Here is a 57671-nt window from a genome sequence, read left to right as displayed (position 1 = left end):
TCGGCAGGCTGCCATAAGCTTTGCCGATGTTGTTTTTATTTCCAACTATAATGAAACATTTGTTTATATGTCTTCTATAGCTTTATTTGGTGCTTTAGAAAGTGGGCTGATCTATGCCCTTGTTGCTTTGGGTGTACTGATATCATTTCGTATTCTGGATTTTCCGGATTTGACAGCAGATGGCAGCTTTCCGCTTGGTGGTGCTGTGTTTGCTGTATGCGTCACTCATGGAATGAATCCTTGGCTGGCTACCGCGCTTGCTGGGGCAGCTGGTGCCTGTGCAGGCCTGATAACAGCATGGCTGCATGTATCACTAAAAATCATGCAACTTTTGGCCAGTATTCTGGTGATGGTAGCCTTATATTCCGTGAATCTGCGTATTATGGGTGCACCGAATTTGCCATTGCTCGATCAGCCTAGCGTGTTTACACCGTTTTTTAATGCTGACGACAGTAATCAGTACTGGGTGCAGCCGCTGGTTATTTTTGGCTTTGTATTGGTTGCTAAGTTTTTTCTGGACTGGTTTTTTGCCACCGAAATCGGTTTGTCCATGCGTGCGACCGGTGTGAATGCACGTATGGCTCGTGCGCAGGGTGTCAATACTTCGCGTATTTTATTGCTTGGCATGGCACTTTCTAATGCTTTTATTGCTTTGGGTGGCGCGCTGTTTGTGCAGACACAGGGCGGAGCTGATATTTCAATTGGTATCGGTACCATTGTGGTTGGTTTGGCTGCGGTGATTATTGGTGAAACGTTAATTCCCGCCAAACGTTTTATTGTGATTACGCTGGCGGTGATTGTGGGGGCTGTGCTTTATCGAGCCTTTATTGCATTAGCATTGGGTAGTGATACACTGCAACACATTGGCTTCGGTCCGCAGGATTTGAATCTGATAACGGCTATTCTGGTGGTTTTGGCACTGCGCCTACCGGTGATTAAACGTTATTTTAAAAGGAAACTAAAATCATGATGCGCGCAGATGATTTACGCCTGACATTCAATGCGGGGACTCCGATAGAAAATCCTGCCTTGCGTGGCATGAGCCTGAATATTGCTGAAGGTGAGTTTGTCACTGTAATCGGCAGTAACGGTGCTGGTAAATCTACTTTTCTTAATGCTATCAGTGGCGATATTCAGGTAGATTCCGGCACAATCACTATTAATAATAAAAATGTTACCAATGAGCCTGCCTATAAACGTGCACCGCTGGTGGCAAGGGTGTTTCAAGACCCGTTGGCTGGTACCTGTGAGGCGCTGACGATAGAAGAAAATATGGCTCTGGCACTGAAACGGGGAAGCTGCCGTGGTTTGCGCTCAGCAATTAAGGGGCAATATCGCGAATTATTTCGCGAAAAATTGGCTATGCTTAATTTAGGGTTGGAAAATCGGCTCAGTGATCGCATCGGTTTGCTTTCCGGCGGACAGCGTCAGGCAGTCAGTCTGCTGATGGCTTCTTTACAGAGCTCAAAAATTTTGTTGCTGGATGAGCATACTGCTGCACTAGACCCAAAAACTGCAGCCTTTGTACTTGAGCTGACAGATCGTATCGTGCGTGAAAACAAATTAACGGCAATGATGGTAACTCATTCTATGCAGCAGGCTTTGGATCATGGTACCCGTACTGTTATGCTACATCAGGGGCGGGTAGTGCTGGATGTGGACGGCGAAAAGCGCGCTGGCATGGGTGTGACTGATTTATTACAAATGTTCGAGCATACACAAGGTGAGAAAGTCACCGATGATGCGTTATTGCTGAGTTGAATTTTGTGCTGAGAATACAGGCTGCTAAGATGGGTTTTGGCAGCCTTTTTTGTTTGATTGGATAAAATATTATGTCGGTACCGGATTTGATTGTGCTGAATAAGCCCTATGGAGTGATTTGCCAATTCAGTGCTCATGAAAAATATCCTACTTTAAAGCAATATGTGCCAGTACCGGATGTTTATCCTGCCGGCAGGCTGGACACGGATAGTGAAGGGTTACTTTTGCTCACTGCAAACGGGCGCTTGCAGGCCAAAATTGCACAACCGAAATACAAGCTGATAAAAACGTATTGGGCACAAGTTGAAGGTAAACCAGATAAGCAGGCTTTGCAGCACTTATCACGTGGAGTAAATCTTGGTGATTTTGTGACTGCTCCGGCTCAAGTGCGTGTACTAGATGCAGCAGAAATCAAACATCTGTGGCCACGAGTACCACCAATTCGTGAGCGCAAAACAGTAACTGACTTTTGGTTGCAGATTGGCATCAGCGAAGGCAAAAACCGTCAGGTACGTCGCATGTGTGCCAAAGTGGGCTGGCCTTGTTTGCGTTTGGTGCGGGTGGGTATCGGCCGTCTGAATGTTTTTTCACTTGATTTGCCTTTAGGACAATGGCAAGCAGTAAGGCCTGAAGATTTATAAGATTTTATGTATTACTGACATAATAAACCCTCAGAACAAATATCTGAGGGTTTGTTTTATTGATATGCAAATTTTAAAGTTTAGAATGCAGGGATGATGGCGCCCTGATATTTTTCTTCAATAAATTTTTTCACTTCAGGGGAAGTCATGGCCTGTTTTAGCTTCTGAATTTCTTCGCGATTTTCATCACCTGTGCGTACAACCAGAATGTTTGCATAGGGAGAATCTTTTTCTTCGATAAACAGCGCATCCTTAGTGGGTACTAGTTTGGCTTCCATGGCAAAATTCGTATTAATCACAGACAGGGTGGCGTCATTCAGAGTACGGGGCAATTGTGGCGCATCCATGGGGGTGATTTTCAGATGTTTCGGATTGTCGACAATATCACGTACGGTGGCGCTGATACCTGCATCAGCTTTCAGTTTGATTAAACCTGCTTTTTGAAGCAATAGTAAGGCGCGGCCGCCATTGGTGGCATCATTGGGAATGGTTACTAAACCGCCATCCGGAACTTCATTCAAAGATTTTACTTTTTTCGAGTAAATCCCCATGGGTTCTACATGAATATTGGCAATAGCGGTTAACTGCATTTTGTGTTTTTCAACAAAATCATCCAAATAGGGTTTGTGCTGGGTAAAGTTGGCATCTACATCTTTTTCTGCCAGAGCAATATTGGGGCGGACGTAATCCGTCATTTGCACTATCTGTAAATCAATACCTTCTTTTTGCAGTAGCGGTTTGGCAACTTGTAGAATTTCTGCATGAGGTACGGGCGATGCGGCTACTTTCAAAACTTTTTCTTTAGCAGGAGCCGGAGCGCTACTGGTGCTGGCTGCTGGTTCAGCTTCGTTTTTCTGGCCGCATGCAGTCAAAACTGTACTGATAGCGGCTACGGATAATAATGCAAATAACAATTTTTTCATATTTAACCTTAATGAAGATACACAATAAAATGCAGAGCTTTACCTTAACATAAAATGCTTATATCTGGTGGTTTTTACACATAGTAAAGCCATAAGCAGTTATTATGGTTGTTCCAGAATGTATTGGTCTGATAATTTGGGTATTTATTTATTTTTCAGCATGGGTTTAAGATATTTGCCGGTATAGCTTTTGCTATTGGCCGCTACTTCTTCTGGTGTGCCTTCTGCAATTATTGTACCGCCGCCATCACCACCCTCAGGGCCAAGATCAACAATATAGTCGGCAGTTTTAATCACATCTAGATTATGCTCAATAATTACTATGCTATTGCCTTTGCCTTTTAAGCGCTGGATTACATCCAGCAGCAAGGCAATATCGGCAAAGTGCAAACCTGTGGTTGGCTCATCTAGAATATACAGTGTTCTGCCGGTATCGCGTTTAGACAGCTCCAGTGCCAGTTTAACACGTTGTGCTTCGCCACCGGAGAGCGTGGTAGCAGATTGCCCCAGGCGTACATAGCCTAACCCCACATCCAATAGCGTTTGTAATTTACGTTTGACCGTTGGTACAGCATCAAAAAAAGTACATGCTTCTTCTACCGTCATTTCTAAAATTTCACTGATATTTTTGCCTTTATACTGTATTTCAAGTGTTTCACGGTTGTACCGTTTGCCATGGCAGACTTCACATGGCACATAGATATCGGGCAGAAAATGCATTTCTACCTTGATGACGCCATCACCCTGACAAGCTTCGCAGCGTCCACCTTTTACATTAAAGGAAAAACGGCCGACGTTATAACCGCGCTCACGAGAGAGGGGTACACCGGCAAACAGCTCACGGATGGGGGTAAAAAGGCCGGTATAGGTAGCGGGATTCGAACGCGGTGTGCGGCCAATAGGGGATTGATCAACGTTGATTACTTTATCTAGATGTTCCAGTCCTTTGATATCATCATAGGGTGCCGGTTCTTCTCTAGCCCGATTTAGTTCCCGAGCGGTGATTTTGGCCAAGGTATCGTTGATCAGAGTAGATTTACCACTGCCTGATACACCGGTGATGCAGGTAATCAAGCCCAGTGGCAAGGTTAGGTTCACATTTTTCAAATTGTTACCGCTAGCACCGCTTAATACCAGCAAACGTTTTTTGTCTATGGGAGTACGCTGCTTAGGTATACTGATAGCTTTTTTACCGCTTAAATATTGGCCTGTTACCGATTCCTTGCAGGCGGCAACTTGTGAGGGTGGCGCAGCAATAATTACATTACCCCCGTGTTCACCGGCACCCGGCCCCATATCAACAACAAAATCAGCTGCACGAATCGCATCTTCGTCATGCTCAACCACGATAACGCTGTTGCCTAAATCACGCAGGTGCTTAAGAGTATCCAGTAAGCGGTCGTTGTCGCGCTGATGTAGACCAATAGAGGGTTCATCTAGCACATACATTACACCTGTGAGGCCGGAACCAATCTGGCTGGCTAAACGAATACGTTGTGCTTCGCCTCCAGACAGTGTTTCGGCACTACGAGCGAGATTGAGATAATTCAGACCAACATTAATCAAGAACCCAAGGCGTTCATTAATTTCTTTAAGAATTTTTTCGGCAATTTGTTTTTTATTGCCTTCTAAGTTCAAGTTTTGGAAAAAATCAAGTGTAGTAGTCAGTGGCCAGGAATTAATTACCTGCAATGGTTTACCACCTACATATACGTAGCGTGCCTCGGTACGCAGACGTGCACCACCGCAAGCAGGACAGGCACGATGGCTTTGATACTGGGTTAATTCTTCGCGTACAGTAGTGGAGTCAGTTTCACGGTAGCGTCGTTCCAGATTAGGTATAATCCCTTCAAATGAATGGTTGCGAATGTGGGTGCCACGTTCAGATAGATAAGTAAATTCAATCTGTTCTTTACCCGAACCATACAGAATAATATTCTGAATTTTTTCAGTGAGCTGGCTAAATGGTTTATCAATGTCAAAATCATAGTGATGAGCCAGAGACTGAATCATCTGAAAGTAGAAAGTATTGCGTTTGTCCCAGCCTTTAATGGCGCCTGCAGCCAGTGATAAATCTGGATGCATTACTACACGTTCAGGGTCGAAATAATCCATACTTCCCAGACCGTCACAGCTCGGGCAGGCGCCTACTGGATTATTGAAACTAAACAGACGTGGCTCAAGTTCCTGTAAGCTGTAGGAACATACAGGACAGGCAAAACGGGCAGAAAACCAATGTTCTTGACCGGAGTCCATTTCAATAGCAAGTGCACGTTCATTACCTAGTCTCAATGCGGTTTCAAAACTTTCAGCCAGCCGCTGTTTGATATCTGAACGTACTTTTACACGGTCGACAACCACATCTATATCATGCTTGATATTTTTTTGTAGACTGGGTACTTCTTCTATGGCGTAGACTTCGCCATCTACCCGAACTCGTGCGAAGCCCTGAACTTGTAAGTCAGCAAAATAATCGACAAATTCACCTTTGCGTCCGCGCACGGCAGGTGCCAGAATCATTACTCGACTCTCTTCTGGAAGTGCCAAAATATGGTCTACCATCTGCGAAACTGTCTGACTTGAAAGCGGAAGGTTATGTTCTGGACAATATGGTGTGCCGATGCGAGCGTACAGTAAACGCAGATAATCATGAATTTCGGTGACCGTACCTACTGTAGAGCGGGGATTGTGGCTGGTGGCTTTTTGCTCAATAGAAATGGCTGGAGAAAGACCTTCTATCAAATCGACATCTGGTTTTTCCATCATTTGCAGAAACTGGCGTGCATAAGCCGACAGACTCTCTACATAGCGGCGTTGACCTTCTGCATATAATGTATCAAATGCCAGTGAAGATTTGCCGCTACCAGAAAGGCCAGTAATCACGACCAACTGATGGCGAGGTATATCCAGGTCAATATTTTTTAGATTGTGTGTGCGTGCGCCGCGAATATGAATGGTATCGTTATCTGACATAATGCCTTTCCCGAGCAAAAGGAATGGGATGCTGGCTTTAATCAATTTGCTGTTTATTAAAACCATCCGGTATTATACCCATTTCAAAACTTGAATTTAACGCTATCCGGTAAACGTTTTAATGTTTGCGTAAAATAAATCTCTTAAAATCAAGGTGTAATTCTTCGCAGCGCCATAAGTAGAATAGTACCGGTATATTGCCGAGTGCCACTAGCAGATATAGTATTTTGATACTGTCAGAAAGCCAGATAAGTACAGCACTCAACAGGGCAGCGCAGACCATAAACAAACCATTGATAATGTTATTGGCTGCTATAGCATGAGCACGGAATGCATCAGTACTGGCCGTTTGCAGCCATGTATACAAAGGCAGTGAAAAAAAACCACCACAAAATCCAATGCCAATAATGCACAACATGATAGAAAAGCTGTGAGGGCGGCTCAAAAATTCATTAATACCGCCTATTGACTGGTGAGATGTTTGTGTAAACCACACCAGCAGCAGACCAAATATAGTCATTCCCAGTGTGCCGAGTACGACCAGACCAAGGTGCAGTTGATGATGGCTCAGACGAGCGCAGGCAATAGAACCAGATCCTATGCCTAGTGAAAATAGCGTAAGCATTAGATTGAACACAGCCTCATTACCGCCTAGATTCAGACGGGTAAACGTGGGAAGCTGGGTAATATACACTGAGCCAAGCAGCCAAAACCAAGAAATACCGATAATGGCAACCCAAACATCTTTCTGCCGATAAGTCTGTTGGAGAAGCTGTGTGGTGCTGTGCCAGATATTTACATTGATATATTGCTGTGGAATCTGAGCCGGTACGCGTGGCATGAACATGCTTGAAAGTTGTCCAAGTATGGCAACCAACAATAGAATACCAAACAGCCATGCGGTATTGGTGCCAGCCAGAATGGTGCCGAATATTTGTCCGAACAATATGGAAAGAAATGTACCACTTTCAATCAGGCTGTTGCCATTAAGTAATTCATAACGTGGTAAATATTCCGGCAAGATGGCATATTTCAACGGACCAAACAAGGTAGAATGGGTACCCATTAGAAACAGACATAACATTAATAGAGATACCGACTCTAACCAGAAGCCAATTCCAGCTACCAGCATAATGCCAATTTCAGCTGCTTTAATCCAGCGAGCCAATATTGCTTTATCCAGCTTATTACATAATTCACCCGATAAGGCTGAGAACAGAAAATAGGGCAGGATATACAATAATGCACCGGCGTTGAGCATTTGACTGGCTGGCAGCCAAGAATGAGTTCCCAGCCCATAAAAGCTTATTAAGACAAATAATGCTGTTTTAAAGAGATTATCGTTAAAAGCACCGAAAAACTGGGTACCAAAGAGTGGCAGAAACCTGCGGGTGCGGGCAAAAGCAAACTGACTGCCAGAAGGCAACATATCAGGGGTAGACATAAATAACCTTGTAAAAGGGTGGTCTGAATAATTACAGAGTGCCAGTTAGATCGTTTAGCAAAAATTGCTGGCCACAGAGATTCAGATATTGTTGCTTTAAACGTCCAATAATGTGGTCTTGTGCATCACACAATTGAACGTAATCCGACTGCCGGTACCATTTCAGGCTTTCTTGCTCTGATAATTGCTCCAGCAGCTGCCATTGAGCCGCACAGGCTTGACGGTCTGCTGTATCTGCCTGAGCTTTGACAGCATAATAACCAGTTGCACCATCGGTGTAAGCAGAATCATCTTCATCAGTCAGCACCAGAAACCCGAGATGATGATTGTCGTTACTGTTAATACTGAAGTAGAGCATAATAAAAAATTTTCTTTGAGCTTTGAAAAGGACTTATTCTGTTTTTTTCATGATTCTGGCAGAATTCTAGCAGCTTATAAAAAATTTTGTATGCTAATCTGCATACTTTTTGAAAACAAAATATGTATTTATATTATTAAAATATCATAAAGCTTTCAGGGTTGATTTTTTGCTGTATATATCTGTACCTATAAATTTTTTAGTCTGTCGTGCAGGTAAACTAATCTGATTGTTCAAGTAATTTAAGTCCTGTAGTTTCCAGCGCTGAGAGAAAGTTGCGATTATTGGAGTGATTGTTAGATGTAGTCTGAAAGTAGATTGGAACGGAAATAAAGTATTGAAATGTGTTTGTGGTAATGTTAAAAGCATAAATAATGAAATCGATAATCTGCTCAATAGAGGAGGAGATACTGATGAAGGAATTAGTACTCAGCGTTCATAAGCGAGTATAGTTTTTGCATACACAGTGCTACTATCAATACATTATTCCTATATCTAATCAAGCTGATAAAAGATAAAAAAGGATTTATGCAAGTAAGCACAAACCCTTTTTTAGATGATAATTAATAAAGATTACAGATTGGTCAATTTAATTTTCTGGCCCGGACGCAATACCTGCTTGCCATGTACTTTTTGTAATTTGCTTACTGGAATATTCAGCCGTTGGGCAATACTACTGAGTGTATCGCCTTTTTTAACAGTATAGGATACCGGAACAATACTACCTTTGGTTTCTTTACCTTTGCCTACAGCTGCAAGCATACGTTTGTTATCGCTATTAGGACTAATTTTCAGCACTTGTCCTATCTGAAGATTGTGTCCGCGCAAATTGTTAGCGGTGACTAAATCGGCTACATTAATATTATAGCGTTGAGCTATGGAAAATAAAGTATCACCTTTGTTCACTTTGTGAGCAATACTGCTGCGGCTATCGGCCACATTAATGGTATTGCGTGTAGCGCGTTCTGCACGAATTTCTGCAGACCGTGCTGCCTGAGCTTCTTCACGTTCCGCCTGTGCCAGTGTTTTCTGTACTGAAGCGGCTGCTGCTGCCTGTAGTTCGGCGTTCTGGGCAATTTGCATCAATGCATCATTGTTTTCTGCTACAACTGGCGCTACTGAATTGGCGGCAGGCTGAGAAGTGGCAACAGCTACGGTTTGAACTGTCGTATTGTCTGGCAAAGGTTGTGCAGTATTAAGTGCCGTAGTGGTAACAGTAGTTGTGCGGGTTAATACTGGTGCCTGCTGATTGTCTGTATTCGCCACCTCGCTAGTCTGAGAAACAGATACCACTGGATGTGTTACAAAGGTGCCGGGGGGCAAAACAGGCTGTGCCATTGCAATATTAAGCAACGGGTCTGTATCTGTATTGCTGAAAGAATCCAGATTCTGATTGCTGAAACTGTTTTTACTGATTAGCAGGCTGCGCCCAGCGGGCACAGTATTGCTGCTCAGATTATTCAAACGTTTGATTTCTGCGCTGCTCATTCCGGTCTGTGCCGCTAAATCAGCTACGCTGGTGGGGGCAAATGCTTTATAAATATTCCAAGACAGCAAGCTGCTTTTATCTGCTTTGCGATAATTACGCTCGAAAGTGTTTACTGCGGTAATCGGCAGCAGCATTTTGCGGTTTTCTTTTGGAATAAATACTGGGCTTTTGAAGCTGGGATTAAGTGTTAAAAACTCAGATGTAGAAATATTGGCCAATCGCGCAGCAGCATCTATATCAATTGGCTGATCAATGCTGATGGCTTCGAAATAGGGGCGGTTAGGCACGGAAACCAAATTAATGCCGAAAGCCTGCGGGTTTTCAATAATATTACGCACAGCCAGTAGTTTGGGTACGTAATTACGTGTTTCATTAGGCATGCGCAGGTTTTCATATGTGGGGTCAATCCCTGCTAGCTGGGCGCGTTTGATGGCCTTACCCACATTGCCTTCACCCCAGTTATAGGCAGCCAGAGCCAGTGACCAGTCACCAAACAGGCTGTACAGATATTGCAGATAGTTTAATGCGGCATCAGTAGCAGCATAGACATCATGTCGACCATCGTACAGATTAGTTTGTTCCAGACCGTACTGTCGTCCACTATTTGGCATAAATTGCCACAGACCTGATGCGCCCACACGAGACTGGGCCTTACTGACAAAAGCACTTTCAATAAATGGCAGCAATGCTACTTCTGCTGGCATCTGACGTTTTTCGGCTTCATTCACAATGTGATATAAATAGGGCTGACTCCGCAGTATAGTACGGTTGAAATAGTCGCCATGGCTTGAATAATATTGTTCCTGCCGGCGAATAATTTCAGGATTGACTTCTGTCATCCTGAAATCCTGACGCATGCGTCCCCAGATATCACGTGTTGAATACGCTTTCCCTTTTAGGGTGGCTGCATTCAGGTTCATGATTGATAGTCCGATGCCATTACTGGTATAAGATTGGGCAAATGAGATAGTAGGGGCGAGTACTAAGCTAGTGAGTGCTAGTACCATATGCTTCAATTGAGCCATTCGGATAACCGTAAAATTTATGCAAAATCCTATTAATATTAAATAGGAAGTCCTTAACGGTCAAGGATAAATCCCTATTTTTACAGTAATCATGAAGATGTGCTAGATGTTTTTAAATGGCTATGGCATTGATTTAACATAAACACGATGGTGTGGTTAATGAGTTATCCGCAATTGACAGACTGGCTTACACAGCATGCTTTCGGTGCTTATCTGAGTAGCCTTGAACAACAGTTTATTCGGCAGAAATTGGCCGTGTTGCGTTTTGGTACCATTATGCAATGTGGTTTTTCACACTGGCAATTCAAAGAGGTTTTTGCAGCTGAATCCGAATATCTGGTGCAGAACAATCATGCAGACGCCAATGTTGCGGTAGTGGCTGAAAATAATTTTTTACCATGGGCAGAACAAAGTGTAGATACTATTATATGGCCACATGGTCTGGATACGCTTTCCGCTCCGGATGAGACGATAGCTGAAATGGCGCGCATACTGGTACCTGGTGGTCATCTCATTCTGACCGGTCTGAATGTTAAGGGTTACTGGCGTTTATTTTATCAACGTGGCATCTCCGTATCGTTACATTTGTTATCGGCCAGTGCAGCTGTAAAACGTATGCAGCGCTTCGGCCTTTTTTTGGAAGAAGGTCAGTTTATGGGCTATGGTATTCCTGCATGCTATGGAACAAACCATCATACAATAGAGTATATGGGTAATCGATGGTGGCCGCATTTGGCTGCTATATATGGTTTGGTATTGGTCAAGCGGACAATACCTTTAACTTTGACGCCGCAAAATACGAATCTGATACTAAATCCCGTAAGCAATATGGCCATGAAAGGTATAGAATTAGATTGAAATAAAAAGACCTGAATTTATTCAGGTCTTATGTATATCCTGACAGATCTCAGGCAGCTTTGTCTGTATCTGTTTTCAGCTTTTTATCCATCATTTCTTCAAATTCACGCATGCACGCAGATGCAATGGCGAGCATATTATCAATTTCCTTTTTGGAAATAATTAGTGGTGGTGCAGCGACCATGTGGTCACCACAGGCACGGAAAATCAGATTGTTTTTGAAAAAGATATCGCGACACATCAAACCTGTGCTGCCAAAATCGTCAAAAAGTTCTCGTGTTTCACGGTTTTTTACCAGCGTAAAACCACACATCAGTCCTTCACTGCGGATATCAGCTACATATTTGAATTTGCTGAAAGTCTCTTGCCAGCGTTTGCGCAGATAAGGGCCGGTTTTAGTACGTACCTTTTCAATTATGTTTTTTTTATCCAGTATATTGAGGTTTTCGTACGCCACTGCAGCTGCGACGGGATGTCCACTGTAGGTAAAGCCATGGTTGAATTCTCCGCCTTCCAGCAGTCCTTCAGTTACTTTGTCATTAACCAAAACTGCGCCAATCGGCAAGTATCCTGATGACAGACCTTTGGCTGTGGTAAAGATATCCGGTGTAAAACCTAATGTTTCAAATCCAAACCAATTACCGGTACGGCCATAACCACAAATCACCTCGTCGGCTACCAGTAAAATGTTATATTTTTTACAAATCTCCTCTATTCTTGGCCAATAGGTAGTAGGCGGAATAATGACTCCACCAGCTCCCTGAATCGGCTCACCGACGAAAGCTGCGATTTTATCTGCTCCTAAAGCCAGTATTTTTTCTTCCAGCCAGTTGGCAGCACGAATACCAAATTCTTCTTCACTTTCATTGTCATCGGCCAGACCGTAATACCAGGGTTGATCAATATGTACGATGTTGGCAATGGGTAAATCACCTTGCTCATGCATACTTTTCATGCCGCCAAGGCTGGCTCCGCCAAGTGTGGAGCCATGGTAGCCATTCCAGCGCCCGATGATGATTTTTTTATTTGGCTGGCCCACTGACGACCAGTAATGGCGCACCATGCGGATCATGGTATCAATAGATTCAGAACCTGAATTGGTATAGAACACATGATTAAAATTATTTGGAGTGATTTCAACCAGTTTTTCGGATAATCTGATTACGGCCGGATGGGTGGTTTTGAAAAAAGTATTGTAAAACGGCAGCACTTCCATTTGTTTTTCAGCAATTTTGGCCAGTTTTTTCTGGCCGTAGCCAATGTTCACACACCACAAACCGGCCATGCCATCAATGATTTCATTGCCTTCGCTGTCATATACATAAATTCCCTTTGCCTTTACCATCATGCGTACACCATGCTTTTTAAGCTGAGCATTATCTGAAAATGGGTGCAGATGATGTTTTACAGCGTGTTTGTTATCGGTTTTTTTTGTCATATCGATGCTCCTTTGAGAAAATAGGTATAACCTGTTTGTCATCCTGCCAGTAAAATTCAAACAGGCATATAAAGGTAATATTGTTGTTCACACATGTAATAACAAATATTTGCGCTCCCATGGGCTGATTACACGGAAATACTCTGATACTTCCTGTTCTTTTACTGCTATATACATCTCTACAAAACGCTGTCCAAGGATATCGTGAATGGGTTCACATTGACGCAAGCGTTCGATGGATTCTTCCAAAGTGGTTGGAAACTGATAAGGCAGGGAATAAGCATTACTGCTTAAAGGTGCACGCGGCTGTAGTTTTTCTTTAATACCCAGATAACCACAGGCCAGTGAGCAGGCTATGGCCAGATAAGGATTTACATCCACACCAGCGAGCCGGTTTTCAATGCGTCTGCCTTTGGCACTGGCACGTGGTACACGCAGGCCGACGGTGCGATTATCATATCCCCATTCAACATTGGTAGGCGCAGCTGTAAAACGGGTTAGGCGACGAAATGAGTTTACATATGGCGCAAAGAAAGGCATCGTTTGTGGCAGGTATTTCTGTAAGCCACCAATGAAATGGAAAAATAGCTCTGAAGGTGAACCATCATTATTGCTGAAAGCGTTATTGCCGGTTTCTACCTCGACCAGACTCTGGTGTATATGCATGGCGCTACCTGGTTCGCCTTCCATGGGTTTAGCCATAAATGTCGCATACATTTTGTGGTGAAAAGCAGACTCACGAACAGTTCGTTTAAACAGAAAAACCTGATCTGCCAAATCCATGGCGTGACCATGTAGGAAATTGATTTCCATCTGGGCAGCACCAATTTCATGAATCAGGGTATCTACTTCCAGATTCTGGTCATGACAATAGTCGTATATTTCTTCAAAAAGCGGATCAAATTCATTTACTGCATCCACGGCATAAGAGCGCCGGCCAAATTCACTGCGTCCGGTACGGCCAATTGGTGGCTGAAGCGGCACATCCGGATCAGGATTGGGTGAAATCAAATAAAACTCCATCTCCGGCGCCACAATAGGCTTCAGCTCCATATTTTCATACAGATTTAGAATGCGTCTGAGCACATTGCGTGGTGCGGTTTCTACCGGCAGACCGTCGGGGGAGAAACAATCGAATATTAGCGATGCTGTCGGATCTTGTGCCCAAGGCACAAAACGTAGGGTAGACGGGTCTGGCTTTAATTCCATATCTGCATCGGTTTCATCAAGCAGGCTAGATTGCGGATATTCACCGGTAACTGTTTGCAGTAGAACTGCTTCCGGTAGCCGCATATCAGGCTCAGATATGAATTTATCTTTGGGGATAATTTTACCGCGTGCCACACCTGTGATGTCCGGCAAAATGCATTCTACTTCAGTGATACCATGTTCTTTAAGCCAATTGAATATATCATCATACATAAGTCACCTTAAAATAATTCCTTTTGCTTATGCAATCTGTATTGCATACATGCTTCACGAAAAGCCTTAAAAATAGCCATAGAAAGCGGTTTCTGCCCATACAGCCATTCAGGATGCCATTGCACTGCGTAGCCGAATAGAGGTGCTGCATCAATCCTGAAAGCTTCAATCAGGCCGTCTGGGGCAGTTGCTTCAATGCTAAGCCCGGGTGCTAATGTTTTTACTCCTTGCTGATGTAATGAATTAACTGGATACTGCTGCTGATTTGTTGCCATCCATAACATTAACAGGCTGTCGTCTTGCAGATGAACTGGATGTGCGTCACCGTACTGCACCTCGATTGGTTGATTATCAGGTTCTCGATGGTCTAAAAAACCAGGGATTTCGTGTACATACTGATGCAGCGTGCCACCTAGTGCCACATTGATTTCCTGCAAACCGCGGCACACACCCAAAAGGGGAATGCCCTCATCAATCAGTTTCCGGATAAAGGGTAAAGTTGTATGATCACGTGCTTTATCGTGCAATGTGTTTTCGCGGGCGTTATCTCCGCCATACCAGCATGGTTCAATATTGGAATAGGATCCAGAGAGAAAAATGCCATCTACTAAAGGCAGCAAGCGTTGTAATGCATCTTGATCAGCCAGAGCTGGCAGCAAAATCACGTCGCCGACACTATTCTGTACAGCCTGAATATATTTATCGCCTACAGCGTGAAAATCCCATTTACCTATCTGCTTTACATCACACGGAATACCAATTACCGGACGCACTTGCATAAGTTAATCTCAAGATTTTAATAAATAAAAGAGTTTCTGATTCTGTATTGCATAATCCCACGCCACGCAAAAAATGGCAAGATTTCTTAAGTTAAAGTATTAAAGTGATAAGTTGTTAATTCCAGTTTTAAATAAATATTGCCAGTGAGCTGTTCTCACTAGCTCTTCGTTATTTTTGGCAGTACACATAAAAACATTTTAGTGTCCGATGAATGTAAAAAAGCCCTGAATAAATTCAGGGCTAACAAAATCTTTAAAATAGCTTTAGAAGCGGCGCTGTAATTTTGCAGCCAGCATAATACTGGCGGCCAGTTCTTCTATCGATTTATGTGTGGTATTGGTAAAGGGTATATTAAATCGGCGAAACATTTCTTCAGCTGTTGAGATTTCACGGCGGCAGTTATCACGGCTGGCATAACGGGAGTCCGGACGGCGTTCCGAACGGATATGGTGTAAACGGTCTGCTTCAATTGTCAAACCATATAGTTTTTGCCGAAATGGCTGCAACATTCTCGGCAACTCGCTGCTTTCTAAATCTTCAGGTATGAGAGGATAATTGGCGGCACGGATACCGTACTGCAACGCCAAATAAAGACATGTAGGAGTTTTGCCACTACGGGATACACCCATCAGAATGACATCTGCTTTCTGTAATTCGCGGTCAGTAATTCCGTCATCATGATTAAGCGCAAAATTAATTGCCTCCATACGCTTATCATAGCGTTCTGTATCATGCATGCCATGAGTACGCCCAATAGAGTGATTAGCTTCTGTAGCCAGTTCATCTTCAAGCTCTCCAATAAAGGCATCATAAAAACTCATGTGCATGCCAGCACTGGTTTTAATCAGTTTGCGTACATTTTCATCAACAATACTGGAAAATACCAACGGTCGTGCTTCACATTTGCTGGCAGCGGTATTAATCAGGGCAACAATTTCCTTTGCTTTTGCTTCGGTGTCTACAAACGGATAAGTAGCCCGTTTAAATTCTATATTGTCAAACTGATTCAGTAAGGCCAGCCCCATACTTTCAGCTGTGATTCCGGTGCGGTCAGATACAAAAAAAACTTGGCGAACTGGTTTCATAATTATTTACACAAATTTAATTTAAAAAGTCGGTAGATAAAAGCCGATGGTCAGATATTGTAAATGAAATTGGCTGAGGACAGCTGTTTTAGAATTAGCTTTTTTTCCACATTCAGCCCAAATAAAGTTAAATCAGACCGAACCTGCCAGAAATCAGCAATAAAATGCAGATTTAAATCAAAAATATCATAATTTTAGATTTATGTTGTTGAAAGGGTAATTAAAATGCAATATTTGTCCAAATAATTGATAATAGAATCAAAATATTTATTCATTCAACAGCTTGTGATTTACACACATTTGACCAAAGATAAACAATGCTCACATAAAGTAGATAAATAGCCAAAAATACATGACATTTTATACTTGAATAGTTAGAATAGGCCGTCTTCAACTTTCCCCACTCCACATTGGATAACCATCATGGCCGGTAATAACGTAATCTGGTTTGAAAATTTGCGCATGACCGACGTTGAAAGCGTCGGCGGCAAGAATGCTTCTCTTGGCGAGATGATTTCACAGCTCACCGAAAAAGGTGTGCGTGTTCCCGGTGGTTTTGCAACCACAGCAGAAGCCTACCGCAAATTTTTAGCCTACGAAGGTTTGAGTGAACGCATTAGCAGTGAACTCAAGGCGCTTGATGTCGATAATGTTGCCGAGCTGGCAAGAGTAGGTAAACAAATCCGTCAATGGATTATGGATACTCCTTTCCCGCCTGAGCTGGAAGCTGATTTACAGGCGGCATGGGAAAAAATGGTGGCTGATGCCGGTACAGATCAGATTTGTGTGGCTGTACGCTCATCCGCCACTGCAGAAGATTTACCTGATGCATCCTTTGCCGGACAACAGGAAACATTCTTAAATATTAGTGGTTATGATAATGTCAAAGAAGCTATGCACCACGTATTTGCTTCTTTGTATAATGATCGTGCCATTTCTTATCGTGTTCATAAGAATTTTGCCCACGACATCGTAGCTCTGTCTGCAGGGGTACAACGTATGGTGCGCTCTGATAAAGGCGCATCCGGCGTGATGTTTACTATGGATACTGAGTCTGGATTTGATCAGGTAGTATTTGTAACATCATCATATGGTCTGGGCGAAACCGTTGTACAGGGTGCCGTAAATCCAGATGAATTTTATGTGCACAAACCAACATTAAAAGCCGGTCGTCCTGCCATCTTGCGCAAAACCATGGGTTCTAAACTGATTAAAATGGTTTTCACAGAAGATGCACAGGCGGGCAAATCTGTACAGACTGTAGATGTAGAACCTGCTGAGCGGAAAAAATTCTCTATCAGTGCCGAAGAAATTACTGAGCTGGCACAATATGCACTGATTATTGAAGAACATTATGGTCGCCCAATGGATATTGAGTGGGGACGTGATGGTATTGACGGAAAACTGTATATTCTTCAGGCTCGCCCTGAAACCGTAAAATCTCAGGAAAATAATAGCCGCGTTTTGCGTCGTTATCAGATTAATGACAAATCTACCATTCTGGTAGAAGGCCGCGCTATTGGTCAGAAAGTAGGTCAGGGTAAAGTACGATTGGTTAAATCCGTTGATGAAATGGATAGAGTTTTACCGGGGGACGTGCTGGTTACTGATATGACCGACCCCGATTGGGAGCCCGTGATGAAACGTGCTTCAGCCATTATTACCAATCGTGGCGGACGTACTTGCCATGCTGCCATTATTGCGAGGGAGCTAGGTATCCCAGCCGTAGTCGGTTGCGGTAATGCGACTTCTGCATTGCAGGACGGTCAGGAAGTAACCGTATCCTGTGCTGAAGGTGACACTGGTTATGTTTATAAAGGCTTGCTGAAGGTAGATATTAATGAAATACCTTTAGATAATATGCCTGAATCACCTGCTAAAATCATGATGAACGTGGGTAATCCAGAGCTGGCGTTTAGCTTTTCAAACTTGCCGGGCTATGGTATCGGGCTGGCCCGTATGGAATTCATCATTAACCGTCAGATCGGTATTCACCCGCGTGCTCTGCTGGAATTTGACCAGCAGGATGAGCAGATGCAAGCTGAGATTACAGACCGCATAGCTGGATATTCCTCTCCGGTAGATTTTTATGTAGATAAAATTGCCGAAGGTGTAGCTACATTGGCTGCTTCAGTTTATCCGAAAAAAGTAATTGTGCGCATGTCTGACTTTAAGTCAAACGAATATGCCAATCTACTGGGCGGTAACAAATACGAACCTCACGAAGAAAATCCGATGCTGGGCTTCCGTGGTGCGGCCCGTTATGTATCAGAAGATTTCAAAGATTGTTTTGCGCTTGAATGTAAGGCACTCAAATACGTTCGTGATGAAATGGGCCTGACCAATGTCGAAATCATGATTCCGTTTGTACGTACTTTGAAAGAAGCGGAAAATGTAGTACGTGCATTGAAAGACAATGGCTTGGAACGCGGTAAAAATGGTCTGCGTCTGATTATGATGTGTGAATTGCCTACCAATGCTGTACTGGCTGAACAATTCCTGAAATACTTCGATGGATTCTCTATCGGCTCTAATGATATGACCCAATTAACTTTGGGTGTGGATCGTGATAGTGGTGGTCCGATTGCAGGTACGTTTGATGAACGTGATCCTGCTGTTAAAGTGATGTTTAGTCTAGCTATTCAGGCTTGCCGTAAGTTAAACAAATACATTGGTATTTGTGGACAGGGACCATCAGACCATGCTGATTTCGCCAAGTGGCTCATTGAAGAAGGTATTGAAACGATTTCTCTCAATCCTGATACTGTGATTGAAACTTGGTTGTATTTAGCAAAAGAATTGAAAAAATAAGTTTTCAATTGATTGAATGCAAGGCCGCTAATTATCAGCGGCCTTTATCTTTATCTGTTCAAGCCGATACGGTATTTTAGGTATTTATAATTAAAGTACATATCATTAAATATTACATATTTATCCTGATTAATCCGGCTACATATCCTTGGACTAGGGCTTTACTATTTAACTGGAATTGGTAATTTAAATCGTATCAAGCAAGCATTGTATCTGTAAAAAAACTATTAGATTTCTATTTGAACTCATTGGTAAATTTATTTATTACTATCATTTTAATTTTTAAAATAAAAAGTATTAGCTTAATGCATATTAAATTAGAAATTTTAATAAAGCGGAAAACTGATTCTAAATTGCAATGAAAGTTTAAAAACTCAATTTTAGATGTAAGCGGGTTTAAAAATCCGGTTAATTATGATAATAACTATCTGTTTTGTAGATATAAAATAGATATATTTAAAGATAAATATTATTTATTCTTATTTTTGATCATTGTCAGGGTATTTAATATCAAATTGGTAGGAATAATTAATATATGATTAGAATACATTTAGGTTCATAGTCTGAATATAAAAAAGTTGTAGAAAGGGTAACTATATTTAAATTTGCTAAAAGCCTGGTGATTTTATTGCGCATGAAGCAATTTAATCCATTGCTTTTATTATTGTCTAAATTTCCATAAGTTTTTATCTTAGGCTATATATTAGTTATTATTGATTTCTAAAAGCTATATTATGAATCAGAATGATAAAAGACAGATCTAGGTGAAGGTAATCTGCTTTTGGGTTTTACCTTTACATAAAAAAACAGATAGCTTATTGGCTATCTGTTTTGAAAGAAATTATTATTTTTTGTCCTTCTTGTCTTTATCCGCTGTTTTTGCAGGTTTTTTGGCTGCTAATCCCAATGACTGATTCCATTTGACCGGATCTTTGACTAAGTCCAATGCTGCTTTTAATTGAGCATCCTTGGCTGGATTGGGGTCTCGACGAGCAAGCCAGTCTTCTTCATCCTTTTTCTTTTTACTGTCTTTTGATGCGTCAGTATTTTTAGCGCCGCTATTTTTGGAGTTGTTGGTAATTGATGTATTGTCTTTGGCATCTTTAGTACTGTCTTTATCAGCAGTAGTATCATTTTCATGTAAGGCTGCTTCGCTAGCTGAAGCAGAAGACGTGGATTTTTTCTGTCCGCCCAATAGATCACCATTTACTTCTTTACCACCCAGCGGATTGCTCAAATGTCCACCCAAATCAGCCTCGCGGCTTTCGTATGTGCGGTTTTTATCTTTAACCTCTACATCGGGTACGATACCTTGTGCTTGTATGGAGCGGTCATTAGGGGTGTAGTACAAGGCTGTAGTCAGTTTAACAGCACCGCCGTTGGACAAAGGAATAACAGTCTGAACAGAGCCTTTGCCGAAACTCTGCGTACCAACAATTACAGCACGCTTGTAATCCTGCAAAGCGCCAGAAACGATTTCAGATGCAGAAGCAGTTCCTGAATTAACCAAAACCGTTACAGGAATGCTTTTAAGCTCATCCGTCAGATTAATGAGCGGATCGTTACCTTTAACCACATAATCTTTAGGAATCGTTCGTAAAACCATTCCTTCTTTTTTATCGCGGTTTTTAGTGCTGACTACTTTTACTCCAGGTTTTAGAAATACAGCGGAAACACCCACTGCACTGTTCAATAAACCGCCTGGATCGTCACGTAAATCTAATACCAAACCTTTTAGTGGTGCCTTATTCTGTTTGTTCAGTTCTTTAAGAGCATCAGCCAGCAAGCTGACCGTGTGTTCCTGAAACTGGGTAATGCGCACATAGCCGTAATTTGGTTCCAGTAATTTAAAGCGAACACTTTTTACTTTAATAATAGCGCGGGTGAGGTGTACTACAATGGGCTGAGTTTCATCTTTACGAGCCAGAGTCAGTGTGATACTGGTGCCTGGTTTACCTCTCATTTTTTTAACCGCTTCAGTGGCTGTCATGTTGCGTGTAGATTCATTGTCAATTTTAACAATGTAATCACCGCTTTTAATACCTGCACGATCGGCCGGTGTATCTTCAATAGGCGCAACAATTTTAATCAGTCCGTCTTCTGAACTGATTTCCATACCTAAACCACCAAATTCACCAGTAGTGCTTTCCTGTAGATCGGAATAATCTTTTACCGTTAAATATTCTGAGTGCGGGTCTAGGTTATTAACCATGCCTTTCATAGCACCTTCTAGAATCGTATCATCGGTTTTATTCTCAACATAATTGGCTTTTATTTGTCCATAAACTTCAGCCATTGTATGCAAAGATTGTACGGGTAATGCTTCGGATTTTTCATTGGCATAGCCCTGTATGCTCAGGGTTAGAATCACGCCACTGAAAGCGCCTAATGTATATAAAGCAGCTTTTTTAAATCGGGAATTAGCCATTATTTCTGTTTTTCTTTCTGATAGCGACAATGATTCAGGTCTAAAAAACCTGTTTGTAAGGGTGATTCATATATATTATTCAGGCCAAAGTTTACATCATAATGTAAGTACAGGTAATAGTGCGCTATATTCTATTTCAGCGCAGCCATGATAATGGGTTCATTGCCTGATTATGATAACGGATTTCAAAGTATAGTCCATTCTGGCCATCTGGTAATTTACCACTTATACCAATGTTTTGACCAGCGTCTATCGTATGATTGGCCGTGACTCCTATTGATGCTAAACCGGTGTAAATGCTGATATAGCCTTCACCATGATCGATAATAATTGTGTTGCCATATCCCTGTAAATAAGCTGCATAAGCTACGGTGCCACTGGCTATACTATGCACAACGGCGTTATTACAGGCAAAAAACAACCCTTTCCAGATACCGCCATTAGGTCTACTTTCACCAAATCTTCCAGCAATGGTACCGCTTACCGGTCGTGGAAGACGACCTTGTTTTTGAGCCAGGCCTTTGATTAATGGTGAATTAATGTTATCTGTAGCCTGTAATGCCATATCTTCAGCGGTTAATGTTGAAGATGATGTGTTGTGAACGGACTCTGTGCGTTTAACAGAGTTGGTAGATGTTTTGGGTGGCTGAGGTTTTTCTATTTTGCCTGAAATTTGTTTACTAGGTTTACTTGTTTGTGCCAGACGACGCATGGTTGCCTGTGCTGATAATCGGCTCAGCAAATTATTTAGACGCTTTTCAGCAGCCTTGAGTGATTGCAGCTGTTTATTTTGTACTGTTAATTGCTGACTTAATACTGTGGATTGACTTTGCTGACTTTGATGCCGTATTTGCAGTTTGTTAATCACTTGCTGCTGCTTCTGGCGTAATTTTGATAGCTCATTTTGCTGTTTTGCTACTGCCTGTTGCTGCTCACTCATACGCGTCTGTTGCTGCTGTAAACGTTGAATCACACGTTCGTTGGCCTCATTCAGATAGCGTATATATTGTAGTGAGCGGCCTTTTTTGTCTGTCGAATCCTGTTTGAGTAGCAGATATACACTGTTTGGTTGGCGATTACGATAATGAGCATTCAGTAAGCGTGCAATTTGAGTCTGTGTTTCGGCTATCTGTGTACGTGTTTTATCCAGACTGGTTTGCAGTGTTTCTAATTGACGCATACTGGTTTGTTGCTGTTGCCTGAGACGCCCCAATTCATTCCTAGCTTGATTTAGCTGCTGGCTGGTTGCTGCCATAGAGGCATCGATTTTTTTCTGCTCAACAGTCGTTTTGCTAATCTGATTCTGAGTAGCTGATATGGCCTGATGTACCTGTTTCAATTCGCTACCAGGTTGTATTTTTTGATTGCTGGCAGCTATGGCAACAGAAGTGGCCATACAATAACAGGTTAGAGAAAGACAGAGAAAAGTTTTCATCAGATGTGTGTAAATTCAATCAGATTGTGCCCCGTCATCTCTGATGGAGGGTTTAGACCGAGTACCGCTAACAAGGAAGGTGCCACATCTTTTAATGCTCCGCCGGTATGAATGGTGGCTTTTCGGCCAATATATATAAAAGGCACCGGTTCTACTGTATGCTGGGTATGTGGCTGTTGATTTTTTTTATCAAACATGTGCTCGCAGTTGCCATGGTCAGCAGTGATTATTACTTCACCGCCAGCAGCCAGAGTTGCTTCTACCACACGTGCAACACAGCTATCCAATGTTTCCACTGCTTTGACGGCAGCATCCAGCGAACCTGTATGTCCAACCATGTCACCATTAGCAAAATTGCAGATAATGACGTCATGGCGATGATGTTGCAGACTGTCTATGATTTCTTCAGTGATCCCAACAGCACTCATTTCTGGTTGCAAATCATAGGTGGTAACTTTAGGAGAAGGAATCATAATGCGTTCTTCTCCTATATACGGTTCTTCACGTCCGCCACTGAAAAAATAGGTCACATGAGGATATTTTTCAGTTTCGGCAATGCGCAGCTGGCTTAGTCCTTGTTCAGCCAGAAATTCACCTAGTCCATTACGCACAGATTGGCGGCCAAACATTACCGGATGAGGAAACTGCGCACCATAGGCTGTGATGCTGGCAAAGTAGCCAGGCTGTACTGTGTGCTGACGTTGGAAACCGGTAAAATTTTCAAAGGTAAGCGCCTGAGTTAATTCACGCGCACGGTCGGCGCGGAAATTGAGAAACAGTATCGCATCGCCGTTTTTCAACTCTGCATCAGGACTCACTATTGTGGGTTTGACAAATTCATCCTGTTCACCACGCGCATAGGCTGCTTCAAGTGCAGAAATCGGTGAAACAGCATGATAGGGTGCATCACCAAATAAAGCATTGTAAGCTGCTTCGACTCTGTCCCAGCGATTGTCACGATCCATGGCATAAAAACGCCCGACTATGGCACCGCATATTACCTGCGGATGCAGCTGCATATATTCTTGCAAACGCAATAAATAGGGATGTGCACTTTGGGGAGGAGTATCACGACCATCCAGAAACGGATGCACTACTATTTTTTGCATACCAGCTTCAATAGCCGCGTCTATTACTGCAAAAAAATGCTCAATGTGACTATGTACGCCCCCATCTGAAAACAGACCAAGCAGATGCACAGTATGATTAGGAGTCTGCCATGCTTCTTGCAAAACAATGTTTTTTTTCAGGCTGTTATCTTCAATCGCCATATCAATACGGGTGATGTCCTGAGGGACAACTCGGCCGGCACCAATATTCAAGTGTCCTACTTCTGAATTACCAAACTGCCCCATGGGTAGACCAACCATGCGCTCAGATGCATCAATTGTGCCATAAGCGTAGTGCTGACGATAATTATCGATATGTGGTGTATGTGCCAGTAAAATAGCATTGTCATCACCATCGGCACGATGGCCGAAACCATCCAGAATTAAGAGAACGACAGGTTTGGTTAATGACACAATTGGCCTTTCTGTGATGGTGGGTTGTGTATTCTGACAAAAGTGCCAGTATTATCCAATAGAGTTTGGCTAAGAAGGATGGTATTAAACCAGCTTTAAAGTAAGATAGAATTATAGCTAAAAGCACTGGCTTGAGAAACAGCTGGACAGACCCAATTTAACGATAAATTAATTATATCTGGTTTGATTTTATTTTTTTATGGATATGCAAAATATGGCTGCTCAACGTGGCACTTCTTTCAGTTTTTCTCTGGCCAATCATTTTTTGATTGCAATGCCAGCAATGGAGGATCCTTTTTTTAAAGAAAGCGTGATTTATCTGTGTGAACATAGTGCCGATGGTGCCATGGGTATTATTGTAAATAAGCCTTCACCGATTATGATGGATTTGCTATTTGACTCTGCTAAAACCCCAACGCCGGAACGGTTCCATGGCCAAAATGTTCTGATGGGCGGCCCAGTTCAGGTAGACAGAGGCTTTCTGGTTCACACTCCGGCCGGTTCATGGGAAAGCAGTTTGATGGTCACTGATGATATTGCTATGACAACGTCTCGCGATATTATTATGGGGCTCACTCAGGAAAATGAGGTAGATAAGGCTGTGGCCACTATCGGTTATTCAAGCTGGTCGGCAGGGCAGTTGGAGCAGGAACTGGCTGATAATAGCTGGATTACTGCACCTGCAGATATGCAAATTTTGTTTGATATGCCCTATAAACAGCGTTATAAGGCCGCTTTGCAGTTGCTGAAAATTGATATTACCAATCTGAGCGGGCTGGCAGGACATGCCTGATTCACTTTTATCTCCGTTAAGAAGTGGGACGGTTCTTGGTTTTGACTATGGATTAGCACGAATCGGTGTAGCAGTAGGAGAGGCGGAATTGTCGACCGTACATCCGCTGGAAACTATTACGCTTATCAGCAATGAAGAACGATTTATACGTATTGCTTCTCTTATCAAAGAGTGGCAGCCAAAGGCTCTGGTTGTTGGATTGCCAACTCATGCTGATGGTGCTTCAGATGAGGCGACGGCACAATGCCGGCGTTTTGGTAATCGCTTGCATGGGCGTTTTCAATTATCCGTATATTGGGTAGATGAGCGCTGGACATCAGCCGTGGCTGATAGTTTGCTCAGTGAAGCTGGTATTTTTGGAAAAAAACGTAAGCAAGTTTTAGATCAAGTGGCTGCACAGGCTATTTTGACAACGTTTTTCAGTTCCGGCGCTTGTAAAGCCAAATTGGTTGAATAGGTGAGGTTCTGATACATTTTTTTATTACAAATCGATTCCAATATTAGAGTTTCTCCAGAAAACTGCACTTCTGAATTTTCTTTTCTTTCATTTTTTTGTTAATCATCTACTTAGCTGGCGAAAAATGCCGGTATATTCTCTGTCGTGAATATACAGCAGTTCACATTATTTGGTTTTATTTTTGCGAAACCGGGGATAAACTTAACCTCAGTAAATAGAGAAACAGTTTAATCAGACTAGGACGCATAATGAGCACAGATAGCAGTATCAGCTTAGATACAATGGAGGCCAGCACTAAAGCCAATATTCTTGCCGAGGCTTTACCTTATATCCGGCGCTTTTCCGGCGTAACCATGGTAATCAAATACGGTGGTAATGCCATGACAGATCCACAACTGAAAGAAAGTTTTGCCAAAGATGTAGTTTTACTGAAACTGGTAGGAATTCATCCAGTAATTGTTCATGGGGGTGGCCCACAAATTAATGATCTACTTCAAAAAATAGGCAAAGATAATCAGTTCATTCAGGGTATGCGGGTGACAGATAACGAAACCATGAATATTGTTGAAATGGTACTTGGTGGCTGTGTAAATAAGGAAATTACTTCTCTTTTAAACCAGCATGGCGGACATGCAGTAGGTATTACAGGACGGGATAACCATTTTATCAAAGCTAGAAAACTATATGTCTCTACCCCTGAAAACGCCCGACAGGATATCGGGCAGGTTGGAGAAGTAGAGTCTATTGATACTGCGCTGATAGAGGAAATGGTCGAACACGGCTATATACCTGTAGTGGCGCCGGTAGGGGTAGGTGAGCAGGGCGAAGCTTTTAACATTAATGCAGATGTGGTGGCAGGCAAATTGGCAGAGAGCCTGCAAGCAGAAAAGCTGATTATGCTAACTAATACCATAGGTGTACTGGATAAAAATCAACAGTTATTAAGCCGTTTAACACCGGCAGATATTAATGCATTAATCGCGGATGGTACCTTACAAAATGGTATGTTACCCAAAATCAATGCTACCTTGCAGGCTGCCATGCATGGCGTGCACAACACGCACATTATTGACGGACGTGTGCCACATGCACTGCTGCTGGAGATATTCACCGACAAAGGTGTGGGTACTATGATTCTTGGTCAGAATGAGCAGGCTTAATAGTGCTAATTTAGGTGCCGACAATATTTAATTGTTGTGTAATTAAATATTTAATTTTTTTTATTGGTATAATTGTTCAAAAAGCTTGACACTAAAATTACAAACGCTATAATTTCGCCTCATTCCCTGATAGCTCAGTCGGTAGAGCGACGGACTGTTAATCCGCAGGTCCCAGGTTCGAGCCCTGGTCGGGGAGCCAGTTTAAAAAAAGCACTCATTTATTTGAGTGCTTTTTTCATTGTGGACGTTTTATCTGTTATTCGCCAACTTTAATTAGTTTCACATTGAAGATTAAAACACTGTTAGGTGGAATAGCGCTTGTCGGACTTTGTTCTCCATAAGCAAGATTTGCCGGAATATAAAATGTATAGTCACTGCCTTCAGACATCAGCTGCAGACCTTCAGTCCATCCAGGTATGACACCGTTAAGTGGGAAAGTGGCTGGCTGATTATTACGCTGTGCTGTGCTATCAAATACTGTGCCATCGATCAGGCGCCCTTCATACTGAACAGTTACCATATCGCTTGCTTTCGGCTTTTTACCACTACCTTCATGATTGACTTTATATTGCAAGCCAGAAGCAGTAGTAGTAACCCCAGGTGCAGTTTTATTTTTGGCCAGAAACTCATCTCCAGCTAATTGAGGGTTACGGGTGGCTGATGTGGCTGAAGAAGCAGCTACCGGCTCACTACTATTATTTTTAAAACCGTTGTCCGCAAAATTGCAGGCTGATACAGCAAGCAAAGTTGTGATACCCATAATAGTTAAAGACAAGCTTTTCATAATTTCTCTTTAAATGTTGAAGGAAAAGCAATTATAGCCAGCCATCCACAAAAAATAAATTTACTCATCAAGCCTCGAAATTTTAAATACAAAAGTAGAAGTTGTAGGTAATATTTTATTGTGATGAATTTGCTTATTTGAATAAATATCAGTTTAAAACTAACGCATTTCATTTTTTCAGAACTTACGAAATAGAGTTATCTGTGTGAAAATGCAGACACTGTTTAGCTGAAAATATTGTTCTTCTTAATAACGTCGTAATAACGTATCAATAGATCATTACAATCTTCCTTTTATTAAATTCACACTTGTTTATCTGTTCTTAAGTACAGAAATTTGATAACTGTTGTCTTTGCGAGACCATATGCTTTTATTTACACTTATGTACCTAAATTAATATTAGAGCAAATATAACTTCCGAATATCTATAAATCGTTAAAACAAAATTGTTAATATAACAAGAAAAAAATTATATTAACCAGAATTATGGCAGCTTTGAAGTGTAAGCATGCGAAATGGAAAGAGAAAAATATGGATTTGGGATTGCTTCGCGACTGAATGATGTCAGTTCAGCATTTTGCAGGTATTCTTACCAGCAGTGTTAATTGAATGTTGATAATGGCTTGACATCATGAGAGCATGCAGAATAGAATTGCAACTTATAAGAAGAGGTCAATTCTAAATCTATGTTTAATGTTTGCTGTGGCAAAGTTAAACCAAATCGACTTTCAATAAAATACCCTTACCTTTCTTTTGCATACACCCATGCATTTAAGGCTTGGTAACAGGAATTATTATGAGTTTTCGGACTCATCTTATCTTAAATTCTAATAAATAAGTTCATTTAAATCTTTATGCACGTTTCTGAATTACAAAACTTACATGTGTCTGAGTTACTGGGCATAGCTGATGAATTTGGCATTGAAAATGCCAACCGTTTGCGTAAACAAGATCTTGTTTTTGCGATTGTACGCATCAAAATGAAGCAGGGAGAAGCTTTTACCTGCTCTGGTACCCTGGAAATTCTTCCTGATGGCTTCGGTTTTCTGCGCAGTATGGACACATCTTATCTGGCTGGGCCGGATGACATCTATGTCAGCCCCAGTCAGATTCGACGTTTCAATCTGCATACCGGTGATACGATTGAAGGCAGTGTACGTGTACCTAAAGATAACGAACGTTATTTTGCATTGGTGCGACTGGATAAAATCAATGGTGATGACCCAGAGGTATGCAAGCATAAAATCCTATTTGAAAATCTTACGCCATTATTTCCGGATCGTCAGTTTGTATTAGAACGTGATATCCGTTCAGGAGAAAATCTGACCGGCCGTGCTATAGACCTGATTGCTCCCATTGGCTTCGGCCAACGTGCTTTACTAGTAGCACCGCCGAAATCTGGTAAAACCGTAATGTTGCAAAATATTGCCCATGCAATTACAGCTAATTATCCAGATGCAGAGCTGCTTGTTTTGCTGATTGATGAACGTCCGGAAGAAGTAACAGAAATGACGCGCTCCGTACGTGGGGAAGTGGTTTCTTCTACCTTTGATGAGCCCGCTACCCGCCATGTACAAGTAGCGGAAATGGTAATTGAAAAAGCTAAGCGTTTGGTAGAGCATAAAAAAGATGTAATTATTCTGCTGGATTCAATTACTCGTCTGGCACGAGCCTATAACACTGTCATACCTGCTTCAGGCAAGATTTTGACTGGTGGTATTGATGCCAATGCATTGCATCGCCCTAAACGATTTTTTGGTGCCGCACGTAATGTGGAAGAAGGCGGTTCATTAACGATTATTGCTACTGCTTTGGTTGAAACCGGTAGTCGCATGGATGATGTAATTTACGAAGAATTCAAAGGTACGGGTAATATGGAATTGCATCTGGACAGGCGTATGGCAGAAAAACGTCTATTCCCGGCCATCAACATCAATCGTTCTGGGACGCGTCGTGAAGAACTGCTGGTATCAAATGAACATCTGCAAAAAATGTGGCTGCTGCGCAAGTTTTTGCATCCAATGGATGATATTGAAGCTACCGAATTCATCATTGATAAATTGAAACAGTCCAAAAATAATGCAGACTTTTTTGATTTAATGCGTGGTAGTAAATAGTCAAATAATACCTTATTAAGCCGTGTTTTAATCTGTAAACACGGCTTTTTTATTTTTGATATTTAAATACTGATAAAAAGCCATACTGATAAATACAGTATGGCTTTTTAATATCAGACTGAACAATATTTAAACAGTAAATGATTCTGATAATTATAAATGCATAAAATCGTGTTGGAACTACTTAAAGTCTAAGTTCATGCACATGAACACCATTAGCATCGACAGCGAGATAGCCTCCATAATTTTCAGCCCAGTCTTGTATAACATAACGTTTGAATAACTGATTATTCAGTTTAGATTCATGTACGGCAGGGCGGTGAGTGTGGCCATGAATCAGCGTTGGTAAGGAATCTTGAGCATGGTTTTCCATCAGTTGCTGGATGGCACTTTCAGTGACATCAGAGATTTCACTTTTACCTTCATTATTTTTACGTGTCTCACTCATCTGACGAATTTGTCCGGCCAGTAATCTCCGTTCTGCTATGGGTTTGCTTAATACGGCCATCTGCCATAATGGATTACGTGACTGCATACGAAATTGTTGATAGGCTACATCATCGGTACATAGCTCATCTCCATGCATGATAATATAATCATGACCATAAAGATTAATTTGTTGTGGTGCATTTAATAGCCGGATACCGCTTTCAGCTGAAAATTTTTCTCCCAGCAGAAAATCACGATTGCCATGAATAAAATAAATCGGCGTGCTGGCAGTAAATTCTTTCAGCTCTTTTTTGATGGTGCGGATAAAATCACTGTCATCATCATCGCCAATCCAGACATCGAAAAAATCTCCCAGAATATATAAGGCATCAATTTTTCCCTGCCATTGTTGTAAACAGCGCTGAAAAAGTTTATTTAATGGCGGAGTTTGTTCTGACAAATGTAAGTCTGAAATAAAAATAGTGGTGTTCATGGTTTGTCGATTTAATAATATCAGGCTAAAAATTCAGTGTACTTTGCTGCGTCGAAGCCAACAAGTACGCGTTGTTTATTATTTATTAATACAGGACGCTTGATTACTGAAGGTTGATTCATCATCAGCTGTATGGCCGCTTCATTGCTGCAGAGTGCATCCTGCTGATCGATGGCACTTAATTTACGCCAAGTGGTACCTTTACGATTAATAAGGGTTTCTTTAGGTATTTGTGTCAGCCAAAATTGGATATCTGAAGCTGTGGGAGGTGTTTTTTTGAAATCGATAAATTCAGCATCAATTTCATGCTCTTGTAGCCACTGACGCGCTTTTTTTACCGTATTACATTGGCTGATACCATATATCCGAATACTCATAATTAAGACCATGTAAATGTACAGACGAATATTATACCGGTTTGCTCTGACGAGCTTAAGTGTTGGTTTGTTGCATGCAGATTGTTTTTAAACTCACGATATAGAGTCTGCATTGCTAATCTGGCATATTGGCAGTATGCTTAAATCAGTGCAAAAATATTATTTTATGAGGAAAGACGGTATGAAAAAAATCAGTTTATTATTTGCCGCCAGCCTGCTACTGGCCGCCTGTAGTGGCAAACAAGAGGCGAGTAATAGTAATTTTACAGATGCAATTAATGAATTTGGCAAAAATGATAAGGTATGTCTGGCGGTAAATTTGGTACTAGACAACGCTCAGGGTGGAATTAATAATATGATTACTCTGGGAAATAAGGAAATTCGGATTGCCAGAAAAAACAGTGATGGAGAGAAAGTCAATAAAACAGCTCTCAAACAAATGGATATTCTGACTGATGCAGATTTATACGAACAAGGAAAAGATGTCACATTAAATGTAAATGGTGGACCAGATATTCCACAGGCAGTGTATTACCGGACCAGCAAGGGTGAAGCTAATGTGCTCAACAGTGCTCAGGGTAGTCTACTTTGCCTTGGTACACAAAAGGTAGATAAAATTGTGCTCTTTACTGAACCCACACCAGCCAATGGTATGACTATATCCAAGGTGGTCTATGATGCCAAGTTGGTACCGGAAAAATGGGCTGAAAATCTGATTAAAACCACTGATGAAAACTGGTGGAAATCTTTACAGGAACCACAACGGCGTGCTGCGATATTAGTCTTGACTGATAAAGGGTGGAAGGATGAACGTGCACTACATTGATTGTAATAAAATCAATAGAATGCAAATGGATTTTCACTGATTAATTGTTTGAAAAGTTAGATAATTGGTTATCTGGCATTACGCATATAGATTAAAATTTGATTTGGCACTAGCGGATATTAAAAATCTCCAGATTTTTATTTAATCTGGAGATTTTTACACGATAATAACAATGGTAGTTGTTTAGTACTTATACTACGGCTTCTTCTTTACGTTTAGGTGGTTTAACCAGATTTTGTCGGTTCAAACCAAACATCAGCAGTAACGGACTGGCTACCAGTACTGAAGAATAGATACCAAATACAATGCCAATAGTTAAGGCCATGGCAAATCCATGCAGTGCCGCTCCGCCAAAAACGAGCATGGAAATAACCATCGCTTCGGTAGAACCATGCGTAATAACTGTCCGGCTCATGGTGGCGGTAATAGCATTATCTATGATTGCCGGTACACTTTTGCCGCGCATATGGGGTTTGCGAAAGTTCTCGCGGATACGGTCGAATACCACTACTGATTCGTTCACTGAATAACCAAGCACAGCCAGAACACCTGCTAGTACAGTAAGTGAAAATTCCCAGCGAAATAAAGCGAAACAACCCAGAATAATAACTACGTCGTGCATATTAGCAATGATGGCGGATACGGCAAAACGCCATTCAAAGCGCATGGATAAATAGATAATGATGCCTAGAACAACCATGCCCAGAGCAAGCAGCCCATGTGTTACCAGCTCTTCACCTACCTGTGGGCCGATAAATTCTACCTGTCGTAAGCTTACGCCTTCCTGATGCTGTTTAAGCAGATCCATTACCTGATTAGATAACTGAGCGGAGGACATATTAGCTTTGTTGGGTAAGCGAATCATAAGTTGTTTATTGGTACCAAGCGCCTGTACCTGAACTTCACCCAGTTTTAGTCCGTCCAGCTCAGTGCGAATCTTGTTTAAATCCGCACTCTGCTGAAACTCCACTTCCATTACGGTACCGCCAGTGAACTCAACTGAAAAATTCAATCCGCGTGTTACCAGAAAAAATACAGCCAGAATAAAAGTAATTAGTGATATCGCCGTTGTTAGCTTGCCATAGCTCATAAACGGAATGTCACGTTTGATTTTGAAAAATTCCATAATTATTTAAGCCTTGTTTTTACTGGTAGAGGCATTATCAGCAATCCAGATGTGGCCGATGGATAGGGTTTTTAATTTACGTTTGCGCCCGTACCATAGATTTACAATGGCACGTGAAACTACCACAGAGGAATACATTGAAGTCAGAATCCCCAGACAGTGCACTACAGCAAACCCACGTATGGGGCCGGAACCAAAAATCAACAGAGCCAGACCAGCAATCAGTGAAGTGATGTTTGAGTCTACAATTGTGTGCCATGCATGATCATAACCGGCATTGATTGATATCTGCGGTGTATTTCCATGGCGCAATTCTTCTCGAATGCGCTCATTAATTAATACATTTGAGTCAATTGCCATACCAAGTGTCAGGGCGATAGCGGCGATGCCCGGCAGGGTAAGTGTGGCTTGCATTGCAGACAGAATAGCAATCAGAAACAGCAGATTACAAGACAGGGCAATCACTGAAAACAGGCCAAACATGCGATAGTAGAGCATCATGAATACAGCAACTACTACAAAACCCCATAATGTAGAGTGAAATCCCTTACTGATGTTTTCTTTACCCAGTGACGGACCAATGGTACGTTCTTCGATAATTTTCATTGGCGCAGCCAGAGAACCAGCACGCAACAGCAGGGCAGTATCATTGGCTTCGGCTATGCTCATGTTGCCGGAAATGATAGTTTTGCCACCCGGAATAGGTTCATTGATTACCGGTGCAGTTATAACTTCGGCTTTACCTTGATCAATAAGTACCATGGCCATGCGCTTACCTACATTATTTCGGGTAAGGTCTGCGAAAATACTTGCACCGGTACTGTCAAAGTTCACACTGACTCCGGGTTGCCCTCTGTCATTGAAACTTGCTTGTGCATCATTAATGTTATCGCCAGTTAGTTCAACCTGCTTGCTCACCAATGTGGGAGCTCCATTACCAGCAGAAGGTAATAGTTCATAACCATCCGGATTGTGTCCTTGAAGTGCCTGCTGATAAAGATTGGGATCGTCACTAACCATACGCACTTGCAGGGTGGCGGTACGGCCAATGATATCTTTGGCTTTAGCTGTGTCTTGTACACCTGGTAACTGTACGACAATTCGGTCAGGGCCTGCCTGCTGAATGACAGGTTCTGCCACGCCTAGCTCGTTAACACGGTTGTGAAGGGTATTGATGTTTTGGGTCACTGCATCAGTGCGGATTCTAGCCAGCGCGGTATTGCTCAGACTGACGATTAAACGGTCACCGTTTTGAGTAAGTGTGGCATCGTTGAGATATTTTTTCAGACCAGATGTTGCATTGTTGGCGTCACTGGTTGATTGAAAAGGGATGGTCAGTGTTTGTCCGTTTTTAACAATATTGCCGCTGCGAATTTGTAGTTTACGCAGTTGACGACGAATATCGCCGGCATAGCTGTCTAAGGTCTTGTCTACGGCTGATTCCATATCAACCTGCATGGTAAAGTGCACACCGCCGCGCAAGTCTAGCCCTAGAAACATAGGCTTGGCGTGAATTTTTTCCATCCATTCCGGCGTGTTGGCCAGCAGATTTAAAGCCACGATATAGCCATCTCCAAATTGAGAAGCAATGGCATCACGTGCTTTAAGCTGAGTTTCTGTATCGCTGAAACGAACTTTTAGACTACCATCGGTAATAAACATACCCTGATGCTGTATATGTGCAGCTGCCAGTGCTTGTTTAACCGTGTTTTCAGTCTGCTCGTTAATTGTAATAGCTTGACGGTTGGTAGAGATTTGTACTGCTGGTATCTCGCCGAAGAAGTTTGGTATGGTATAGAGCAGCCCCAAAACTATGGTGACGATGATAAGCAGATATTTCCATAAAGGATAACGATTCATATTTGCTGCCTTACTTGCAGACTGTTGTTTTCAATATAAGTAAAGAAAATAAAGGCCGCAACTGAAACGTTGCGGCAGATAACAGGCTTTATTCTGGTGCCTTGCCACTGATGGCATTGCGCTCAAATTCAACTTCTACTTTCGGTGCGATTTCAATGGTGAAGTATTGATCGTTTACTTTAGTAATTTTGCCGACCATTCCAGCCAGTGTAACTACTTTATCGCCTTTTTTCAGCTCAGTTAACATCTGCTGATGTTTTTTATGTTTGCTTTGCTGCGGACGAATAATCAGAAAATAAAATACAACTAGAATTAATAAGAGAGGTAAAAACTGCATCAGGCTACTTTGTGTACCGGCAGTGTTGGCAGCATAAGCAAAATCAATCATGGGCTTACTCCGTGTGATTCAGGTAAATAACACTATTAAACCCGTTATTGTAATCTGCAATGATGATTTTATCCAGTTTTGTACAATGTATTGTCTGAATCTTTAGATTCAGATGCTTATGCTGGTTACAGCAGGTCTAATACTGCCATAGATGTGGTTTTTTCTGCAGTGACGATAAAATGGTCGAGCAAGCGGATATCCAAAAGGTTAAGTGCTGCTTTAATCTGACGAGTAAGCTGGATATCTCCTGATGAAGGCATAGTTGATTGGCCAGGGTGATTATGTGCCAGAATAATCGATACTGCATGGTGGCTCAAGGCAGCAGCAGCTACTTCGCGCGTATATACTCTGGCTTCATTGATGGTACCTCGGGCAAGCTCAATGGTATGCATTAGCTCATTGCGCTGGTTTAGTAGTAAGGCCACGCAAACTTCTACTTTTTCATGCCCTATAAGCAAACGTAGAAAATCTGCGACTGTTTCAGGCTGGGTGAAAACCGGACGGCAATGTATTTCTTCTGCCAGCATGCGTCGGCTGATTTCACGAATAACAGCAAATTGGGTATAACTGGCTACACCCATGCCATGGTACTGACAAATTTGCTGACAGTCTGCCTCAAGTAAAGCACGCAGACTGCCTGTTATGGCAATTAGCTCTCGTGCCAAATCAACAGCACTTTTCCCCCTCGTTCCTGTACGCAATAATATGGCCAATAATTCTGTATCGCTGAGTGCACTGGCACCCTGCTTGAGCAGTTTTTCTCTTGGACGATCGTGTTTAGGCCAGTGTTTGATACTCATTTTTTACGATTATGTCATTTAAAGACGAAATCATAATATAACTTTGTAATAAAATAAATTGGTTTGCTGTTGTGTTGGTTAGGGTACCGGATGTTGAAATATTTATATGCGAGATTGTAATTTAATCCGTATTGTTATGATAACGATCATGTGCTTGTTTAAAATGATTTTGTATCAATTGATTTGGTTTTTTATCAAACAGGCTGAATAGCACAATTGCTATTGAAGCAAGCAGAAAGCCCGGGATAAGCGAATAAATATTAAACCACTTGAAATTGATCCACAAAAGTACGGTTATCGCCCCTGTAATCATACCGGCCAAAGCGCCATTACGTGTCATTCGTGACCAGAATACTGAAAAAATTATGATTGGTCCGAAAGCTGCTCCAAAGCCGGCCCATGCGTGGCTGACCAAATCCAGCACGCTGTTATCCGGATTAATTGCTAATAAGATGGCAATGACTGAAACCAATAACACCATGCTTCGTCCTACCCATACTAGCTCTCTTTGCTTTGCTTTAGGTCTAAAGTAAGAGCGATAGAAATCCTCAGTGAGGGCGCTGGAACAAACTAGTAATTGGCAACTCAGGGTACTCATTACTGCAGCGAGTATGGCGGCTAGGATGATGCCAGCTATCCATTGATTAAAAAGCAATTTTGACAGTTCGATGAAAATACGTTCATGTTTACCGTGGCTAACTAGATAATTAAGTTCAGGATGCCGGGCAAAAAAGGCTATGCCGAAAAAGCCAACGGTAACCGCCCCAGCCAGACATAAAACCATCCATGTCATACTGATGCGACGAGCATTTTTCATCACTTTATGTGAGTCAGCAGCCATGAAGCGGGCAAGAATATGCGGCTGCCCGAAGTAGCCCAGACCCCAGCCTAGCAAAGAAACAATTGCAACCGAATCCATATGGGCAAATAAATTAGTGTAGTCGTGATTTAAGGAGTGAATATAGGCAATTGAATCCGAAAGACCGCCGGCATTTATTATTACCATAATAGGTGTTAAAACCAAAGCGAACATCATTAAACTGGCTTGAATAGTATCTGTCCAACTTACAGCTAAAAAACCACCGACAAAAGTATATATGATTGTCGCACCTGCTCCTGCCAGCATAGCCCAGCCGTAACTCATTCCAAAGGTACTTTCAAATAGTTTGGCACCGGCAACTACCCCTGAAGCACAGTAAATGGTGAAGAAGATAAGAATAATCAGCGCTGAGATAATACGTAGTAAAGAGCTATTGTCATCAAAACGGCGTGCAAAATAATCTGGCAGTGTCAGAGAATTATAATTAATTTCAGTAAATACTCGGAGACGACCAGCAATCAGTAACCAGTTTAAATACGCTCCGATAATCAGGCCAATGGCTATCCAGCTCTGTGATATCCCAAACAAAAATACAGCTCCCGGCAGACCCATTAGCAGCCAGCCGCTCATATCTGAAGCTCCGGCTGAGAGTGCAGTAACAATACTGCCAATTCGACGTCCCCCTAAGATATAATCGCCGAAATTTTGCGTTGAACGATATGCAAAAAATCCAATCGCTATCATTCCTACTATGTACACTGCAAAGGTGACAATCATTGGTAAGGACATTTTTTTAAAACCTGTTTATGTATATGGAATATGATATCAGTTTTGGTAAAGGTAATATGCCTAAAATCAGGAGGTTTATTTGAAACAATTTACAGAATTGTTTATATGTCTGCAAAAGATACAGATAGTAAAATCAGGGCAATGTAATAACCATTGTTTTATTGGACACTGATTATGTGCATCCGGATAGTTTCAATTTATCCTGCATAGGTTCGATACCAGAAGTATATAATACTTTACATATATATATTCTTGAGAATTATTTTGTATATCCGCCATCCCAATTTCTCATTATATAGATTGAAAAGCTATTCGGATATTTTTAGATAGTTTCAACTTTATGCCAGCAGTGACGATTTATTCAGATACGCTGATAAAGTTTTTAATCTGGCAATGTAGATATAAATATTGTTGTTTATCAAAAATCATTAGATTCTATTTATATGAGGCATGAATAAGGCTTGTAATGGTTAAGTTTTTCGCATTAGGTATTGGCAAAAGCAGGAATATTTAAATTCTTAAAATGATTTTCTATTCTAAGCGGGTTATCGGAAAGAAATAATGGCAAAACAAAAAACTCAGTTTCAATGTCGCAGTTGCGGTGGTCAATCGCCAAAATGGCAAGGTCGTTGTCCGCACTGTGGTGAATGGAATACGCTTGAAGAAACGATGGTTTTGCCTGCTGCTAGTGGCAATAGCCGCTTTCAATCATGGGCCTCTGGTCAGTCTGCAGTACAGTTACTGGCAGAGGTAAGCGCAGTGGAAGTCCAGCGTACGCCTACCGGTATGAATGAGCTTGATAGGGTACTTGGCGGAGGTCTGGTGGATGGTGCTGTTATTTTGCTGGGTGGAGATCCCGGCATAGGTAAATCTACTTTACTGTTGCAAACAATTGCTTTAATGGCTGAAGAAGAGTCAGTACTGTATGTTTCCGGTGAAGAATCTGCGCAACAGGTGGCTTTACGAGCTCAACGACTTGGTATCCAAGCGGATAGGGTGCACTTACTGGCAGAAATCCGTGTTGAGGCTATAAGCGCTGCTATAGCACGTCTGAATCCCAAAGTAGTGGTAATTGATTCAATTCAAACTATGTATTCCGACAGCATTACTTCTGCACCTGGATCGGTTTCGCAGGTACGCGAATGTGCTGCTCAGCTAACCAGATTAGCTAAGCAACAGGGTATCAGTATGCTGCTGGTAGGACATGTTACTAAGGATGGTGCAATAGCCGGTCCACGTGTTTTAGAACATATGGTGGATACGGTTTTGTATTTTGAGGGTGAAACTCACTCTAATTATCGCATGATCCGTGCGATTAAGAATCGTTTTGGTGCTGCCAATGAGTTAGGCGTATTTGCTATGACTGAAAAAGGGCTCAAAGGGGTATCTAATCCATCTGCTTTGTTTCTATCCAGCTACCGTGATGATGTTCCCGGCTCCTGTGTGCTGGTTACTCAGGAAGGGTCACGCCCATTGCTGGTGGAAATTCAGGCATTGGTAGATGATGCGCATGGTTTTGCGCCAAAACGTTTAACGGTGGGACTAGCACAGGAGCGGCTGGCAATGCTGCTGGCTGTGCTTAATCGTCATGCAGGTATTGCTTGCTATGATCAGGATGTGTTTCTCAATGCGGTTGGTGGTGTAAAAATTACCGAACCGGCTGCCGATTTGGCTGTAATACTGGCTATGTTATCAAGCCATCGTAACCGTCCGTTGCCGGAAAAGCTGATTGTATTTGGCGAGGTGGGCTTATCCGGAGAGATTCGCCCTGTGCCTCGCGGCCAGGAGCGTTTACGAGAGGCAGAAAAACTGGGGTTTACTCATGCCATTGTGCCGGTAGCCAATTGTCCGAAACGAGCAGCAGATTTTCCGGGGTTAACGATTATTGGTGTCAATTCGGTACAGGAAGGAGTGGATGCCAGCCGGCGCAATTGATGATTATATTTGCCAGAATACGATTAAAGGAATAGTCTTGTTAGTGATAAATACTATTTTTAAATGGTATTAGTTCTAAAAAATGGAGATAAAAATTATGTCAAATCCCATCAAGCTTGTAGCTACAATGGAATTGAAAGCAGATGCATGGCCGAACATTTCAGCAGCGGTTGAGCAATGCGTGAAAATGTCACGTCAGGAACGGGGCAATGTATTTTATACAGCTAATAAAGATCTTGATAAAAAAGACCGCATTGTATTTGTAGAATGCTGGGCTGATGAAGCAGCCATTAACGAGCATGGACAAACTGCTCATTTTCAAAATTTGATTAAAACTGTAGAACCTTATTTAAAAGAACCTATGCAGTTGTTAAAATTGAGTGAAATTACCAGTTTTTAAGTCGGTTTAGGCGGTAATTAACTATGTAATCGCTCATAATAAAGCCAGAATCAGTTTTCAATATTCTGGTTTTTTTATGTGTAAAGCTGTAAGAATCCAACCGATAGCTTTATCAGACTGAACGATATTTTATGGGGACACGAGATTGAAAACCATTCAGATCGAGGGCCAAGAGGCTGTTGTAAGTAATATTTTTTGTATCGGTCGCAATTATTCCGAACATGTAAAAGAATTGCATAATGCTAAACCTGAAGAACCCGTGGTATTTATGAAACCCACTTCTGCACTGGTACAGGCTGGAGAAAATATCATACTGCCTGCATTTAGTCAGGATGTGCATCACGAATGTGAACTAGTAATTTACATTAAAGAAGACGTTAAAGATGTTGGGGAAGATACTGCTTTAGATTTTGTGGGCGGATATGCAATTGGTTTGGATTTAACAGCACGTGACGTGCAGAGTAAGTTAAAGGAGAATGGTTTGCCTTGGGAGAAAGCTAAAGGTTTTCCCACTGCTGCATGTATTTCATCCTTCATTGCTGCCGATAAAATTAATGATATTCAGCAGCAGGATTTCTATTTAAAGGTTAATGGGCAGATACGTCAGCGTGGAAACAGCGGTGATATGATGTTTACTTGCTGCCAAATTATCAGTTATTTATCACGTGTATATGGCTTACAGGCTGGTGATATTATTTATACAGGTACACCGTCAGGTGTTGCAGCCATTAAATCTGGAGATGAATTGGAATTAATCTGGCCGGAAAAAATTTCAGTTGAATTTCAAGTGGCGTAGATGATCTAGCTGGAGATATTTAAGCGCAATTGGTTATCCAGTTGCGCTTAAGCTTTCTGTCGGATTTTAAGTAATCAGCATCTGATCATTGCTCGGCGCAGGATTTGTGTTTTCCAATTACCCCTATTTTTTTCAATACCCTTATAATAGTAGGTTTCCAAAAACTAAAACTTTCCATGTCAAGCAAACCGTTTTCAGTCAGATTGCCTTGGTGGCTGGCACTTTATTTTATTATTTGGGCAGTACTGCCATTTATACTTTCCGCCAGCTATCCATTGGACGTACCTGAAGGTATTTACTGGGGTCGAGAATGGCAATGGGGATATTATAAGCATCCACCTCTTTCAAGCTGGGTTTTATATTCTTTTTATAATCTTTTTGGACATATTGGTCCCTATATCCTGAGCCAGTGCACTATAGCTTTAAGCCTTTGGTTGGCCTATTTGTTTGGACGTGAGCTGATGAGTCCGGCCAGAGCTTTTTTAGGCAGTTTGTTTTTATTGGCTGTGTTTTATTATACTTGGCCATCATTAGAATTTAATCATAATATCGCACAAATGCCAGTCTGGTTGGGGCTGGTTTATACATTTTATCTTGCGACACGAAAAAATCACTGGCGCTATTGGTTAATATTTGGTTTTATGGCCGGTGCCGGTATGCTGGTGAAATACACAGTGGCAGTATTGATCTTTACCATGCTGCTGTATTCCTTGTGCACTTCTTACCGCCGCTTGTGGTGTTCACCGAAACCTTGGCTGGCAATGCTTCTGGCTTTGATGGTATTTGCTCCGAATGTATATTGGCTGATACAGCATGATTGGCTACCGTTAACTTATGCTTCTGCCCGTTCTGCTGAAGATGCCAGTCGCAATGGCCATTTGGCTGCATTGGGCTATCTGGGGACACAGATAATCAATCATCTTCCACTATTGCTGATTTTGCTTTGTAATCGGACACGCCTGAGCTTGCGTACACCAGCACAAATTCTTCAGCAGTCAGACTGGCGTTTCCTATTATGGATGGGATTGATGCCAACGCTGTTACTTGTTGGTGCTGGTTTGATTTTTGGATTAGGTTTACGCGACATGTGGGGCATGCCGATGTGGGGTCTTTCCGGATTGATTATAGTTGCGCTGATTCCTGAACAGGTGTTTACGCTTAAAAAATGCTCCTTGCTCAAAGGCATTGCTATCTGGGCATTGCTTGTTACTATATTGATGGCTATCTATGTTGAATTTGGTGCACGCATACGTCATAAACCTTCACGCATGGACTGGCCGCAGCAGGCTCTGGCTACACAAGCAGATATGCAGTGGCAAACGTTTTCTTCATGTAGACTGGATAGTGTTACGGGTTCTGACTGGATTGTTTTACTAGTGGCTTCTTATTCTGAATTTTCACCTTCGGTGATGGTTTCTGGTGAAGCAGCCTATTCACCATGGATGAACGCTGAACGCTTGCATCAGCATGGAACTTTAGCAATATGGCCTGCTAATGAGCAGCCAAACCTGCCCTGGTTACAAACTCTAAATCAACAGCCTGATGTGGTGATGAAACAAGGAGAATGGTTTATTAAATGGACCAAATTACCTGAGCGCGAACCGCTGAAAGTAATCTGGCAGGCTTATATACCTAAAAAATGTCTTCAATAACAACAGGTATATTTTTTATAGCTTAAAAATTGGCTATTATTTACTCAGAATTTAAGCTATTTGCTTTGGTATTAGCCTGCGAGGTAAATTAAATGGAAAAAAATAGAATTGGTTTGAGTATTATTTTACCAATATACAATGATGCAGCAGCGGTAAAACGTTTTTTGCCAGAGTTATTTTCTTTTACTGGACAGCAGGAGCAAGCTTGTGAAGTGATACTTGTTGATGATGGTAGTAAAGACCATTTAAGTGCTGCTTATAAGCAGTTTAAAGAACAGCTTCCTCAAAATACAGCTTTGCGACTAATACAATTTTCGCGCAATTTTGGTAAGGAAGCAGCACTTACTGCTGGATTGGCACAAGCTCAGGGGGAGCTAGTGACGATGATGGATGCAGATGGACAGCATCCAATAGTTGTGCTGAAGGAAATGCTGGCCTTAATGCATACCAGAGATGTGGATGTAGTGGCAGCTGTACAAACCTCGCGAGAACACGAAAGCCTGTTAATCCGGACATTAAAAAATGGGTTTTATCATTTCATGCAGGATACGCACCGTTATGAGCTGACCCCTAATGCGGGCGATTTTCGTTTGATGAAGCAACGTGTTGTTCAAGCTTTATTGCAACTACCGGAGCGCCAGCGATTTATGAAAGGGTTGTACGCATGGGTAGGTTTTTCCACTCTATATATCCCATTTCAGGCTTCTCCGCGAAAGACAGGAAAGAGTAAATTTAATTATTTTAGTCTGTTTGAGCTGGCTCTTGTTGGAATCACTTCGTTTTCACAACGACCCTTGCGCTGGATTTCACGTATGGGTCTGATTCTTTCTTTATTGGCTATCATATACGGACTATACATCGTTGGTGATACCCTGTTTTTTGGAAAAGATCTTGCCGGCTGGCCTACACTGGCTGCGGGAATAATGTTTTCCGCAGGCATTCAATTGGTTTGTCTGGGGGTTATTGGTGAGTATATAGGCCGTATTTATGAAGAAGTGAAACAACGGCCGCTTTATCTGGTGGACAAAGTGTGGGACAGTCGCGACCAAAAATGAAATCATTATCTAAACAGGGTTTGTGGTTTGTTGTTGTAGGCTCAGCTGCTGCGGCAACGCACTTTTCCTGTCTTGTACTGCTCGTACAGTATGCAAAACTGTTGCCTGTAATCGCTAATCCAATGGCCTTTTTATGTGGATTCGTGGTTAGCTTTGTCGGCCACTATCATTTTACATTCAGCCAAACAGGCTATACTTGGCTGCAGGCACTCTGGCGCTGGTTTTGCAGTTCCTTGACAGGATTTGCATTAAATCAGATTCTGTTTATGGCCGGAATCAATTGGTTTGGAAATCAGGCCTACTGGTGGTTGTGGTTTATTGTAACCGCAATCGTAATGGTATTATCTTTTTTACTGGGTAAGTTTTGGGCCTTTAGCGAGAAAATAAGCCATGAAACCAGTCATGATTAATGTTGATGATTTGGGGCTGTCTCCAGCTGTTAATGAAGCCGTTCTGCGCTTAGCGGAGATGCAACGTATTCAGGCTAGCAGTTTTATGAGTTTTGGGACAATTGCACCAGATGAGGTGGCTGAGCTCAAAAGGCATCACATCGACATAGGCCTGCACTTTGATTTAACCGGTTTCGCGGCTTCGGGTGGTCTAAAACGAGTTTTATTCAAATCCTATCTGCATGGATGGAAACAAAACAAAATACAGGATGCAATTAATCAACAGCTGGATTTATTTGAAGATAAAATCGGCGCGAAACCAGTTTTTGTGGACGGACATCAACATGTCCATCAGTTTCCGCAGATACGTTCCGTATTAATTAATACATTATTGCGACGTTACGACAATACAATTGCTATTCGCAGTACAAAAACCACGCAACGAGATATAAAAGCTAAGATAATTCATGCCCTCGGCGGCTCACAATTGGATAAATCTTTACAAAGTGTACATATACCGCACAATCATGCTTTTGCTGGTATTTACAGTTTTAAAGCTGATAGACAGATACTAGAGTTTAAATGGAATGAATGGTTGGCAAGTGCTTCTGATAGTGGTTTGCTTATCATGTGCCATCCGGCTATACCATCCAAATTTTGGACCGACGAGATTAAAGCGGCGCGTGAAACTGAATGGTTGTGGCTGAAAAGCGAAGCATTTGCTTTGTGCTGGCAGCAGCATCAATGTCAAAAGGCAAACTGGCAAACATTGCTACAAAGCCTAACTCTTCAGTAAACTTTATTTTAATATCACAATTCTAGCCAGTTTCACTACTATTTACAGTATACTTGCATTTTTTAGCCTTTGGCTTGGGTGAATCCCTCTGCACATTCATAATATATCAAGTACACTATTTGTATCGCATTACACATATATAAACAGGAAGAAGTCGCTCAGGGTTATTAAGGGTCGTTATGATCATATTTGAAAATATAAAAAAAACTTATATCAAAAACAAACAGCAAGTACATGCCTTAAATGATATCAATCTTACTGTAGATACCGGTGATATCTACGGGTTGATCGGTTGGAGTGGAGCAGGCAAAAGCAGTTTAATCCGGCTGGTTAATCAACTGGAAAAACCTACTTCAGGTATCGTTAAAGTAGATGGTGTTGATTTAAATAAGCTGGATGTGAAGGCACAACGTGCGCACAAGAAAAAAATTGGCATGATTTTTCAGCATTTCAATTTGCTAGAATCCAAAACTGTTGCTCAGAATATTGCCATTCCATTAGTTTTACAGGGCATAAATAAGGAAGAAATTGAGCGTCGAGTAGAAGCCATGCTTTCTTATGTTGATTTGTCCGGCAAAAAAGCGAGTTATCCCAGCCAATTGTCCGGTGGACAAAAGCAGCGCGTTGGCATTGCACGAGCTTTAATTACTGAACCCTCTATACTTTTATGCGATGAAGCTACTTCAGCGCTAGACCCGCAGACAACTCTTTCTATTTTAAAATTATTAAAACAAATCAATAGTGAGCGCAATATTACAATTTTGCTGGTAACCCATGAAATGGAAGTAATCAGTTCTATCTGCAATAAAGTAGCGGTAATGGAGAAAGGTCAAGTTATCGAGCAAGGTTCTGTACTGGATATTTTTTCAGCACCTCAGCAAGAAACGACCAAAAAATTTGTTAGTACCGTTATCAATGCAGAAATACCAGAAGCTGTATTAGATAGTCTGACAGAACAAGGCAATATATTTAGATTAGAATTTTTAGGTGATTCAGCCAGAGAACCTGTTGTTAATGAGCTAATTTTGAAGCAGCTCGTAGAAATCAATATTCTTTTTGCCAATATGCGTGAAATAGGAGGCGTTGTGCTTGGTAGCATGTTTATTCAGATGAATGGCACAGAAACAGATGTAGACAAAGCAGTGGCGTTTTTGCAGGAAAGAGGCGTTAAGGTTGAAAGAGGTGGTGTATGAATCATTGGATGGATACCTCACTAACAGCTGACCAGTTTGGTACAGCTTTATTGCAGACTTTTAATATGGTCAGCATTTCTTTTGTACTCGGTTCAATACTGGGTACTGCATTAGGCGTTTTGCTGTTGCTGACACGTCAGGGTGGCGTGTGGCCTAAACCTATTTTGTATAACCTGCTAAATATCATTATAAATATTGTCCGTTCATTACCTTTTATCATCTTGTTGATATGTGTCTTGCCGGTTGCCAGTATATTTATTCATACATCTATTGGCACTAAAGCAATGATTATTCCGTTGATAATATTTGTTTCACCCTACATTGCTCGTCTAATAGAAAATTCATTACTAAGTGTGCCCGCAGGAATTATCGAAGCAGCTCAATCAATGGGTGCCACAAATTTTCAGATTATTCGCTACTTTATATTACCAGAGGCGATGCCATCAATACTTCTTGCCCTAACCACAGCGTTGATTGGTTTAATTGATGCCACAGCAATGTCCGGAACAGTAGGAGGAGGGGGGATTGGTGATTTGGCAGTAAATTACGGTTATCAGCGCTTTGATTATGTAATTATGATCGTTACTGTTATCGTGTTGGTATTAATCGTACAAATCATTCAGACTTTGGGTAACTGGCTGGCGGCCAGAGCCAAAAAAAATTAACCTTATAGACGGCTTAAAGCCGTCTTTTTTAATTATAACCTTATAAAATTACGTTCTTTGGTTAGTAGATAACTATTCTATTATCATTGCTGCTATTCAAGAGAATATACAGACTAATTTTATTCTGAGTAAAACCTATGCTCGATATATTCATCAGCGAGCAAATAGGAATTGCAGAGTAAAACAAATTTTTTTTCACGGAATCAATTAATGTTATTAATTTCCATTCAAAAATAAAAAGATATTATTTTATAAAATGAAATTTTAAATTACCCACAATCGGAACAAATGGTATGAAACTGATAAAGTATTTTTTGATATTAATTGTGACATGTCTGGCACTCGTTGCATGCCAGCAAGAACAGAGCAGTACTAAACAGATTGTTATCGGCACATCGCCTGGACCCTATAGCCAGTTGTTTCTTGATGCCATCAAGCCAATACTGGAAAAACAGGGTTATCAAATTAAGCAAATTGATTTTTCAGATTTGATGCAGGCAGACATTGCTTTGCAGCAAGGTAGTGTTGACATCAATGTTGATCAACATACTGCCTATATGGATGCGTTTAACCAAAATAAAAAAGCCAATTTGGTAGCATTAACTCATATACCCACCGTACCTACAGCAATCTATTCCAAACGCCATACCAATCTGCAAGCAATAAAAAATGGAAGTGCAATTGCTGTACCTAATGATCCGGCAAATGCTGCACGAGCATACCGGTTGTTAGCCAAAGCAGGATGGATTACTCTAAACCCCTTATCTGATCCAGGTATGATTTCCAAAAATGATATTAAATCGAATCCCTATAAGCTGAATATTACTGAACTGGATCCGGGAAATATTCCTCGCACTTTGTCTGATTTCGATTATTCAGTTATTCCTGGAAGCAGAGCCTATGCAGCTAAAATTAACCCTGATCTGGCATTGCTTCAGGAAGACATTGTCCCTGCATTTGAACTGGTAGTTGCTGTAAGGTCAGATAATGTGCAAAAACCATGGGCTCAAGCAGTAAAGGCTGCATATAATTCAAATGATTTCAAGCATTATATGCAAACTCATAACACCAAGCATTACTGGTATATTCCTGAAGAAAAAAACTGAAACAGGAATCCATAAAAAAACTGCCTTAAATTAAGGCAGTTTTTTTATTTTTGTATTAGGCTGCAAAGCGTTTTTCAACTTCGCTCCAGTTAACAATTTCCCAAAAATTGCTTAAGTAATTAGGACGGCTGTTACGATAATCAATGTAATAGGCATGTTCCCATACATCACATGTCAGCAATGGTTTATTATCAGTTGTCAATGGAGTAGCCGCATTGCTGGTTGATACCAGATCCAGTTCACCTGCAGGTGTTTTTACCAGCCAAGCCCAGCCAGAACCGAAAGTTCCGGCAGCTACTTTATCAAACGCTTCTTTAAATGCATCAAAACTGCCCCATTTAGCATTGATAGCCTGTGCCAATGCTCCATTTTCAGTCAGTGCCACACCTTTGGGTGCAAAACCAAACCAGTAAAATGTGTGATTCCATGATTGTGCAGCATTATTGAATAAACCGCCTGAAGATTTTTTAACAATTTCTTCAAGTGGCATATTTTCAAACTCAGTACCCTTAATCTGATTATTCATATTAGTGATATAAGTCTGATGATGCTTGCCGTAGTGATATTCCATGGTTTCTTTGGAAATATGAGGTGCTAATGCATCTAAAGCATAAGGCAAAACTGGTAATTTATGTTCCATGGTTGCGATTCCTTCTGATAGAGTGGTTAGTTTGTGTTGTACAGTGCGTCTATCGTTCAGGCAAATGATATCTATTTGCAAATATATAGAACGTTTAACTCACCTTAAACCTTTATATGGTTCGTTAATATTGTAATACACTGCTCTCATCTGCGGCAAATAAGCATGGTCTTAATGGTAAAATTGAAAAAGAAGTTATTAAAGTAAGAAGACATGGAAGAAAACAATATAAACAACGAAGAAATCAGTCAGCTGGCCGTTCCACCACATTCAATGGAGGCTGAACAGTCTGTTCTGGGTGGTTTAATGTTGGAAAACAGTGCCTGGGACCGAATTGCGGATGTAATCGATGAAAATGATTTTTATCGTCATGAACATCGGCTTATATTTAAGGGTATAAAAACACTGGTTGAGCTTTCCCGTCCTGCAGATGTCATTACCGTGCAGGAAGAGCTGCAACGAAGAGAAGAGCTGGATGCAGCTGGCGGCCTTGAGTACCTAATTACATTAGCTCAGAATACACCTTCTGCAGCTAATATTCGCCGATATGGCGAGATAGTTCGAGAGCGTTCTATTATGCGTCAGCTGGCACAGGTAGGGACACAGATAGCACGCTCAGCCTATAGTCCGCAGGGTAAAGATGCTGCACAGATGCTCGATGAAGCCGAAAATAGTGTATTTCAGATAGCAGAATCTACCGCACGGTCGAAGCAGGGTTTTTTAACCATGCCGGTGTTATTGAAAGAAGTTGTTACAAGGATTGATTATTTATATTCACGGGACAATAAAAACGATGTTACTGGAGTGTCAACTGGATTTATTGATCTGGATAAAATGACTTCTGGCCTACAGCCGGGGGATCTGATTATTGTAGCCGGACGCCCGTCTATGGGTAAAACGGCCTTTTCTTTGAATATTGCAGAACATGTAGCTATAGCAGAAAAATTGCCGGTTGCGGTTTTTTCAATGGAAATGGGTGGAGCACAGCTGGTTCTGCGTATGCTTGGTTCAGTAGGGCGAGTAGACCAAAGTGTACTTAAAACCGGACAGTTGCAGGATGAACACTGGGGTAAACTTAACGATGCAGTAGTTAAACTTACTGATGCTCCTATGTTTATTGATGAAACCCCAGGTTTGACTGCATTAGAAGTACGTGCACGTGCGCGACGTCTTGCCAGACAGCAAGGGGGTAAATTGGGTCTCATCGTGCTTGACTACTTACAATTAATGTCCGGCTCTGGACGCTCAGATAACCGAGCTTCAGAATTAGGAGAAATTTCACGTTCTCTTAAGTCCTTAGCTAAAGAGCTGCAGGTACCCATCATCGCATTGTCACAATTATCGCGTACAGTTGAGCAGAGAACAGATAAACGACCCATGATGTCAGATTTAAGGGAATCAGGTGCAATTGAGCAGGATGCTGATTTGATTATGTTTATGTATCGTGACGAATACTACCATCCAGACAGCCAATTTAAGGGATTGGCAGAATGTATTATCGGTAAACACCGTAATGGTCCAACAGGGAAAGTGCATCTGACATTTCAAGGTCAGTTTACTAAATTTGACAATGCGGCCATGCCTGAAGGTTATTTTGATGAATAATTCAGTTTTCAAGCCAGAAAAATAGTCATAAACCAGTGAAATGTTGTAAAATTATACGAAAATAATTCCATATTAACTTAATTTGGGCACTTTTAGGGTTGAATTATGGTTTCATCCAAACCAAGCAATGCTGGTTTTACTTTGATAGAACTGTTAATCGTTATAGCAATTACAGCCATACTTGCGGCTGTAGCCTTACCAGCTATGAATCATTTGGTTGCTTCCCATCGAGCTTATAACCGTGCTGATCAATTACTTGCAATGTTTCAGTTTGCCAGAGCTGAGGCTATACGTACTAATACTCCAGTTTTAATCTGCCCCACATTAATTAGAAAAAATACTTCTACTTCTAATACTTGTGTAAATTTTGGCGATTATGAAAATGGTACAAAATGGCAAGGTTTTATTGCGTTCAGTGATAATGATTTAGATGGTGCGTATAATGCCTCTAAAGATACATCAGTACGCACAGTAGCTTTAAATCAGAATTATGATGATAATATAAATAAAATCAAAGTTAAAATGCATTGGGGTGTGTGTAAAAATGGCAAGGCTGATTGTAAAGACGAAATTGCAGAATCCAAAATGCTAGCTTTCATGCCAAATGGTCAGTTTGGATTAGGTAATGGCAAAAATTCATCTAATTGGGATATAGGGCAATCCAGTGTAGCGTTAGAAGTTACTGATGCTAAATATGAAGACATTAAAAGACGAATCATAATAACACCAAGCGGTAAGCCGATTGCCTGTTATGGAAAATCTGGGAATGATTCGGTTTCAAATACTCAGATTTGTACTTCTCAATTATTTAACTAAAAATGATTAATATGAAAATATTTGGATAAGTTTATGAATCAATGCCATTCAGTTGTATATTCATTACATAAATTAAAGAAACAAAATGGTTCTACAATTGTAGAAGCAATTGTGGCTATGTTTGTATTGTCATTTGGTGTATTGGCATTGATGCTGGCTCAGATTACAGCGGTGCATACTTCAATTAATGCTGCAAACCAAGGAGAAGTAACAAGAGCAGTGCAAAATTATATCGAACTAATGAATTCAGAAGCCAGAATTTCCCTTAAAGAAAAATTAGATGAAAATAAAAATAAAATATTATATATAGCTAAAGATTATTCAAATTTTGATGATGACAACTGTGATAATCGTTTAAATATTCATTTAACTAATGCACAAATAACTTCCTGTACTATTCGAAATGGTAAAATAGATGTTTCTTGGAGTGGTCAGGCACTGGACAAAAACGATAAGAATAATAATGTTAATAATAATAGCTTTTCGTATACTCTGACTGCAGGCCAATAATGAAAAAAACATTAAATAAAAATATTAGGATTGTACTGATGAGAAAATCCCATATAGAGCCTCAACCAAAGAATTTTCTAGTCAGACAGCAAGGGTTCAGCTTGGTTGAACTCATGGTGGCAACGGCAATCAGTATTATTGTGTTACTAGCAGCAAGCTCAACCTTTCTAGCAACTTATAAATTAAAAGAGCAGGTTAAGACACGGATAAATTATGAACAAGATGTTCGTAATGCTTCGAATGTTATACGAAGTGATATGCGTCAGCTAGCTAATTTTAGCTGTATGAATCCCCCTGATATTAATGAATTAAATGACATTTTTTCTGGAGCATTCACCAACTCTAATAATAAACAATATTTATCTACTACATTCACTAAAGATATTGGTGTCACACCTGTAGCAGGAAGCAAACCTTTAGTACTTACGTTTATAAATGATAAATTAGCCAATAATATTCTTGCTAGCCAATGCAATACTGACATTAAAAAACTGGGTGAGCATGAAAAACTTGGTGAAGCTGTAAGTGGGGTTGTTTATTTGGTAGGGACGACAGTTTTTGATTCTAAGCCCGGTTTTTATCGTATAAATTACATTAATCAAATGTGGAGTGCTCCAGAGTTGATCGTGAGTAATGTCGTAAAAGCCAAATATGATTTTTATTATGATGCACATAAAGATTCAGAATGTCCACTTATTCACAAAGCTTCGGAGGCTTCAGCTGCTTCAAGTGCATCTGAAGCAGGACAAATGAAGCCGTTAGAACCAAATATTAGCCATAAACAAGATTTGGATTTGGATTTTTTGCACCCTCCGGTAATGATTAAAACTACACTTAGTGTAAATCCGAATTTGACAAGCACAAGTACAAATAATACTGAAATAGATTATGAAATCAATGCAAGTGTTAGACAGGGTGAAGTTTGTACAAGTGGTAAATAATTTACAGATAAACTATTCTGGAATATGACATCCGACATGAAAATCGATTATAGATCCTTACAAACCAGACAGTCTGGATTTGCATTATTTCTAGTTCTGATAATGATGATTGTTATTGCATTTCTGGTTGTAGCTACGATGCAAAGCACATCAATGGATACTCGAACCAGTGCTAATGATAGCGATCATCAGCTTGCTCTTCAAAATGCTCAGATTGGTTTGAAAGCAGCAGAAGATAGAATTAGCAAATGGCCAGGTTTGAAAACACAACAAATATTTTCATGTGATTGTAAAGATGGATTATGTGCAGCTAATGGGATTGATGCAGCCGCAGTATTAAGTGTTTTAGCTGCTGTTGAAAAGAATTGCGGTGAATTGCCGGATGTTTGGAAACGATCAAATGTTTTTTCAAATGTAGATGGCAAAGACAATAAAGATCCATCAACCAAAGTTCAACCAGATAATACCACTCCTTCCTCACCACAAAATCAAGACGTAAAATCTAGATATGTCATTGAATATCTGGGACCCGATAAAAATGCAGGTGTTGGTATATATTTATTTAGAATTACGGCCAAAGGTTGGGGAAAAAATGATAGCACTACTAGCATTGTTGAGGAAACCATTCAGGCATCTTTATATGATTTTTGATAAGATATAAACTTTATAATTGGTGCAGATGCATGAGAAAATATAATAATGGTTTTACTTTAATAGAACTTATTATCGCAGTAGCTGTTATGGGAATACTGGTAGCTTTTGCTTTACCAGCCTATGATAACTATATAGAAAAAGCAGATTTAGCAGATGCTACTTCTACATTGATTATAATCAATCAGGATGTTGCCCAGCAAAAACTGAGTTTGTTTAATAGTAATATACAAAAGTCAAATATAGACGAAGCAATTAAAAATCATGTTGGTAAAAATACTAACGTGGATAGGAAATATACAATAGCCGGAGTTTGTGATAGTACCGATAATTGCAGTGATTTTCATCTATATGCTGAACCAAAAGGGGGAATAAATTTAAAAAAATCCATTTGGATGAGCAGTGATTCAAGTACTTATATTTGTGATAATAAAGACGTCAGTAATATAAGTGATCCATCTGGAAGCCCTGAATGTAAAAAACAATAATTAAAAGCGAATGCTAAAATTTTTTTAATACTAATATATTAATGGATAACAATAAATATCTCAGATATATTCTTACTATTGATATTTAAACAAATGTATATTTATAATTTCAGCGCAAACAGTTATTTATCCAGTTAAGACGTTGTTGCCGATTTAAAACCTGTAAAAATTCATGTTGAACTTTTAATTCATCTACGTCTTGCTGCATCCGCGGCATATAATGGTTTAAAACATAGCGTTTGGCGTCAGCTTCATCAAATTTGGGTTGCATCAGAATCTGATTTAATTGTTCATTTTTACGTTTGTTGTTTGCAGTGCGTTGTAAGTTGGTATCCTGATTTCGTTTATACTGCATTCTGATAAATCTAAGTCTGGCTTTTTGCATTTGTGTTAGTTCTAGCTTGCGGACATCACAATTAACCTGTCCAGAAGCAAAAGTAGAGCAAGTGAATGCGAATAGTGCAATGCCGGTACAATAGCGTACTATTTTTTGCCAGCAAAGTGCTACCATTGTGTTCTCCCTTTAATTTCCATCGGACAATATGAGTATACTTCATTAGCAGTCAAGCACATATAATGGCCGTAAACTTGCGTAAAGAATATTATATACTTGGAGTCTTTTATTTATGAATAACTTAAAAAAGCCTGATTTTTTTATTGCACCCAGTATATTGTCTGCAAACTTCGCTTTTCTGGGAAATGAAATAAAAGCCGTTATTGACGCAGGTGCAGACTGGATACATTTTGATGTAATGGATAATCATTATGTACCGAATCTGACATTTGGACCCATGGTTTGTCAGGCTATTAAACCCTATGCTTCTGTTCCTATAGATGTGCATTTGATGGTAGAGCCAGTAGACGATATGATCAATGCATTTGCTAACGCTGGGGCAGATATTATCACTTTTCATCCTGAAGCTACTAAGCATGTGGACAGAAGTTTATCTCTGATCAAAGTAGCAGGATGTAAGGCTGGGTTGGTTTTAAATCCTGCTACTTCAGTATATGTTTTAGAGCAAGTAATGGACAAATTGGATGTAATATTACTGATGTCTGTGAATCCGGGATTTGGTGGTCAGAGTTTTATTCCTTCGACTTTAGAAAAAATTCGACAAGTTCGCTCTATAATTGATACATATGCCAATAATAATGGACGCTATATACGTCTTGAAGTGGATGGGGGGGTTAAGATAGATAATATTGCTGAAATAGCAAAAGCTGGGGCTGATACTTTTGTTGCTGGTTCTGCTATATTTGGGTTTGAGGATTATGGCAAACAAATATCTGCAATGCGTGAACAATTAGCTAAAGAAGGTTGAATCTAATTAAATCGCATTAATTTACATGTTAATAATTTATGTTTGTATTGTTATATGATTGTTATTTTGTTTATTAACATTTTAATTTTATATATTCAGTAGGTTATGAAAAAGCAGTCCTTTAATAGCAGACTGCTTTTACTCTCATGCAATCGAAATATTTCTACAAAATGCTTGTTTAATGAGCTTCTTCCCAATTATGTCCGCTGCCAACATCAGCAATTAATGGAACGCTTAATTTGGCAACAGCTGACATTAATTCTGGTAATTGATGCATTACATCGGAAAGTTCTGACTCTGTTACTTGTAATACCAATTCGTCATGTACCTGCATAATGAGTTTTGATTGCATATTTTGTTGTTCCAGCCAATCTTGCACTGCAATCATAGCTCGCTTGATTAAATCAGAAGCAGTTCCTTGCATTGGCGCATTGATGGCTGCTCTCAAAGCTCCAGCACGTTCTGTACCATTGCTGCTTTTTAAACCAGGTAAGTAGAGGCGCCGACCAAATAAAGTTTCTACAAAACCGTGTTGGAATGCCTGTTCTTTAGTTTTTTCCATATATTCATGCACACCTGGATAACGACTAAAGTAGCGTGATATGAAATGTTGAGCTGCTTGCAATTCGATTCCTAATGATTTCGCCAAACCATATTCGCTCATACCATAAATCAGTCCGAAATTAATCGTTTTAGCATACCGACGTTGTTCAGCTGTTATTTCATTTTGCGAAGTAGAAAAAATTTCGGCTGCTGTGCGTTTATGGATGTCTTCATTATTTTGGAAGGCATCAATCAGAGTGGCATCTTTTGAAAGATGTGCCATGATACGTAGTTCTATCTGAGAGTAGTCGGCAGAAACGATTAGCTGGTCGGGTGGGGCGATGAAACTTTTGCGGATTCGGCGGCCTTCTTCTGTGCGGACAGGTATATTTTGCAGATTTGGGTTGTTACTAGCCAGTCGACCTGTGATGGCTACGGCTTGCGCGTAGGTAGTATGTACACGCCCAGTGTCTGAATTTATCAGCTGAGGGAGTTTGTCGGTGTATGTGGATTTCAGTTTTGCCAGTGTTCGTGTCTGTAGAATGAGCTTGGGGAGGGGATAATCCGTTGCCAGTTTCTCAAGCACAGCTTCATTGGTTGAAATTGCACCAGATGATGTTTTTTTAAGTCCCGCAGTTGGGATACCCATTTTATCAAATAGAATGGCCTGCAGTTGTTTGGGGGAATTTAAATTAAATGGTTGGCCTGCCAGCTGATATGCCTGTTCTTCAAGTTTGATTAGCTGATTGCCTAGCTCGTGGCTCTGTTGTGTTAATTCTTGTCGATCAATTAATACTCCAGTACGTTCCATGAGAAATAATATGCGCTCAATTGGAATTTCTAGATGATGGTAAAGCTCTAGCTGAGCTGAATTCATTTGCTGCCGGAGTAAAATTTCTAAACGCAATGACACATCTGCATCTTCTGCAGCATAATTCACAGCTTCATCCAGAGGCACATCGGAGAAACAAATTTGCTTGGCGCCTTTACCACATAAATCTTCATATTTAATAGTCTGCCAGTTTAGATGCCGGAGTGCTAGCTCGTCCAGACTATGGCCAAGGTGGCTTTCGACAATATAAGAAGCAAGCATAGAGTCGCCAATAATACCATTTAGGCCGATGTTATAATTGGCTAATACGTGTTGGTCATATTTAATATTTTGACCGATTTTGCCAAGCTCATTTGATTCTAGATAAGGCTTCAAACAGTTTAATACCGTTTCTAAAGGTAGCTGTTCATTAACAGCAGTAGGGGTGTGACCTACAGGAATATAAAAGGCTTTACCTGGTTCTAAAGCGATGCTGATACCTACTAGATTAGCTTTCATGGCGTCTAGATTATCGGTCTCAGTATCCAGAGCGATGGTATGGGCGTTTTCTAACTGTGTTTTTAATTCTGTTAATTGTTCATTTGTTGTAATTGCTGAATATTGTTTAGGAATGTTCCTTAAATAATCCGTTTCAGTGCTAATTGTATTATTGTCTGTACCAGAGTTTTTAATGATTTCTGATTCGGCAAACATATCTCCTGTTAGCTCTTTAGAATCACTTAAGTGATGTTCATCCAGATGCGTTTGCGCTTCTTTTAACCAATTTTTGAAGCCAAGTTTTTGAAAGTTTGGTATCAATTCATGCCAATTTGGCTTCTGACGTTTTAAATCTTCTAGTCCGCGTGGTAATACATCTTGCAGGTTTACATCTGTTTTAATTGTGATTAGCTGGTAAGAAAGGGGAAGTTTAGGTATTGCATGGCGTAAGTTTTCTCCAACTTTACCTTTAATATCGTTGGCGTGCTGGATGATATTCTGCAAGGTTTCATATTCCTTTAACCATTTTACAGCTGTTTTTGGCCCGCATTTATCAACACCTGGCACATTATCGACCTTATCTCCAATTAAACTTAGATAATCAATAATTTGTTCAGGCTTAACACCAAATTTTTCTATTACACCTGTGATATCAAGCTTTTCATTGCTCATGGTATTGACTAGAGTCACCTGATTATTTACCAGCTGAGCCATGTCTTTGTCGCCTGTGGAAATAATTACTTCGTATCCAGCCTGTTGTGCCATGCAGGATAATGTACCTATAACATCATCTGCTTCTACACCGCTAACAGATAATACAGGCCATCCCATCAATTTGACTAGTTCTGGTAAAGCCTCAGCCTGTGGCCTTAAATCTTCAGGCATGGGGGGACGGTTGGCTTTGTATTCTGGATACATCTGATGGCGAAAATTTTCGCCCTTTGCATCAAATACGCAACAGGCATAATCATGTGCTGTATCCATGCGCAGGCGTCTGAGCATATTCAGTACACCGTATAATGCCCCCGTGGGCATTCCTGTAGGACTGGTTAAAGGTGCTAAAGCATGAAATGCGCGGTATAAATAAGATGAACCGTCAACCAGTAATAATTTTTTTTGCATTGTAATTCCAGAATTATCAAATTTAGCCCAGAAACTTTCAAACTCATTCAGTTCTTATAGCCTGTCTGTGTCAGTAGTATATTGCAGAGCATATCTGTATTTTACGATAAAAAATATGGTTCGT

50 protein-coding genes and 1 tRNA gene are annotated in these 57671 nt (G+C 40.9%); 28 read left to right on the top strand and 23 right to left on the bottom strand.

Annotation, left to right across the window (positions count from 1 at the left end; translation table 11 throughout):
- Positions 1–67 precede the first annotated feature (67 nt).
- From J3U64_RS01030 to J3U64_RS01020, 3 genes are all read left to right on the top strand, one after another.
- Positions 68–970 (top strand): ABC transporter permease, encoded by a 903-nt coding sequence (locus tag J3U64_RS01030; RefSeq protein WP_100140137.1) that lies wholly within the window; start codon positions 68–70, stop codon positions 968–970.
- A complete protein-coding gene (locus J3U64_RS01025; protein WP_100140138.1) occupies positions 967–1761 on the top strand; it encodes an ABC transporter ATP-binding protein in 795 nt (264 codons plus the stop codon). Before J3U64_RS01030 ends, J3U64_RS01025 begins: the two co-directional genes overlap by 4 nt.
- A gap of 71 nt (positions 1762–1832) precedes the next feature.
- Positions 1833–2402 carry a pseudouridine synthase gene (locus J3U64_RS01020; RefSeq protein WP_100140243.1) on the top strand — a complete coding sequence of 190 codons (570 nt, stop codon included), beginning with the start codon at positions 1833–1835 and terminating at the stop codon, positions 2400–2402.
- An 80-nt stretch (positions 2403–2482) separates the two neighbouring features.
- Here the strand turns inward: J3U64_RS01020 and J3U64_RS01015 are convergent, their stop codons facing one another.
- From J3U64_RS01015 to J3U64_RS00995, 5 genes are all read right to left on the bottom strand, one after another.
- Positions 2483–3325 (bottom strand): MetQ/NlpA family ABC transporter substrate-binding protein, encoded by an 843-nt coding sequence (locus J3U64_RS01015; protein ID WP_267390253.1) that lies wholly within the window; start codon positions 3323–3325, stop codon positions 2483–2485.
- A gap of 144 nt (positions 3326–3469) precedes the next feature.
- Positions 3470–6298 (bottom strand): excinuclease ABC subunit UvrA, encoded by a 2829-nt coding sequence (gene uvrA / locus J3U64_RS01010; RefSeq protein WP_267408002.1) that lies wholly within the window; start codon positions 6296–6298, stop codon positions 3470–3472.
- A gap of 118 nt (positions 6299–6416) precedes the next feature.
- Positions 6417–7742, bottom strand: a complete 1326-nt coding sequence (locus J3U64_RS01005) for an MFS transporter (protein ID WP_267408001.1) — start codon at positions 7740–7742, stop codon at positions 6417–6419.
- Positions 7743–7773: 31 nt separating this feature from the next.
- A complete protein-coding gene (locus J3U64_RS01000) occupies positions 7774–8100 on the bottom strand; it encodes an HLGFF motif protein (RefSeq protein ID WP_267408000.1) in 327 nt (108 codons plus the stop codon).
- Positions 8101–8673: 573 nt separating this feature from the next.
- On the bottom strand, positions 8674–10614 hold the full coding sequence (locus J3U64_RS00995; protein WP_267403548.1) for a lytic transglycosylase: 1941 nt from the start codon (positions 10612–10614) through the stop codon (positions 8674–8676).
- Positions 10615–10773: 159 nt separating this feature from the next.
- Between J3U64_RS00995 and J3U64_RS00990 the strand changes: the two genes are divergently transcribed.
- Positions 10774–11472 carry a class I SAM-dependent methyltransferase gene (locus tag J3U64_RS00990; RefSeq protein ID WP_267390257.1) on the top strand — a complete coding sequence of 233 codons (699 nt, stop codon included), beginning with the start codon at positions 10774–10776 and terminating at the stop codon, positions 11470–11472.
- A gap of 49 nt (positions 11473–11521) precedes the next feature.
- Here J3U64_RS00990 and J3U64_RS00985 read toward each other — a convergent pair whose 3' ends face one another.
- From J3U64_RS00985 to J3U64_RS00970, 4 genes are all read right to left on the bottom strand, one after another.
- Positions 11522–12910, bottom strand: a complete 1389-nt coding sequence (locus J3U64_RS00985; protein WP_267407999.1) for an aspartate aminotransferase family protein — start codon at positions 12908–12910, stop codon at positions 11522–11524.
- A gap of 87 nt (positions 12911–12997) precedes the next feature.
- Positions 12998–14332 carry a glutamine synthetase family protein gene (locus J3U64_RS00980; RefSeq protein ID WP_100140144.1) on the bottom strand — a complete coding sequence of 445 codons (1335 nt, stop codon included), beginning with the start codon at positions 14330–14332 and terminating at the stop codon, positions 12998–13000.
- Positions 14333–14340: 8 nt separating this feature from the next.
- Complete coding sequence (locus J3U64_RS00975) at positions 14341–15111, bottom strand: gamma-glutamyl-gamma-aminobutyrate hydrolase family protein (RefSeq protein WP_267407998.1); 771 nt, start codon at positions 15109–15111, stop codon at positions 14341–14343.
- A 264-nt stretch (positions 15112–15375) separates the two neighbouring features.
- Positions 15376–16197, bottom strand: a complete 822-nt coding sequence (locus J3U64_RS00970) for a pyruvate, water dikinase regulatory protein (protein ID WP_100140146.1) — start codon at positions 16195–16197, stop codon at positions 15376–15378.
- A 423-nt stretch (positions 16198–16620) separates the two neighbouring features.
- On the opposite strand from J3U64_RS00970, the gene ppsA reads away from it, so the two are divergent.
- Entirely contained in the window at positions 16621–19008 is a 2388-nt protein-coding gene (ppsA, locus tag J3U64_RS00965) for a phosphoenolpyruvate synthase (RefSeq protein ID WP_267407997.1), read from the top strand.
- A gap of 844 nt (positions 19009–19852) precedes the next feature.
- Here ppsA and J3U64_RS00960 read toward each other — a convergent pair.
- The 3 genes from J3U64_RS00960 to gpmI all read right to left on the bottom strand — a co-directional run bounded on the left by J3U64_RS00960 (position 19853) and on the right by gpmI (position 24394).
- Complete coding sequence (locus tag J3U64_RS00960) at positions 19853–21436, bottom strand: S41 family peptidase (protein ID WP_267407996.1); 1584 nt, start codon at positions 21434–21436, stop codon at positions 19853–19855.
- A gap of 136 nt (positions 21437–21572) precedes the next feature.
- Positions 21573–22832 carry a murein hydrolase activator EnvC family protein gene (locus J3U64_RS00955; RefSeq protein ID WP_267407995.1) on the bottom strand — a complete coding sequence of 420 codons (1260 nt, stop codon included), beginning with the start codon at positions 22830–22832 and terminating at the stop codon, positions 21573–21575.
- A 38-nt stretch (positions 22833–22870) separates the two neighbouring features.
- Complete coding sequence (gene gpmI, locus J3U64_RS00950; protein WP_267407994.1) at positions 22871–24394, bottom strand: 2,3-bisphosphoglycerate-independent phosphoglycerate mutase; 1524 nt, start codon at positions 24392–24394, stop codon at positions 22871–22873.
- A 214-nt stretch (positions 24395–24608) separates the two neighbouring features.
- Between gpmI and J3U64_RS00945 the strand changes: the two genes are divergently transcribed.
- The 4 genes from J3U64_RS00945 to J3U64_RS00930 all read left to right on the top strand — a co-directional run bounded on the left by J3U64_RS00945 (position 24609) and on the right by J3U64_RS00930 (position 27003).
- Positions 24609–25187: a YqgE/AlgH family protein gene (locus tag J3U64_RS00945; protein WP_100140246.1), complete on the top strand. Its 579-nt coding sequence runs from the start codon at positions 24609–24611 to the stop codon at positions 25185–25187.
- On the top strand, positions 25180–25644 hold the full coding sequence (ruvX, locus tag J3U64_RS00940) for a Holliday junction resolvase RuvX (RefSeq protein WP_267407993.1): 465 nt from the start codon (positions 25180–25182) through the stop codon (positions 25642–25644). Before J3U64_RS00945 ends, ruvX begins: the two co-directional genes overlap by 8 nt.
- A gap of 248 nt (positions 25645–25892) precedes the next feature.
- Positions 25893–26804, top strand: coding sequence for an acetylglutamate kinase (gene argB / locus J3U64_RS00935; protein ID WP_100152523.1), 912 nt, complete (start codon positions 25893–25895; stop codon positions 26802–26804).
- A 123-nt stretch (positions 26805–26927) separates the two neighbouring features.
- Positions 26928–27003 (top strand) — tRNA-Asn (locus tag J3U64_RS00930).
- Positions 27004–27060: 57 nt separating this feature from the next.
- Here the strand turns inward: J3U64_RS00930 and J3U64_RS00925 are convergent.
- The gene (locus tag J3U64_RS00925) at positions 27061–27564 is read right to left on the bottom strand and encodes an FKBP-type peptidyl-prolyl cis-trans isomerase (RefSeq protein ID WP_257381268.1); all 504 of its coding nucleotides are present in this window, start codon (positions 27562–27564) and stop codon (positions 27061–27063) included.
- Positions 27565–28442: 878 nt separating this feature from the next.
- On the opposite strand from J3U64_RS00925, the gene rho reads away from it, so the two are divergent.
- Complete coding sequence (rho, locus tag J3U64_RS00920) at positions 28443–29705, top strand: transcription termination factor Rho (protein WP_100140154.1); 1263 nt, start codon at positions 28443–28445, stop codon at positions 29703–29705.
- Between the two features lie 184 nt (positions 29706–29889).
- Here the strand turns inward: rho and J3U64_RS00915 are convergent, their stop codons facing one another.
- Entirely contained in the window at positions 29890–30627 is a 738-nt protein-coding gene (locus tag J3U64_RS00915; protein ID WP_267407992.1) for a UDP-2,3-diacylglucosamine diphosphatase, read from the bottom strand.
- A 20-nt stretch (positions 30628–30647) separates the two neighbouring features.
- A complete protein-coding gene (locus J3U64_RS00910; protein ID WP_267390271.1) occupies positions 30648–31004 on the bottom strand; it encodes a Spx/MgsR family RNA polymerase-binding regulatory protein in 357 nt (118 codons plus the stop codon).
- A gap of 181 nt (positions 31005–31185) precedes the next feature.
- On the opposite strand from J3U64_RS00910, the gene J3U64_RS00905 reads away from it, so the two are divergent.
- Positions 31186–31830, top strand: a complete 645-nt coding sequence (locus tag J3U64_RS00905; RefSeq protein WP_267407991.1) for a hypothetical protein — start codon at positions 31186–31188, stop codon at positions 31828–31830.
- A 190-nt stretch (positions 31831–32020) separates the two neighbouring features.
- Here the strand turns inward: J3U64_RS00905 and secF are convergent, their stop codons facing one another.
- The 5 genes from secF to putP all read right to left on the bottom strand — a co-directional run bounded on the left by secF (position 32021) and on the right by putP (position 37613).
- Entirely contained in the window at positions 32021–32956 is a 936-nt protein-coding gene (gene secF, locus J3U64_RS00900; protein WP_267390273.1) for a protein translocase subunit SecF, read from the bottom strand.
- Between the two features lie 6 nt (positions 32957–32962).
- Entirely contained in the window at positions 32963–34816 is a 1854-nt protein-coding gene (secD, locus tag J3U64_RS00895) for a protein translocase subunit SecD (RefSeq protein WP_267407990.1), read from the bottom strand.
- Between the two features lie 88 nt (positions 34817–34904).
- Positions 34905–35204 carry a preprotein translocase subunit YajC gene (yajC, locus tag J3U64_RS00890; protein ID WP_100140160.1) on the bottom strand — a complete coding sequence of 100 codons (300 nt, stop codon included), beginning with the start codon at positions 35202–35204 and terminating at the stop codon, positions 34905–34907.
- A 125-nt stretch (positions 35205–35329) separates the two neighbouring features.
- Entirely contained in the window at positions 35330–36004 is a 675-nt protein-coding gene (gene radC / locus J3U64_RS00885; protein ID WP_267407989.1) for a RadC family protein, read from the bottom strand.
- A gap of 121 nt (positions 36005–36125) precedes the next feature.
- Entirely contained in the window at positions 36126–37613 is a 1488-nt protein-coding gene (gene putP, locus J3U64_RS00880) for a sodium/proline symporter PutP (RefSeq protein ID WP_267407988.1), read from the bottom strand.
- A gap of 561 nt (positions 37614–38174) precedes the next feature.
- On the opposite strand from putP, the gene radA reads away from it, so the two are divergent.
- The 10 genes from radA to J3U64_RS00830 all read left to right on the top strand — a co-directional run bounded on the left by radA (position 38175) and on the right by J3U64_RS00830 (position 47600).
- Entirely contained in the window at positions 38175–39548 is a 1374-nt protein-coding gene (gene radA / locus J3U64_RS00875) for a DNA repair protein RadA (protein WP_267407987.1), read from the top strand.
- A gap of 82 nt (positions 39549–39630) precedes the next feature.
- A complete protein-coding gene (locus J3U64_RS00870; protein WP_100140163.1) occupies positions 39631–39948 on the top strand; it encodes a putative quinol monooxygenase in 318 nt (105 codons plus the stop codon).
- Positions 39949–40093: 145 nt separating this feature from the next.
- Positions 40094–40744, top strand: coding sequence for a fumarylacetoacetate hydrolase family protein (locus J3U64_RS00865; protein WP_267407986.1), 651 nt, complete (start codon positions 40094–40096; stop codon positions 40742–40744).
- 176 nt (positions 40745–40920) lie between these two features.
- Positions 40921–42396, top strand: a complete 1476-nt coding sequence (locus tag J3U64_RS00860; protein WP_267407985.1) for a glycosyltransferase family 39 protein — start codon at positions 40921–40923, stop codon at positions 42394–42396.
- A gap of 92 nt (positions 42397–42488) precedes the next feature.
- Positions 42489–43451: a glycosyltransferase family 2 protein gene (locus J3U64_RS00855; protein ID WP_267407984.1), complete on the top strand. Its 963-nt coding sequence runs from the start codon at positions 42489–42491 to the stop codon at positions 43449–43451.
- A complete protein-coding gene (locus tag J3U64_RS00850; protein ID WP_267407983.1) occupies positions 43448–43861 on the top strand; it encodes a GtrA family protein in 414 nt (137 codons plus the stop codon). Before J3U64_RS00855 ends, J3U64_RS00850 begins: the two co-directional genes overlap by 4 nt.
- Positions 43842–44636: a ChbG/HpnK family deacetylase gene (locus J3U64_RS00845; protein WP_267407982.1), complete on the top strand. Its 795-nt coding sequence runs from the start codon at positions 43842–43844 to the stop codon at positions 44634–44636. The genes J3U64_RS00850 and J3U64_RS00845 overlap by 20 nt, the downstream gene beginning before the upstream one ends.
- Before the next feature lie 179 nt (positions 44637–44815).
- Positions 44816–45829, top strand: a complete 1014-nt coding sequence (locus J3U64_RS00840) for a methionine ABC transporter ATP-binding protein (RefSeq protein WP_100140169.1) — start codon at positions 44816–44818, stop codon at positions 45827–45829.
- Positions 45826–46494, top strand: a complete 669-nt coding sequence (locus J3U64_RS00835; protein WP_100152537.1) for a methionine ABC transporter permease — start codon at positions 45826–45828, stop codon at positions 46492–46494. Before J3U64_RS00840 ends, J3U64_RS00835 begins: the two co-directional genes overlap by 4 nt.
- A gap of 293 nt (positions 46495–46787) precedes the next feature.
- A complete protein-coding gene (locus tag J3U64_RS00830) occupies positions 46788–47600 on the top strand; it encodes a MetQ/NlpA family ABC transporter substrate-binding protein (protein ID WP_267407981.1) in 813 nt (270 codons plus the stop codon).
- Positions 47601–47655: 55 nt separating this feature from the next.
- Here J3U64_RS00830 and J3U64_RS00825 read toward each other — a convergent pair whose 3' ends face one another.
- Positions 47656–48240: a superoxide dismutase gene (locus J3U64_RS00825; RefSeq protein ID WP_100140172.1), complete on the bottom strand. Its 585-nt coding sequence runs from the start codon at positions 48238–48240 to the stop codon at positions 47656–47658.
- 213 nt (positions 48241–48453) lie between these two features.
- Between J3U64_RS00825 and dnaB the strand changes: the two genes are divergently transcribed.
- From dnaB to J3U64_RS09935, 6 genes are all read left to right on the top strand, one after another.
- Entirely contained in the window at positions 48454–49845 is a 1392-nt protein-coding gene (gene dnaB, locus J3U64_RS00820) for a replicative DNA helicase (protein ID WP_100140173.1), read from the top strand.
- 105 nt (positions 49846–49950) lie between these two features.
- Positions 49951–50661 (top strand): GspH/FimT family pseudopilin, encoded by a 711-nt coding sequence (locus J3U64_RS00815; protein WP_267390284.1) that lies wholly within the window; start codon positions 49951–49953, stop codon positions 50659–50661.
- A gap of 33 nt (positions 50662–50694) precedes the next feature.
- Positions 50695–51171 carry a type IV pilus modification PilV family protein gene (locus J3U64_RS00810; protein WP_267407980.1) on the top strand — a complete coding sequence of 159 codons (477 nt, stop codon included), beginning with the start codon at positions 50695–50697 and terminating at the stop codon, positions 51169–51171.
- Positions 51171–52112 carry a PilW family protein gene (locus J3U64_RS00805; protein WP_267407979.1) on the top strand — a complete coding sequence of 314 codons (942 nt, stop codon included), beginning with the start codon at positions 51171–51173 and terminating at the stop codon, positions 52110–52112. Before J3U64_RS00810 ends, J3U64_RS00805 begins: the two co-directional genes overlap by 1 nt.
- Positions 52113–52148: 36 nt before the next feature.
- Complete coding sequence (locus J3U64_RS00800) at positions 52149–52763, top strand: pilus assembly PilX family protein (RefSeq protein ID WP_180296723.1); 615 nt, start codon at positions 52149–52151, stop codon at positions 52761–52763.
- Between the two features lie 32 nt (positions 52764–52795).
- Positions 52796–53251 carry a type IV pilin protein gene (locus J3U64_RS09935; protein WP_100140177.1) on the top strand — a complete coding sequence of 152 codons (456 nt, stop codon included), beginning with the start codon at positions 52796–52798 and terminating at the stop codon, positions 53249–53251.
- Positions 53252–53360: 109 nt separating this feature from the next.
- Here the strand turns inward: J3U64_RS09935 and J3U64_RS00790 are convergent, their stop codons facing one another.
- A complete protein-coding gene (locus J3U64_RS00790) occupies positions 53361–53762 on the bottom strand; it encodes a Spy/CpxP family protein refolding chaperone (RefSeq protein ID WP_100140178.1) in 402 nt (133 codons plus the stop codon).
- A gap of 115 nt (positions 53763–53877) precedes the next feature.
- On the opposite strand from J3U64_RS00790, the gene rpe reads away from it, so the two are divergent.
- A complete protein-coding gene (gene rpe, locus J3U64_RS00785) occupies positions 53878–54573 on the top strand; it encodes a ribulose-phosphate 3-epimerase (protein WP_267407978.1) in 696 nt (231 codons plus the stop codon).
- 178 nt (positions 54574–54751) lie between these two features.
- Here the strand turns inward: rpe and polA are convergent, their stop codons facing one another.
- Complete coding sequence (gene polA / locus J3U64_RS00780) at positions 54752–57547, bottom strand: DNA polymerase I (protein ID WP_267407977.1); 2796 nt, start codon at positions 57545–57547, stop codon at positions 54752–54754.
- Positions 57548–57671 lie beyond the last annotated feature (124 nt).

It is taken from the genome of Snodgrassella sp. B3800 (genome assembly GCF_026535865.1).
Taxonomy (GTDB): domain Bacteria; phylum Pseudomonadota; class Gammaproteobacteria; order Burkholderiales; family Neisseriaceae; genus Snodgrassella; species Snodgrassella alvi_E.
This window is presented reverse-complemented; position numbering and strand designations above follow the sequence as displayed.

What these genes read in the sequence shown, in the direction of transcription:
- J3U64_RS01030 (WP_100140137.1), top strand. Translation starts at nt 68, where the DNA reads ATGTCTTCTATAGCTTTATTTGGTGCTTTAGAAAGTGGGCTGATCTAT.
- J3U64_RS01025 (WP_100140138.1), top strand. Translation starts at nt 967, where the DNA reads ATGATGCGCGCAGATGATTTACGCCTGACATTCAATGCGGGGACTCCG.
- J3U64_RS01020 (WP_100140243.1), top strand. Translation starts at nt 1,833, where the DNA reads ATGTCGGTACCGGATTTGATTGTGCTGAATAAGCCCTATGGAGTGATT.
- J3U64_RS01015 (WP_267390253.1), bottom strand. Translation starts at nt 3,325, where the DNA reads ATGAAAAAATTGTTATTTGCATTATTATCCGTAGCCGCTATCAGTACA.
- uvrA (WP_267408002.1), bottom strand. Translation starts at nt 6,298, where the DNA reads ATGTCAGATAACGATACCATTCATATTCGCGGCGCACGCACACACAAT.
- J3U64_RS01005 (WP_267408001.1), bottom strand. Translation starts at nt 7,742, where the DNA reads ATGTCTACCCCTGATATGTTGCCTTCTGGCAGTCAGTTTGCTTTTGCC.
- J3U64_RS01000 (WP_267408000.1), bottom strand. Translation starts at nt 8,100, where the DNA reads ATGCTCTACTTCAGTATTAACAGTAACGACAATCATCATCTCGGGTTT.
- J3U64_RS00995 (WP_267403548.1), bottom strand. Translation starts at nt 10,614, where the DNA reads ATGGCTCAATTGAAGCATATGGTACTAGCACTCACTAGCTTAGTACTC.
- J3U64_RS00990 (WP_267390257.1), top strand. Translation starts at nt 10,774, where the DNA reads ATGAGTTATCCGCAATTGACAGACTGGCTTACACAGCATGCTTTCGGT.
- J3U64_RS00985 (WP_267407999.1), bottom strand. Translation starts at nt 12,910, where the DNA reads ATGACAAAAAAAACCGATAACAAACACGCTGTAAAACATCATCTGCAC.
- J3U64_RS00980 (WP_100140144.1), bottom strand. Translation starts at nt 14,332, where the DNA reads ATGTATGATGATATATTCAATTGGCTTAAAGAACATGGTATCACTGAA.
- J3U64_RS00975 (WP_267407998.1), bottom strand. Translation starts at nt 15,111, where the DNA reads ATGCAAGTGCGTCCGGTAATTGGTATTCCGTGTGATGTAAAGCAGATA.
- J3U64_RS00970 (WP_100140146.1), bottom strand. Translation starts at nt 16,197, where the DNA reads ATGAAACCAGTTCGCCAAGTTTTTTTTGTATCTGACCGCACCGGAATC.
- ppsA (WP_267407997.1), top strand. Translation starts at nt 16,621, where the DNA reads ATGGCCGGTAATAACGTAATCTGGTTTGAAAATTTGCGCATGACCGAC.
- J3U64_RS00960 (WP_267407996.1), bottom strand. Translation starts at nt 21,436, where the DNA reads ATGGCTAATTCCCGATTTAAAAAAGCTGCTTTATATACATTAGGCGCT.
- J3U64_RS00955 (WP_267407995.1), bottom strand. Translation starts at nt 22,832, where the DNA reads ATGGCCACTTCTGTTGCCATAGCTGCCAGCAATCAAAAAATACAACCT.
- J3U64_RS00945 (WP_100140246.1), top strand. Translation starts at nt 24,609, where the DNA reads ATGGCTGCTCAACGTGGCACTTCTTTCAGTTTTTCTCTGGCCAATCAT.
- ruvX (WP_267407993.1), top strand. Translation starts at nt 25,180, where the DNA reads ATGCCTGATTCACTTTTATCTCCGTTAAGAAGTGGGACGGTTCTTGGT.
- argB (WP_100152523.1), top strand. Translation starts at nt 25,893, where the DNA reads ATGAGCACAGATAGCAGTATCAGCTTAGATACAATGGAGGCCAGCACT.
- J3U64_RS00925 (WP_257381268.1), bottom strand. Translation starts at nt 27,564, where the DNA reads ATGGGTATCACAACTTTGCTTGCTGTATCAGCCTGCAATTTTGCGGAC.
- rho (WP_100140154.1), top strand. Translation starts at nt 28,443, where the DNA reads ATGCACGTTTCTGAATTACAAAACTTACATGTGTCTGAGTTACTGGGC.
- J3U64_RS00915 (WP_267407992.1), bottom strand. Translation starts at nt 30,627, where the DNA reads ATGAACACCACTATTTTTATTTCAGACTTACATTTGTCAGAACAAACT.
- J3U64_RS00910 (WP_267390271.1), bottom strand. Translation starts at nt 31,004, where the DNA reads ATGAGTATTCGGATATATGGTATCAGCCAATGTAATACGGTAAAAAAA.
- J3U64_RS00905 (WP_267407991.1), top strand. Translation starts at nt 31,186, where the DNA reads ATGAAAAAAATCAGTTTATTATTTGCCGCCAGCCTGCTACTGGCCGCC.
- secF (WP_267390273.1), bottom strand. Translation starts at nt 32,956, where the DNA reads ATGGAATTTTTCAAAATCAAACGTGACATTCCGTTTATGAGCTATGGC.
- secD (WP_267407990.1), bottom strand. Translation starts at nt 34,816, where the DNA reads ATGAATCGTTATCCTTTATGGAAATATCTGCTTATCATCGTCACCATA.
- yajC (WP_100140160.1), bottom strand. Translation starts at nt 35,204, where the DNA reads ATGATTGATTTTGCTTATGCTGCCAACACTGCCGGTACACAAAGTAGC.
- radC (WP_267407989.1), bottom strand. Translation starts at nt 36,004, where the DNA reads ATGAGTATCAAACACTGGCCTAAACACGATCGTCCAAGAGAAAAACTG.
- putP (WP_267407988.1), bottom strand. Translation starts at nt 37,613, where the DNA reads ATGTCCTTACCAATGATTGTCACCTTTGCAGTGTACATAGTAGGAATG.
- radA (WP_267407987.1), top strand. Translation starts at nt 38,175, where the DNA reads ATGGCAAAACAAAAAACTCAGTTTCAATGTCGCAGTTGCGGTGGTCAA.
- J3U64_RS00870 (WP_100140163.1), top strand. Translation starts at nt 39,631, where the DNA reads ATGGAGATAAAAATTATGTCAAATCCCATCAAGCTTGTAGCTACAATG.
- J3U64_RS00860 (WP_267407985.1), top strand. Translation starts at nt 40,921, where the DNA reads ATGTCAAGCAAACCGTTTTCAGTCAGATTGCCTTGGTGGCTGGCACTT.
- J3U64_RS00855 (WP_267407984.1), top strand. Translation starts at nt 42,489, where the DNA reads ATGGAAAAAAATAGAATTGGTTTGAGTATTATTTTACCAATATACAAT.
- J3U64_RS00850 (WP_267407983.1), top strand. Translation starts at nt 43,448, where the DNA reads ATGAAATCATTATCTAAACAGGGTTTGTGGTTTGTTGTTGTAGGCTCA.
- J3U64_RS00845 (WP_267407982.1), top strand. Translation starts at nt 43,842, where the DNA reads ATGAAACCAGTCATGATTAATGTTGATGATTTGGGGCTGTCTCCAGCT.
- J3U64_RS00840 (WP_100140169.1), top strand. Translation starts at nt 44,816, where the DNA reads ATGATCATATTTGAAAATATAAAAAAAACTTATATCAAAAACAAACAG.
- J3U64_RS00835 (WP_100152537.1), top strand. Translation starts at nt 45,826, where the DNA reads ATGAATCATTGGATGGATACCTCACTAACAGCTGACCAGTTTGGTACA.
- J3U64_RS00830 (WP_267407981.1), top strand. Translation starts at nt 46,788, where the DNA reads ATGAAACTGATAAAGTATTTTTTGATATTAATTGTGACATGTCTGGCA.
- J3U64_RS00825 (WP_100140172.1), bottom strand. Translation starts at nt 48,240, where the DNA reads ATGGAACATAAATTACCAGTTTTGCCTTATGCTTTAGATGCATTAGCA.
- dnaB (WP_100140173.1), top strand. Translation starts at nt 48,454, where the DNA reads ATGGAAGAAAACAATATAAACAACGAAGAAATCAGTCAGCTGGCCGTT.
- J3U64_RS00815 (WP_267390284.1), top strand. Translation starts at nt 49,951, where the DNA reads ATGGTTTCATCCAAACCAAGCAATGCTGGTTTTACTTTGATAGAACTG.
- J3U64_RS00810 (WP_267407980.1), top strand. Translation starts at nt 50,695, where the DNA reads ATGAATCAATGCCATTCAGTTGTATATTCATTACATAAATTAAAGAAA.
- J3U64_RS00805 (WP_267407979.1), top strand. Translation starts at nt 51,171, where the DNA reads ATGAAAAAAACATTAAATAAAAATATTAGGATTGTACTGATGAGAAAA.
- J3U64_RS00800 (WP_180296723.1), top strand. Translation starts at nt 52,149, where the DNA reads ATGAAAATCGATTATAGATCCTTACAAACCAGACAGTCTGGATTTGCA.
- J3U64_RS09935 (WP_100140177.1), top strand. Translation starts at nt 52,796, where the DNA reads ATGAGAAAATATAATAATGGTTTTACTTTAATAGAACTTATTATCGCA.
- J3U64_RS00790 (WP_100140178.1), bottom strand. Translation starts at nt 53,762, where the DNA reads ATGGTAGCACTTTGCTGGCAAAAAATAGTACGCTATTGTACCGGCATT.
- rpe (WP_267407978.1), top strand. Translation starts at nt 53,878, where the DNA reads ATGAATAACTTAAAAAAGCCTGATTTTTTTATTGCACCCAGTATATTG.
- polA (WP_267407977.1), bottom strand. Translation starts at nt 57,547, where the DNA reads ATGCAAAAAAAATTATTACTGGTTGACGGTTCATCTTATTTATACCGC.